Origin of the sequence: Pseudoalteromonas sp. A757, from assembly GCF_004103285.1 — a bacterium.
GTDB lineage: Bacteria > Pseudomonadota > Gammaproteobacteria > Enterobacterales > Alteromonadaceae > Pseudoalteromonas > Pseudoalteromonas galatheae.
Genome location: NZ_QNQN01000071.1, coordinates 1 through 57,671 on the forward strand (window position 1 = coordinate 1; position 57,671 = coordinate 57,671).

54 protein-coding genes and 1 rRNA gene (1 of these 55 running past the window's edge) are annotated in these 57,671 nt (G+C 43.6%); 30 read left to right on the top strand and 25 right to left on the bottom strand.

Going from position 1 to position 57,671, the window contains the following annotated elements:
• Positions 1–26 precede the first annotated feature (26 nt).
• The 3 genes from rrf (at position 27) to DRB05_RS14270 (ending at position 2,650) form a co-directional block, all read left to right on the top strand.
• Positions 27–140, top strand: a 5S ribosomal RNA gene (gene rrf / locus DRB05_RS14260).
• A 357-nt stretch (positions 141–497) separates the two neighbouring features.
• Complete coding sequence (locus DRB05_RS14265; protein ID WP_128727552.1) at positions 498–1,112, top strand: trimeric intracellular cation channel family protein; 615 nt, start codon at positions 498–500, stop codon at positions 1,110–1,112.
• A gap of 17 nt (positions 1,113–1,129) precedes the next feature.
• A complete protein-coding gene (locus tag DRB05_RS14270; protein WP_128727553.1) occupies positions 1,130–2,650 on the top strand; it encodes a YifB family Mg chelatase-like AAA ATPase in 1,521 nt (506 codons plus the stop codon).
• A gap of 43 nt (positions 2,651–2,693) precedes the next feature.
• Here DRB05_RS14270 and DRB05_RS14275 read toward each other — a convergent pair whose 3' ends face one another.
• A complete protein-coding gene (locus tag DRB05_RS14275; protein WP_128727554.1) occupies positions 2,694–3,389 on the bottom strand; it encodes a response regulator transcription factor in 696 nt (231 codons plus the stop codon).
• A 227-nt stretch (positions 3,390–3,616) separates the two neighbouring features.
• Positions 3,617–5,980 (bottom strand): prolyl oligopeptidase family serine peptidase, encoded by a 2,364-nt coding sequence (locus DRB05_RS14280; RefSeq protein WP_240036256.1) that lies wholly within the window; start codon positions 5,978–5,980, stop codon positions 3,617–3,619.
• Positions 5,981–6,235: 255 nt separating this feature from the next.
• On the opposite strand from DRB05_RS14280, the gene DRB05_RS14285 reads away from it, so the two are divergent.
• Positions 6,236–7,363, top strand: a complete 1,128-nt coding sequence (locus DRB05_RS14285) for a hemolysin family protein (protein WP_162847792.1) — start codon at positions 6,236–6,238, stop codon at positions 7,361–7,363.
• On the opposite strand, the gene DRB05_RS14290 is transcribed toward DRB05_RS14285, so the two are convergent.
• Positions 7,347–8,555 (bottom strand): EAL domain-containing response regulator, encoded by a 1,209-nt coding sequence (locus tag DRB05_RS14290; protein ID WP_102055961.1) that lies wholly within the window; start codon positions 8,553–8,555, stop codon positions 7,347–7,349. The two genes, DRB05_RS14285 and DRB05_RS14290, sit on opposite strands and share 17 nt — an antisense overlap.
• A 210-nt stretch (positions 8,556–8,765) precedes the next feature.
• Between DRB05_RS14290 and DRB05_RS14295 the strand changes: the two genes are divergently transcribed.
• On the top strand, positions 8,766–9,776 hold the full coding sequence (locus DRB05_RS14295; RefSeq protein ID WP_128727556.1) for a site-2 protease family protein: 1,011 nt from the start codon (positions 8,766–8,768) through the stop codon (positions 9,774–9,776).
• Positions 9,777–9,806: 30 nt separating this feature from the next.
• On the opposite strand, the gene DRB05_RS14300 is transcribed toward DRB05_RS14295, so the two are convergent.
• Positions 9,807–11,120 (bottom strand): TIGR00366 family protein, encoded by a 1,314-nt coding sequence (locus tag DRB05_RS14300; RefSeq protein ID WP_128727557.1) that lies wholly within the window; start codon positions 11,118–11,120, stop codon positions 9,807–9,809.
• 220 nt (positions 11,121–11,340) lie between these two features.
• On the opposite strand from DRB05_RS14300, the gene DRB05_RS14305 reads away from it, so the two are divergent.
• On the top strand, positions 11,341–11,568 hold the full coding sequence (locus DRB05_RS14305; protein WP_010376621.1) for a hypothetical protein: 228 nt from the start codon (positions 11,341–11,343) through the stop codon (positions 11,566–11,568).
• 3 nt (positions 11,569–11,571) lie between these two features.
• Here the strand turns inward: DRB05_RS14305 and DRB05_RS14310 are convergent, their stop codons facing one another.
• Complete coding sequence (locus tag DRB05_RS14310) at positions 11,572–12,516, bottom strand: AEC family transporter (RefSeq protein WP_235956581.1); 945 nt, start codon at positions 12,514–12,516, stop codon at positions 11,572–11,574.
• A 62-nt stretch (positions 12,517–12,578) separates the two neighbouring features.
• Here DRB05_RS14310 and DRB05_RS14315 point away from each other — a divergent pair, with 62 nt between their 5' ends.
• Positions 12,579–12,947: a YacL family protein gene (locus DRB05_RS14315; RefSeq protein ID WP_128727558.1), complete on the top strand. Its 369-nt coding sequence runs from the start codon at positions 12,579–12,581 to the stop codon at positions 12,945–12,947.
• Positions 12,948–13,010: 63 nt separating this feature from the next.
• Here the strand turns inward: DRB05_RS14315 and DRB05_RS14320 are convergent, their stop codons facing one another.
• On the bottom strand, positions 13,011–13,712 hold the full coding sequence (locus DRB05_RS14320) for a 2OG-Fe(II) oxygenase (protein WP_088531994.1): 702 nt from the start codon (positions 13,710–13,712) through the stop codon (positions 13,011–13,013).
• A 29-nt stretch (positions 13,713–13,741) separates the two neighbouring features.
• On the opposite strand from DRB05_RS14320, the gene DRB05_RS14325 reads away from it, so the two are divergent.
• Positions 13,742–14,140, top strand: a complete 399-nt coding sequence (locus DRB05_RS14325; protein WP_128727559.1) for a thioesterase family protein — start codon at positions 13,742–13,744, stop codon at positions 14,138–14,140.
• Here the strand turns inward: DRB05_RS14325 and DRB05_RS14330 are convergent.
• On the bottom strand, positions 14,121–15,206 hold the full coding sequence (locus DRB05_RS14330; RefSeq protein ID WP_128727560.1) for a hypothetical protein: 1,086 nt from the start codon (positions 15,204–15,206) through the stop codon (positions 14,121–14,123). The genes DRB05_RS14325 and DRB05_RS14330 overlap by 20 nt on opposite strands.
• A 50-nt stretch (positions 15,207–15,256) precedes the next feature.
• Entirely contained in the window at positions 15,257–18,079 is a 2,823-nt protein-coding gene (gene uvrA / locus DRB05_RS14335; protein ID WP_128727561.1) for an excinuclease ABC subunit UvrA, read from the bottom strand.
• Positions 18,080–18,259: 180 nt separating this feature from the next.
• Here uvrA and DRB05_RS14340 point away from each other — a divergent pair, with 180 nt between their 5' ends.
• From DRB05_RS14340 to DRB05_RS14355, 4 genes are all read left to right on the top strand, one after another.
• Positions 18,260–19,006 carry a transporter substrate-binding domain-containing protein gene (locus tag DRB05_RS14340; protein WP_128727562.1) on the top strand — a complete coding sequence of 249 codons (747 nt, stop codon included), beginning with the start codon at positions 18,260–18,262 and terminating at the stop codon, positions 19,004–19,006.
• Positions 19,007–19,144: 138 nt separating this feature from the next.
• The gene (locus DRB05_RS14345; protein WP_128727563.1) at positions 19,145–20,512 is read left to right on the top strand and encodes an MFS transporter; all 1,368 of its coding nucleotides are present in this window, start codon (positions 19,145–19,147) and stop codon (positions 20,510–20,512) included.
• Positions 20,513–20,529: 17 nt separating this feature from the next.
• Positions 20,530–21,183: a single-stranded DNA-binding protein gene (ssb, locus tag DRB05_RS14350; protein ID WP_128727564.1), complete on the top strand. Its 654-nt coding sequence runs from the start codon at positions 20,530–20,532 to the stop codon at positions 21,181–21,183.
• Positions 21,184–21,449: 266 nt separating this feature from the next.
• The gene (locus DRB05_RS14355) at positions 21,450–23,036 is read left to right on the top strand and encodes an EAL domain-containing protein (protein WP_128727565.1); all 1,587 of its coding nucleotides are present in this window, start codon (positions 21,450–21,452) and stop codon (positions 23,034–23,036) included.
• 21 nt (positions 23,037–23,057) lie between these two features.
• Here DRB05_RS14355 and DRB05_RS14360 read toward each other — a convergent pair whose 3' ends face one another.
• Positions 23,058–23,969, bottom strand: coding sequence for a pyridoxal-phosphate dependent enzyme (locus tag DRB05_RS14360; protein ID WP_128727566.1), 912 nt, complete (start codon positions 23,967–23,969; stop codon positions 23,058–23,060).
• A 299-nt stretch (positions 23,970–24,268) separates the two neighbouring features.
• Here DRB05_RS14360 and DRB05_RS14365 point away from each other — a divergent pair, with 299 nt between their 5' ends.
• From DRB05_RS14365 to tldD, 9 genes are all read left to right on the top strand, one after another.
• Entirely contained in the window at positions 24,269–26,281 is a 2,013-nt protein-coding gene (locus DRB05_RS14365) for a formylglycine-generating enzyme family protein (RefSeq protein ID WP_128727567.1), read from the top strand.
• A gap of 67 nt (positions 26,282–26,348) precedes the next feature.
• Positions 26,349–27,392 carry a rod shape-determining protein gene (locus tag DRB05_RS14370; protein WP_010376642.1) on the top strand — a complete coding sequence of 348 codons (1,044 nt, stop codon included), beginning with the start codon at positions 26,349–26,351 and terminating at the stop codon, positions 27,390–27,392.
• Positions 27,392–28,234, top strand: coding sequence for a rod shape-determining protein MreC (gene mreC, locus DRB05_RS14375; protein ID WP_128727568.1), 843 nt, complete (start codon positions 27,392–27,394; stop codon positions 28,232–28,234). The genes DRB05_RS14370 and mreC overlap by 1 nt, the downstream gene beginning before the upstream one ends.
• Positions 28,224–28,706 carry a rod shape-determining protein MreD gene (gene mreD / locus DRB05_RS14380; RefSeq protein WP_026001073.1) on the top strand — a complete coding sequence of 161 codons (483 nt, stop codon included), beginning with the start codon at positions 28,224–28,226 and terminating at the stop codon, positions 28,704–28,706. The genes mreC and mreD overlap by 11 nt, the downstream gene beginning before the upstream one ends.
• Positions 28,706–29,272 (top strand): Maf family protein, encoded by a 567-nt coding sequence (locus DRB05_RS14385; RefSeq protein WP_128727569.1) that lies wholly within the window; start codon positions 28,706–28,708, stop codon positions 29,270–29,272. The genes mreD and DRB05_RS14385 overlap by 1 nt, the downstream gene beginning before the upstream one ends.
• Before the next feature lie 3 nt (positions 29,273–29,275).
• Complete coding sequence (gene rng, locus DRB05_RS14390) at positions 29,276–30,748, top strand: ribonuclease G (protein WP_010376650.1); 1,473 nt, start codon at positions 29,276–29,278, stop codon at positions 30,746–30,748.
• A 13-nt stretch (positions 30,749–30,761) separates the two neighbouring features.
• Positions 30,762–34,691 carry a YhdP family protein gene (locus DRB05_RS14395; RefSeq protein WP_128727570.1) on the top strand — a complete coding sequence of 1,310 codons (3,930 nt, stop codon included), beginning with the start codon at positions 30,762–30,764 and terminating at the stop codon, positions 34,689–34,691.
• Positions 34,684–35,499: a carbon-nitrogen hydrolase family protein gene (locus DRB05_RS14400; protein WP_128727571.1), complete on the top strand. Its 816-nt coding sequence runs from the start codon at positions 34,684–34,686 to the stop codon at positions 35,497–35,499. Before DRB05_RS14395 ends, DRB05_RS14400 begins: the two co-directional genes overlap by 8 nt.
• Positions 35,496–36,935: a metalloprotease TldD gene (gene tldD / locus DRB05_RS14405; RefSeq protein ID WP_128727572.1), complete on the top strand. Its 1,440-nt coding sequence runs from the start codon at positions 35,496–35,498 to the stop codon at positions 36,933–36,935. The genes DRB05_RS14400 and tldD overlap by 4 nt, the downstream gene beginning before the upstream one ends.
• Positions 36,936–37,026: 91 nt before the next feature.
• Here tldD and yjgA read toward each other — a convergent pair whose 3' ends face one another.
• The gene (gene yjgA, locus DRB05_RS14410) at positions 37,027–37,545 is read right to left on the bottom strand and encodes a ribosome biogenesis factor YjgA (protein WP_128727573.1); all 519 of its coding nucleotides are present in this window, start codon (positions 37,543–37,545) and stop codon (positions 37,027–37,029) included.
• Between the two features lie 136 nt (positions 37,546–37,681).
• Here yjgA and pmbA point away from each other — a divergent pair, with 136 nt between their 5' ends.
• On the top strand, positions 37,682–39,031 hold the full coding sequence (gene pmbA / locus DRB05_RS14415; protein ID WP_128727574.1) for a metalloprotease PmbA: 1,350 nt from the start codon (positions 37,682–37,684) through the stop codon (positions 39,029–39,031).
• 61 nt (positions 39,032–39,092) lie between these two features.
• On the opposite strand, the gene mgtE is transcribed toward pmbA, so the two are convergent.
• From mgtE to DRB05_RS14475, 12 genes are all read right to left on the bottom strand, one after another.
• Entirely contained in the window at positions 39,093–40,451 is a 1,359-nt protein-coding gene (mgtE, locus tag DRB05_RS14420) for a magnesium transporter (protein ID WP_128727575.1), read from the bottom strand.
• 350 nt (positions 40,452–40,801) lie between these two features.
• Complete coding sequence (locus DRB05_RS14425) at positions 40,802–41,071, bottom strand: HPr family phosphocarrier protein (protein ID WP_010376658.1); 270 nt, start codon at positions 41,069–41,071, stop codon at positions 40,802–40,804.
• Complete coding sequence (gene rapZ, locus DRB05_RS14430) at positions 41,072–41,938, bottom strand: RNase adapter RapZ (RefSeq protein ID WP_010605937.1); 867 nt, start codon at positions 41,936–41,938, stop codon at positions 41,072–41,074. It lies immediately after the preceding gene.
• The gene (ptsN, locus tag DRB05_RS14435; RefSeq protein WP_128727576.1) at positions 41,931–42,389 is read right to left on the bottom strand and encodes a PTS IIA-like nitrogen regulatory protein PtsN; all 459 of its coding nucleotides are present in this window, start codon (positions 42,387–42,389) and stop codon (positions 41,931–41,933) included. Before ptsN ends, rapZ begins: the two co-directional genes overlap by 8 nt.
• A gap of 1 nt (position 42,390) precedes the next feature.
• Complete coding sequence (hpf, locus tag DRB05_RS14440; protein WP_128727577.1) at positions 42,391–42,678, bottom strand: ribosome hibernation promoting factor; 288 nt, start codon at positions 42,676–42,678, stop codon at positions 42,391–42,393.
• Positions 42,679–42,707: 29 nt separating this feature from the next.
• On the bottom strand, positions 42,708–44,207 hold the full coding sequence (locus DRB05_RS14445) for an RNA polymerase factor sigma-54 (protein WP_128727578.1): 1,500 nt from the start codon (positions 44,205–44,207) through the stop codon (positions 42,708–42,710).
• A 46-nt stretch (positions 44,208–44,253) separates the two neighbouring features.
• Entirely contained in the window at positions 44,254–44,979 is a 726-nt protein-coding gene (lptB, locus tag DRB05_RS14450) for an LPS export ABC transporter ATP-binding protein (protein WP_128727579.1), read from the bottom strand.
• The gene (gene lptA / locus DRB05_RS14455; protein WP_128727580.1) at positions 44,979–45,521 is read right to left on the bottom strand and encodes a lipopolysaccharide transport periplasmic protein LptA; all 543 of its coding nucleotides are present in this window, start codon (positions 45,519–45,521) and stop codon (positions 44,979–44,981) included. The genes lptB and lptA overlap by 1 nt, the downstream gene beginning before the upstream one ends.
• A complete protein-coding gene (lptC, locus tag DRB05_RS14460; protein ID WP_128727581.1) occupies positions 45,511–46,065 on the bottom strand; it encodes an LPS export ABC transporter periplasmic protein LptC in 555 nt (184 codons plus the stop codon). Before lptC ends, lptA begins: the two co-directional genes overlap by 11 nt.
• Positions 46,062–46,613, bottom strand: coding sequence for a 3-deoxy-manno-octulosonate-8-phosphatase KdsC (gene kdsC / locus DRB05_RS14465; RefSeq protein WP_128727582.1), 552 nt, complete (start codon positions 46,611–46,613; stop codon positions 46,062–46,064). Before kdsC ends, lptC begins: the two co-directional genes overlap by 4 nt.
• On the bottom strand, positions 46,613–47,584 hold the full coding sequence (locus DRB05_RS14470) for a KpsF/GutQ family sugar-phosphate isomerase (RefSeq protein WP_128727583.1): 972 nt from the start codon (positions 47,582–47,584) through the stop codon (positions 46,613–46,615). Before DRB05_RS14470 ends, kdsC begins: the two co-directional genes overlap by 1 nt.
• A 9-nt stretch (positions 47,585–47,593) precedes the next feature.
• A complete protein-coding gene (locus tag DRB05_RS14475) occupies positions 47,594–48,553 on the bottom strand; it encodes a calcium/sodium antiporter (RefSeq protein ID WP_128727584.1) in 960 nt (319 codons plus the stop codon).
• 174 nt (positions 48,554–48,727) lie between these two features.
• Here DRB05_RS14475 and DRB05_RS14480 point away from each other — a divergent pair, with 174 nt between their 5' ends.
• Genes DRB05_RS14480 through murA form a run of 7 tightly spaced genes read left to right on the top strand, consistent with a single transcriptional unit; the run spans position 48,728 to position 53,385 of the window.
• Positions 48,728–49,528 (top strand): ATP-binding cassette domain-containing protein, encoded by an 801-nt coding sequence (locus tag DRB05_RS14480; RefSeq protein ID WP_193554575.1) that lies wholly within the window; start codon positions 48,728–48,730, stop codon positions 49,526–49,528.
• A 2-nt stretch (positions 49,529–49,530) separates the two neighbouring features.
• Positions 49,531–50,310 carry a lipid asymmetry maintenance ABC transporter permease subunit MlaE gene (mlaE, locus tag DRB05_RS14485; RefSeq protein ID WP_010376675.1) on the top strand — a complete coding sequence of 260 codons (780 nt, stop codon included), beginning with the start codon at positions 49,531–49,533 and terminating at the stop codon, positions 50,308–50,310.
• Between the two features lie 13 nt (positions 50,311–50,323).
• Entirely contained in the window at positions 50,324–50,869 is a 546-nt protein-coding gene (mlaD, locus tag DRB05_RS14490) for an outer membrane lipid asymmetry maintenance protein MlaD (protein WP_128727585.1), read from the top strand.
• 2 nt (positions 50,870–50,871) lie between these two features.
• Positions 50,872–51,558: an ABC transporter substrate-binding protein gene (locus DRB05_RS14495; protein WP_128727586.1), complete on the top strand. Its 687-nt coding sequence runs from the start codon at positions 50,872–50,874 to the stop codon at positions 51,556–51,558.
• Positions 51,545–51,850, top strand: coding sequence for an STAS domain-containing protein (locus DRB05_RS14500; RefSeq protein WP_010376680.1), 306 nt, complete (start codon positions 51,545–51,547; stop codon positions 51,848–51,850). Before DRB05_RS14495 ends, DRB05_RS14500 begins: the two co-directional genes overlap by 14 nt.
• A gap of 5 nt (positions 51,851–51,855) precedes the next feature.
• Positions 51,856–52,113, top strand: coding sequence for a BolA family protein (locus DRB05_RS14505; protein WP_128727587.1), 258 nt, complete (start codon positions 51,856–51,858; stop codon positions 52,111–52,113).
• Positions 52,114–52,125: 12 nt separating this feature from the next.
• Positions 52,126–53,385, top strand: coding sequence for a UDP-N-acetylglucosamine 1-carboxyvinyltransferase (gene murA / locus DRB05_RS14510; protein ID WP_128727588.1), 1,260 nt, complete (start codon positions 52,126–52,128; stop codon positions 53,383–53,385).
• Positions 53,386–53,456: 71 nt separating this feature from the next.
• Here murA and DRB05_RS14515 read toward each other — a convergent pair whose 3' ends face one another.
• The 3 genes from DRB05_RS14515 to DRB05_RS14525 form a co-directional block, all read right to left on the bottom strand.
• Positions 53,457–54,536 (bottom strand): trypsin-like peptidase domain-containing protein, encoded by a 1,080-nt coding sequence (locus DRB05_RS14515; protein WP_128727589.1) that lies wholly within the window; start codon positions 54,534–54,536, stop codon positions 53,457–53,459.
• A 101-nt stretch (positions 54,537–54,637) separates the two neighbouring features.
• Positions 54,638–55,990, bottom strand: coding sequence for a DegQ family serine endoprotease (locus DRB05_RS14520; protein ID WP_128727590.1), 1,353 nt, complete (start codon positions 55,988–55,990; stop codon positions 54,638–54,640).
• 115 nt (positions 55,991–56,105) lie between these two features.
• On the bottom strand, positions 56,106–56,561 hold the full coding sequence (locus DRB05_RS14525; RefSeq protein WP_128727591.1) for a YhcB family protein: 456 nt from the start codon (positions 56,559–56,561) through the stop codon (positions 56,106–56,108).
• Between the two features lie 123 nt (positions 56,562–56,684).
• On the opposite strand from DRB05_RS14525, the gene zapE reads away from it, so the two are divergent.
• A protein-coding gene (gene zapE / locus DRB05_RS14530; RefSeq protein WP_128727592.1) for a cell division protein ZapE crosses the window boundary here: on the top strand, positions 56,685–57,671 show its 5' portion. 102 nt of this gene lie beyond the right edge of the window; the window shows 987 of its 1,089 coding nt (coding positions 1–987); the start codon lies at positions 56,685–56,687; the stop codon falls past the right edge of the window.

Here is a 57,671-nt window from a genome sequence, read left to right on the forward strand (position 1 = left end):
GGATACTTCATTAATGAACAGAATTTCCTGATGACCATAGCGTTTTGGAACCACCTGACCCCATGCCGAACTCAGAAGTGAAACAAAACAGCGTCGATGATAGTGTGGGCTTCCCATGTGAAAGTAGAACATCGTCAGGGCCAAATAAAAGAAACCCGTTGCAGCAATGCGACGGGTTTTTTGCTATGTGGGGCATAGAGATTTGAGATATAAAACCTCGCGAGGTAAACTCGCTCCTACCACAGCATCAGCACTGACCAGCGTGGTCGGAGGTGGTTTACCCACCGAGCTGTTGGGCTCCCCAAACAAAGAGAGTAAAACATCCTAGTTCGTAGCGAGCCAGGGCCTTATTAAAGGTCGATTAACAGCATTCATCCTAAATATTTTATAAAGACACTTTACTTAGGACATTGAAAACTGTAAATGTTGGCGATCCCACTACCTTTTGTGTGAGATCTTCGTTATGATTTTGCTTTTGTTTCACAACTAATTACGAAATGTCGGAACTCTATCATTGGTTTGATCTCTTGGGGGTTATGGTTTTTGCGATCTCTGGAACCTTAATCGCGCATAGTAAACATATGGATGGCTTTGGTGTGATTGTCCTTGCGACTGTAACTGGTATCGGGGGGGGAACATTACGAGACTTGATTTTGGATCAACCTGTTTTTTGGCTTCATGATACTAGCTATATTTACGCTATTTTATTTGCTGTCGCTGTGAGTATATGGTGGTTAAATCGGCATCAAAATATTCCAAGAACTGTACTGCAGGTTGCTGATGCCATTGGACTTGCTTTTTTCGCCGTAATGGGTGTACAAAAGGCTTTAAGTATTGGAATGCCTGATACTACAGCTGTGATCATGGGTGTATTGACTGGGTGTTTTGGTGGGGTCATTAGAGACGTATTAGCCCGAGAGATCCCTCTTCTTCTAAAAGGAGAGTTATACGCGATCACCTGTATTTTTGGTGGGGTAGTCTATACTCAAGCAATTAAATTGGGCATGGCAACGGAATATGTAATGGTATTGTCTATGGCTGCAACCTTGTTATTGAGATTAGCGGCTATGCGATACCACTTGGTGTTACACGTATTTAAATATAAATATTAAGTAATTAGGAGACATGGATGTCTTTAGCAAGAGTTTTCACTCGGGCACAAGTTGGTATTACCGCACCTGAGGTAATTGTTGAGGTACACCTTAGCAACGGTTTACCTGCCTTTAGTATTGTTGGATTACCCGAAACCTCAGTTAAAGAAGCCAAAGAACGCGTCCGTAGTGCGCTTGTTAATGCTGGCTTTTTATTTCCAGAACAGCGTATCACAGTAAACTTAGCACCAGCAGATCTACCCAAAGAAGGGGGGCGCTTTGACTTTGCAATCGCACTAGGTGTTCTCGTTGCATCAGGACAGTTAGATAGCCATGCTATTGCTGATAAAGAATTTTATGGTGAGCTTGCGTTAAATGGTGAACTGAGGACGGTCACTGCCATTTTGCCATCTGTTATTGCAGCAGCGAAGATGGGGCGAACTGCTTACCTACCAATTAGTAACGATGCAGTTGCGAGCCTTGCCGCTGATGCCAATCGTGTTGCTATAAGCTGCTTACGTACAGCATGGTTAGGTTTAAGCGGCCAGCAATCACTTATGTTTAATCAACTCTACCCAGACGATTTAAATATACAAGCTTCAGGTGGGAGCTTGCTGGATATGGCTGAGGTGAAGGGACAAGAGGGGGCGAAGCGAGTACTAGAAATAGCTGCGGCAGGTGGACATAACGTTTTATTTCTGGGTCCTCCTGGCACTGGAAAATCGATGCTTGCTCAGCGCCTACCCACGATAATGCCATTAATGACGGATAATCAGGCGCTAGAAACAGCTTCTATCTATTCCATACTCGGAAAAACAATCAGTCAGTCGAACTGGAAAACAAGGCCTTTTAGAGCTCCACATCATACTTGCTCTGCGGTAGCCTTGGTTGGAGGCTCGTCGAACCCTAAGCCAGGTGAGATATCACTGTCAAATAATGGTGTTCTATTTTTGGACGAATTACCAGAGTTTGATAGGAAGGTGCTGGACTCATTACGTGAACCGATGGAAACGGGCATGGTAACGATTTCGCGCGCAGCTCGGCAAGTTGATTACCCTGCAAACTTTCAACTGATCGCAGCATTAAATCCCAGCCCTACAGGTTGTTACACTGATAAAAGAGCGTCTCCAGATCAAGTATTGCGCTATTTGGCTAAGATTTCAGGTCCATTTTTAGACCGAATAGATCTACAGGTAGAATTACCTCGTCTAAAAACAGAAGAGCTACAATCCCAGAGCGATGGAGAGTCTAGCACGACAATAAGGGCTAGGGTGGAGCAGGCTTATAAAGCAGCTTTAGCACGTCAGGGAAAATGTAACGATCAACTGAGTGTAAAAGAGCTAAATCATATCTGCTATCTTGCTGATGCTGAACGCTTATTTCTAGCAAAGGCTGCAGAAAAACTAAAGCTATCACCACGTTCATATCATCGAATAATCAAGGTTGCACGTACCATAGCGGATCTGAGCTCGACACCTAATATTAGCTTATCACATTTAAAGGAAGCACTTAGTTATCGCGCGCTGGAGAGGTTATTAGCTCAGTTAACACAGTATTAGCTAACAGCATTTCAATAGATAGGGAGTGTATTATTGGTAAAGGTTAAGCCGACAACATATAGCCTTTACCACGAACCGTCACAATGCGTTTTTGCTCTTTTTCATCGCCGAGTTTTTTGCGTAGTCGGCCAACTAATACATCAACCGTTCTGTCACTTGGGCTCCAATCAGGTTGCCCAATGTCTTCTGAAATACGCTCTCTGGATGTTGCCCTTCCTGCATTAGAAATAAGACAAATTAATACTTTATGCTCTGCTTCGGTAAGTCGAGATTCAATACCATGTTGATTAATTAAGGTACGATTATCAGGATGTAGTTTAAAGTCAGCATATTCGATAAACTCTTCCGATTCATCGTCTTTATTACCAACTAAACGTTTGTATAAGGCACGCATACGCAGTTCAAGCTCAAGCGTATCAACAGGCTTACAGACGTAGTCATCAGCACCTTGCGCAAGGCCCGCTATTCTATCGGCCTGAGAGTCCCGGCTGGAAAGCATGATCACTCCGAGATCCGATAAGGTATTAATTTCTTTTGCGAGCTGTAGGCCATCAGTGGCGGGTAACACAACATCAACAATGGCAAGTACAAATGGGTTTTGGGTTTGAGATTGAATAAGCTCAAGTGCAGTAGCACCCGTATTGTCTACAGTGATACTAAACTCAGTATTTTCAAAGTGACTACACAGCCGCTTTGCTAAGAGTTCATCATCTTCAACTAATAAAACCTTTATGCTCATGTTTTCACTGTTAATTGTTGTTTAATTGTCGTTAATATAACACTCAGAGATCGCTGCTTGGAAGTGTATGAAACGATTTCTTACAACTCTATATCTGGCACGTTAACCTGACAGTCTAGTTCGATCAAGAGGGAACTTAATTTTATTGTTAAATTATATACAATGATATGTTTGATTGCTGCTTCACTAAACAAAAAAAGGCGACACAGAGTGCCGCCTAGCGTTGATTACTTACCGTATAGATGTTCCCACCACTGTGGCTCTTGCTTTAAATGTTTGTCGAAATAAGCCAGCATGGTGTTCCACCAATGGAAACGCTGGTCACGAGCCAAAATTTGGTGATCTGCGCCTTTGTATTCGACCAATTCAACATCTTGGCCAAGGATCTTCAAGGCGGTATACATATTATGGCTTTCACCTGGCGGCACATTGGTATCTGCGTCGCCATGAATTAACAGTAATGGTGTTGTTACTTTGTCCGCATTGAATACCGGGCTATGCTGTGAGTAAAGTGCTGGGTTGTTCCAGGGAAAACTTCCTTTTGAAGCCTCGCCAGAATACAAGTAACCCCACCAGCCTTGGCCCCAGTATGAGGTAATATTAGAAATACCAGCATGTGAGATAGAAGCTGAGAACAAATCAGTTTTTGTTGTTAGCAGCATAGTCATGAAGCCGCCATAAGAAGCACCTAAATTACCTAAACGCTTATCATCAACGAAAGGGTAGGCTTTCACAAACTCTTTGGTACCCATGATGATATCATTAGCAGTGTGTTCACCCCAAGCATTGACGTGCTCTGCTGAGAATTTCTGACCGAAACCCGTCGCACCGGTTGGTTGCAAGACATAAACCACATAGCCTTTTGCTGCCCATAAGTTAAAGGGGTAACGCCCTGTAAAGCCACGAGTCACTGGAGAAGTGCCGCCGTAGTAATAAACAAGTGCTGGGTATTTTTTAGCTTTGTCTAAATCGTGTGGTAGATACACACGGCCTTTAATCTCCACGCCTTCAGTATTAGTAAAATTAAACTCTTCGAGATTGGCAATTTCCGCATTCTGGTATGCGATATTTGTTGAGTCCCAGAGCGTGTCAGCTCGCTTATCTGAGGCAGACATGGTTTTTAACTGCTGTGGAGTTGATGCCGTAGTTCCTGTGAATAAGATCTCTGGATTACGTTCACTAGACACTGAATAATTTGCGACAACATCCAGTCCGGTATTTAAGCGTTTGAAAGTAGATTTACTTTCGTCGAAAAAGAAAAGCTGTTGACGATCTTGGTCAGTCGCTTTCAGTACCACATCGCCATTATTGAGTACGGTAAAGCTGCCTATGGCTGGATCAAAGTTTTTACTCAGTGCTTTTACATTGTTGCCTTTGCGATCTATCCAATAAAGTTGACCATCATAGTTATTCGCGAGCATACCTTCAGGTAAGTTGCGCCCCGCACCTTCAGCAAAATCAGGACCTGCAGTTACATAAATACCATTTTTAGTGTATTGAGCACCACTAAATGTACGGTATTGGCCAATGACATTTTGCTGATTGTTTGATAGATCGATTTCTACCAACTCCGTCAGCATGTGAGGTGGTTGCGCATAGTCTTGCTTATTACGCGTTGCTAAAACCGTGTTTGCTTGTGCGTCAAAGTCGGCCAAGCTGTGGCTTTGTGCGCCAACGGTCACAGGATTAAGTAGCCCACTTTTGATATCGAGTAAGAAGATTTGCGATTGAGTGCGGGCATATGACCATCTATCTTCTAATCCTTGATAATGTTTAGTCAGTTTGCCTTCTTCTTTGCCGCTGTTGGTCCACGCAAAAATAAGCGTATCATTATCAAAAAACTCGATACTATTTGCGCCATTGAGCTTAGTAGCAACTTGAGTACGTTTAAAGGTTTTTACATCAAGGGTGTAAGCTTTATTATCTTTTAAATAAGTGAGCTTGCTGCTGTCATCACGCCATGCAAAGCTATTTGCACTCATACCATCGAAACTGTAAAGCATGTCACCATCTTCATTATATAAAGCAGTTTCGGTGATTGCTGAGTTGCCTTTTTCATCATCGTAGTGGCGTACGGTAGAAATGTAATATTCGCCGTTAGGTGAAAGTGAGATAGCACTCACTGTTGGAGCATCAAACAACTGCTTTGCAGACAGCGCTTTGGTTTGTTTTTCTGTCAGCGTGATAATGTCATGCGCTGCTTCACCTTCAAAGCTAAGATCAACCTTATTCCAGTCATTTACCTGCTCGGCGATAACGAGGATTTGATGATCGCCCTTGACTACATCAAGCTGAACTTCTTTAACACCTGAGACCGGCTCTCCATTTAGAAATACTTTGGCTTTCTCGATGCCCTCAAGCTTGAGTTTGCCAGAGACAAAACGTTGAGTAGTGAAATTAAATTTCAGAGCCTGCAGTCCAGGTATCGTTAATTGAGATACTTTATTCAGTGCTTGCCATTTGCTTTCATTATTGAATAGCGTTACCTGTTTGGCGTCTTGTTGTAATGATGGTAGCAGGTTTTCAATAATTGCATCACGATGAGCTGTATCCGCTGGCTTTATTGTTGATTCGCCTGCGATGGGACCCAAAAATTGTATTTTTGATTCGTCTAATGGGCTTGCTGAAAGTTGTGCTGAGACTGCGTAAATAGTAGAGTAACGGCTGTACGTAGTTTCATTTATGTGCGCCTATTGTAGGTAATTATACGATAAAACTATATCATAGTATTTTGAACTGGTTGTATTGCTGCGATAGACGTCCTAAATTTAATAGTCTGTGTTGAAGAGCAAAGCAACGAATGTGTTTAAGTAATGTTTTAGCGTTGAATTAAGAGGAGAATTTACTTGGTTTTTTTATTAACCTACATGTTTTTGGCAATAGCGATCTCTTTTATCTGTTCAGTGATGGAAGCGGTGCTGCTCAGTATTACGCCAAGTCATATAGGGATCTTAAAGCAAGAAAACGATGCATTAGCGTCGCGAGTTCAGCGCCTAAAAGACAATATCGATCAGCCTTTATCGGCTATCTTAACGTTAAATACAGTTGCACATACTGCCGGTGCGGCAGGTGTTGGAGCGCAAGCTGCAGTGGTATTTTCAGATGCAGCTGTCGGTATTGCGTCGGCAGTGATGACACTGCTGGTGTTGGTTCTATCAGAAATCATTCCGAAGACCTTGGGAGCGACTTATTGGCGCGGACTAACGCCGATTGTTTCAAGCGCGTTGATATGGTTAGTTCGAATTTTAAAGCCATTTGTGTGGATGTCGGATCAGTTAACAAAAGTGATAGGCCGTAAAGAAGATGAGGCTCACTATATTCGTCAAGAAATCGAAGCGATGGCGGAAATAGGCTCTGAAGCTGGTGCACTGCATCAGGACGAGACTGAAACCATTCGTAGTTTATTACGTTTTCGTCATGCCAAACTAGAAAGCATCATGACACCGAGAACGGTGTTATTTAAGGTGCATAAAGATATGACAGTGCACGAGTATTTGTCTGAACATGGCTCGGTTGCTTTTTCTCGGGTGTTGGTATTTGATAAAAATACAGACGACATCATCGGCTTTGTACATAAGAATGACATTATGCTTGCTTATCATAGGCTTGGAGAAGACTATAAAATTGGTAAGCTATCGCGACCTCTTTACACCGTACCAGAAACGCTAGCTGCGCCAGAGCTATTCAAAGCGTTACTGGCAAAGCGTCTACACATTGCGCTTGTTATTGATGAATATGGCGATGTACAAGGTATAGTGACATTAGAAGATTTGCTTGAATCATTAATGGGAATGGATATTGTTGATGAGCGAGAGCAAACTACCAATATGCAGGCAGCAGCTAAGCAAAAGTGGCGAGAGCGCGTAGATAATCATGATAATTTGATTGAAGACAGTGACGAAGCTGGAGAAACGCCTGAAGCACAAAGCGACGGAGAGGAAACACCCTCTCCAGAGGTTAAGGGTTCGAATTAATCATACGCTGCCAAGAGTGTATCCACCCTACTAGGTCTGTTAGTGGTTTAGGTTTACTGATTAAAAAGCCCTGCATTAACAGGCTATGCTTGTAGCGGTCAAGGTATTGTAGCTCTTCAATCCGCTCTATACCTTCAGCTACTATGTCTAACTGTTGATTTTGTGCGATGTCGATTAAGCTGTCGATAAGTACCTGTGAAAAGCGATCGGACTCCACATGGGTTATCAAAGAGCGGTCGATTTTGATCTCGGTAAACGGCAAAGACTTTAATTGCTGAATATTGGTAAATCCAGTACCAAAATCGTCTAAAGAAATATCAAATCCCCGGATCCGTAACCGGTTCATTGTTTCCAGTTGAATAGACTGATTCATCGGTTGGTTTTCAGTAATTTCTAAAATGATATCACTAGGCTTTAAACGGTTTATTTCTAGAATAAGTGCCAGTTTATCTGGGCAGCTCAGATCATTTAATTGCACAGGCGATAAATTAAAGGCCATTTTAATCGGATAATTAAGCTCAGACTTGATTGCTTTGAATTCATCCGTCGCCTTTTCAAAAAGCTGGAAAGTAATGATGTTGATTAGATCTGTATCTTCGGCTACGCCAATGAAATGGTCAGGTAAAATGACCTGCTCGGTATTTTTAGACACAATACGGGCTAGCACTTCGACACTTTTTATCTTTTTGTCACCACGGTGAACCTTTGGTTGATAGTAAGGTGTAATTTCGTTGTGACTAATGGCATGCAAAAGATCGCTTTCGGTCACCTTTTCAATGCGGCTACGTTTTACAGTGGTATATGTCTCCATTTTTTTGAGCATGCGCTCGACATCAACCAATTGTACGGGCTTGGAAATATTGCCGATAAGATGTGCATTGGACTGTCTGGCAAGGTTGGTTGCTAGATCAATAATCTTCTCGTCCATTTCGGAAATAATAATAATGCCGCCAGAGAACCTTAGCTCTCCCAGTTGGCGAATAAACTCCATGCCATCCATTTCGGGCATATTGAGATCTGTAAAAATGGCGTCAAATTGATGAGGAGTCTGCCGTATTTTTTCTACAGCGTTTACCGCACTTGAGCAGGTTGTGACATGCTCAATGCCAAGCTCAGTCATAATAGCTTGCATTACAACTAGGATCGCGGGTGAATCATCTACTACCATTATCCGATGTTTTGCTAATGACATTAATAATTCCTTCGTATACCTTACCTCCTTAAAGTCTAGTACAAATAATTTAAAGTGCTCAAATCTCAAAACGCTTTAAAAGGTGATTTTTACTCAATTTGAAGCGCAATAATGACACTTTACCTGCATTTTTCTAATTCAGATTTCGGCAGCACTTTATGAGGCGGACGCTTTTAGCGATAATGCCCCAAATGACCTTTGGATCTGAATATGAATAGAGTCGAGCTTTCGCTAGCGGACAAAGCGGTATCTATCTTTTTTAACCAACAACAAGTAGTACAGCTTTTTGTCGAGCAGCAAGCGATTACCTTTGAAGAGCAACATAATGGCATTTTAGCGACCATTGATGGACAAGCACTGGCGGTAAATACAGAGCAGTTACCTCAGGGGTTACTTGGGATTGCAGTAAATGGAGCTGAACTTCAGTGGCTTGAAGTGAGCACTGAAACACCTAAAGAAAAACGCAGCTTATTTGGTTTGGCGGCATTGGGCTTAAAGTTATTTAAAAGTGCCAAAGTGGTTAAAGCTGCCTTGGCTGGCGCGTCCGTGGCAGGGTACGCATGGCTATTTTCTTGGCAGTTTGCGCTTATGCTTGTGGCTTGCTTAGTCGTTCATGAATATGGCCACGTCCGCGCTATGCGCTATTTTGGGATTAAAACAAAAGGCATCTATTTGATCCCTTTCGTTGGTGGACTGGCTGTAAGTGACGATAAGATCACGACCCGCTGGCAAGATGTAGTTATTTCGTTGATGGGACCGGCATTTGGGTTGATAACCTCAATCCTTGGAGTGGTGTTATATTACGCGACAGAGATGGAAATCTTTGCTGGTGTTGCAGTATTAAGTGCACTGTTGAACTTATTCAATTTACTACCCATTTTGCCGTTAGATGGTGGGCATGTTCTAAAAAGCATAAGCTTTTCAATGCGCTCTTGGGTGGGGTTATTGGCGTGTATGGCTGGGGTATTATTCGGCCTTTGGATAAGTTACACCTTTGGCTTAATCCTACTGGTAATATTCATTTTGATTGGTAGTTTTGAAATCCTGATCGAGTGGCGTGGCCGTAATTACAGTCACTTATTACCCCTAGACCGATATGGGCAAGTGGTCAGCGCCATTATGTATATAGTTGTTATTACAGGTCATGTTGCGGTGATGATGCATTTTGCTGATTCAGAGAATCCAATCCTAAGCTTACCAATGAAAATTTTATCAAGTTAACCTGTGTAAGAAGGTGCATTACGCACCTTCTTACAGGGGCAGCAACAATAAAGTTGCGATAATTACACCTGTTACCAGCAATTGTATTAGGCAAAACCCCATAATATCTTTGGCTTTAAGGCCTGCAATTGCAAGTACCGGGAGTGCCCAAAATGGCTGGATCAGGTTAGTCCAAGCATCACCCCAAGCAACTGCCATCGCGACTCTGGCTATGTCTGCATTAAGCGCTTCTGCTGCGGGAATAATAATTGGTGCTTGTACTGCCCATTGGCCGCCACCTGAAGGCACAAATATATTTACAAAGCCTGCACTTAAAAAGCTCCACAGCGGTAATGTCCATTGACTGCTAATAGAAACAAATCCTTGAGATATTTGTTGCGCTAGTCCTGTTTCGACCATGATAGCCATGATCCCAGCATAAAAAGGAAACTGGATCACGATACCGGCACCACCTTGAATTGCTTGCTGTAGACTATTAAGAATATTTGCAGGGGTTTTGTGTAGCAGCATGGCTAAGAACAAAAACAGGGCTATGACGATATTCAATGTCAATGTGCCTGCATTTAAAATAAAGTAAAAGCCCAAGTAGCTAAGACCGAGTGCTCCTCCTAACATACCAAGCCATGAAGCATTTTCTAATTTTGCAGCCGGAGTATCGCGGTTACTGATATCATTACTTTGTTCAATGAGCTTTTCTTTATCAACAATAACTGCGTCATCATCTTTGGGCAGCATCAGTTTATTTATAAGTGGTAAAACGATAAAAATACTGAGTACGATGAGCAGGTTAAATGATGCAAAGATTGTCTCTGAAGTGGTAATAATACCGATGCTCTTTTCACTAAAGTGGCCCGGGGTTGCGATAGTCAGAGGGACTGAGCCTGATAGGCCTGCGTGCCAAACAACAAAACCAGAGTAAGCACTAGCCACTAACAAGCGATAATCGACTTTCACTTTTCGAGCGATGGCCTTTGCAAACAAAGCCCCGACTACTAAGCCAAATCCCCAATTTAGCCAGCTGGCGCTCATCGCAACAAAGGTGGTGAGTATAATTGCTTGAGAGGGAGTTTTAGCTAGGCCTGCGATACGGTCTAGCGCTTTTGCTATTGGAGGGGTAACGGCAAGCATGTGACCACATAACAAAACTAACAACATCTGCATCGCAAAAGTAAGTAGCTTCCAAAAACCATTACCCCATGCCTCAAGCACCATGACAGGCGTTGCCGGCGTAAACAATGTGGCGAGTACCATCACCAAAAAAGTGAGTAAAAGTACAATCACAAATGGATCGGGTAGATACTTGTCGACTAATTTTGTTAGTGGGGTGGTAAACTTGCCAAGCATAAGACATCCTGTTTTCATTATTATTTTATGTAAATCAAAGTGATTGAATTACGCATAATAATATAGCTAAACTTTAAGCTAAAAGTTAGTGGTTTAGGCTAACTTATAGTGAACAGAAAATAATGAGTTTCATTGGTTTCTTTTAAAATCAAAGTGTTAGGGTTGGCATGAAATCTGATATATTAAAAAGAAAGACTTTAAGTAACTAAGAGAGGTAACCATGTCTGGACAAGGTTCTGGTGGTAATGTAATTGCAGCGATTTGTAACGTCTTTTTCCCTGGCCTTGGTCAGTTGGTTCAAGGTCGTATATTGGCGGCTTTAATCTTCGCAATTGTTGTTGTAGGTGGATATGCACTGTGGTTTTTATTGGTTCCACCCGTGATTGCAGCCGTTTTCCATTTATGGGCTATTATTGATGCTGCTAAGTATACGCCGCCTAGGTATTAACGGTTATACCAAAAAGTATAACCAACCAGTCAGGCTGAACATACTCAGCACAGTAGACAGCACAACGGTAGCCGCAAGCGTTGCTTGTTGGCTGTCGAGTTGTCTAGCAACAAGATAGGCATTAACGCCCAAAGGAGAGGCACTCATTAAAGTCACTACCTGAACTTGTTGAGTTGCCAACCCTAAATAAGTGGCAAAGAGATAAACCAATCCCGGCAGTAGCATCAGTTTTACTGCACTTAGCCATATTGCACCGTGTAATTTACCTCGTACGCCATACTGTACCAAGCTCGCACCTAAAATAAATAGCGCCCCAGGAATGGCGGGTTTTGCCAACCAACTAAAGCTTTCAAGTATTAAGCTTGGTAGTTTTAACCCAGCAACGTTTAATATCAAACCACCCGAAATACTTATCACTATTGGATTTAGCAGCAGGGGTTTGACAATATCCACCTTATTTTTGTGCCTTGCTGCCAGTAAAAATGTCATAAAAAACAGCATCGCACTATGGAATGTAATAATCATAAATACCATGGCAGCGGCTTGCTCACCGAGTGCCATTAAGATAATCGGTAATCCGACTAACACGGTATTAGAGTAGGTGCCACTTAATGCCAATGCTGCGCTGTCTGCTTTTGAACGATGTTGTGCCTTGAAAAGAAATAGGTATAAGCTTACATAAGTCAGAGCGACTGGAAGATAAAAGGATAATAACAATGAGCCCGTCGCGAGGCTTTCCAGATCTGCTTGCACCATACTGCTAAATAACAGCACAGGAATACATAAATTAAAGATAAAAGTACGCAAGCCATCAAGCTGATTGATGGCAATAAAGCCTATCTTTGCACTCAAAAACCCAGAAATAACGATAAAAATGAGAGGAAATAAGATCTCAACAGGCGACATGCGTTGACCAACAATCGAGTGGTTAAAAGGTAATTCTATCAATGAATGCTTAGCGGACGCTACTTAGGTATAATAAAACAAGGTAATTTAGTTAAGAAGTAAAGATGGAATACCAGTTTATTCGTGACCCACTTTCTGGGTTTCGAGCTCGCTTAAATGACGAGCATGCGTTGATAGGTCGGTGGCTGAGCGAAGAGCTTGCACATGAGCGTATTGTCAGCTTGCTGATACAGCTTGAAAACCTACCAAATCAAAAAGAAGAGCTTGTGTTGGCTGGAAAAGAGATCCGCGCCACGTTCACGCCGCAAGAAGCATTATTTGAAAGCCACGCTCTGTTTCATGAAAGTGATGACATAGCGCAGTACCAAGAAGACGCACTGGCTTTAGATGAGTCGGGTATGATGGCGGTGTGTGGCTATGAAGACTTTTTACCCATGTTGATAGAGTGGGCTGAATTTACCAAAGCTAAATAAGTTCTGTGGGGGCTGTTGATCTTACATGCTTGAGTTCAACAGCCCCTGAATTATAGAGATAGCTTATTTGGGCGTTCCATAGAGTTGCTCTGCTCTATTAAATAACACCCATGAAGTGAGTATATACTTATCATTAGAAACTGGAATGTTGCCTCTATGTGTATGTGTAAAATACCCTGGCGCTATCACCATAGAGCCTTTTACTGGGGCAATTTTACGCTGCTGATAATAAAACTCAGTCTCGCCACCTTCCTCGACATCGTTAAGGTAGAACATAAATAACAGCACTCGGTGTAAGGCTTCATTATGGTCATGTTGAGGGTAGACTTCGCTATGCCAATAGGGATAGCCGCCTTTATTTATTTGATAGCGCTGGGCTTGGATAGCACCCAAACGAAACAGCTGCTGAGCAAGGACCGGGAGTTGTGGCTTGCCGACTTCTTCAAAGTTATCCACAGTGAGGTCGACAGGCTCACCAGTTTTGGGGTGATACACTTTAAGTCCAAATGCACCGATGATCATAAAGAAATGTTCTTCAAGGTATTCAAATAAGTGCTTTGCCGTAACTTGTTGAATGTGCTGTAACTGTTTGGCATAGTCAGGATAGGAATTTAAATAAAGATCGTGACTGACTTTTTTACTCAAGTCGACACCACCAGACGTAGTCCCCTGTTTTAAATGTGGGCTTTGATCGAAGGTCTTTACGAATTCATCGCAAAAGTCTGAACTGAGTGCGTTATCGTAAACGCGAATAAAATCACTCATGTTTTTCCCTAGTTTTTATTGGAGTTATTATGCTGTCTGAAAAGCTTATGCCGCGTTTTTGTGATACAGACGTGCTTGGACATATCAACAATACCGTACTCCCAGTGTGGTTTGAAGCCGCGCGCACACCTATTTTCAAAATATTTACACCAGATTTAAATCCAAAAGAGTGGAAATTGATTGTTGCCAAAGTCGAAGTCACCTTTAAAGGGGAGCTGTTTTATGGTCAGGAAGTCGAAATAAAAACGGCTGTTGAACATATTGGCAACAGCTCATTTGTCATTTTGCAGCAGGCTTGGCAGCATGGAGAGTGCTGTGCTGAAGGTAAAACTATAATGGTGCGATACGACTTTGCGGTTAAGCAACCTCAACCGCTGAGTCAGCAAGAGCGCGATGCGCTAGGTACTTTTATGGTTTCTGCGGTTTAAACTGATGACCAATTGCCGCTGAAATACAAGGTTTTACTGTATAAGTGAAACCATATTCTGCGGTGTTATCCGGCATGATCTCCAAGATCTCATAATCGTTTAATTCAACAATATTACTGCCTTTGCTGTGCTCGCAACGTGAGTTTCCGTCAGATTCAAAGCGAAAGATAAAGTAAGCCAATATTTGGTTAAGTACATCGTTATAGTTTTTGCCTTGCTCGTGCAAATCTGGATTGGGATCGTTATTAATAGATACCGTTAACGACTCCGGCTCATCTGCAGTGGACTGTGCTTTATCTTGTCGCGGAGTATCGCCGCTCGTGTTGGCCACTTGAGGTTGAGTTTCCGATGCTCCTTCGTTTTCTTCTGCAGAGCGCGATTCTTTCGCGTTGGCTTGGAAAGAAATCCCGGTCTCATCTACTTTGAAATCAGAAGAAAACTCAGTAAATGCGGTTGAAGCCCCGGATTTAGCGATGCCGAGCACCAAGAAAGCCAGTAAAACAAAACACATGATCAGCCTGATTATTGCTGTTGTCGCCGGATAGCGATAGTGACTCTGATGCCAAAAAGGCTTTATACGTAATGGTTTAAGTAAGAAAAGCACCACGACGTAGCACGTCATTAATAGTTGCGCGAGAATTAATAAAAAGGTGCTGGTAATAAAAAACCAAGTAGGTAACGACAGCAACACACTCAAATTATGTGTGTAAGGGAAGTTATCTGTGCTGACCCCAGTTAAATCGTTGATACGGCCATCAGCTTGAACTAACACAAAATTAGCGATAAAGGCGTAAAATAACAGTATCAGTGCTTTACCTGGTACACTTTCCCAAAAGATCATGATCCTTGGCCAGAATTCATAGCATAGCGCTGTTACTGTGGTTATTAATATCAAAAAAGCGATAAAGTGATTATCTTCAGGCTCACTTAAGCTGAACATGAAAATAACAAAGCTGACCAAATAATAGCGTTGAGCTATCGTTAGGCTTTGCCAAAATTGGCCGATGGAAAAGCGCAGTCTTGCTAGGTACGCGGTTAAGTTTTTTGGCGCGAGAAGTTGGTGCATAATAAATGAATTTGTAATTATTATGCACCAATAATAGAGACTTTTAGAAATTAAGACAACAAGGGCTTAAGGTACTTACCTGTATGCGAAGCCGCGAAGTCTGCCACCGTTTCAGGCGTACCTGAGACGAGTATTTGACCACCTCCAGCTCCTCCCTCTGGACCTAAGTCTACAATCCAGTCTGCGGTTTTGATGACATCTAGATTATGCTCGATAACCAACACCGTATTACCATGATCGCGCAGACGATGTAATACCGCGAGTAGCTGCTGAATATCATGGAAGTGCAGACCTGTGGTTGGCTCATCGAGGATGTAAAGTGTTTTACCGGTATCTCGTTTTGATAACTCACGAGCGAGCTTAACACGCTGCGCTTCACCACCGGACAAAGTTGTGGCGGCTTGCCCTAAGCGAATGTAGGAAAGGCCAACGTCCATTAAAGTTTGAAGTTTGCGATTGATAGCGGGAATTTTATCAAAAAATTCTCGAGCGTCCTCAACGGTCATTTCCAACACTTCGTGGATATTTTTACCTTTATACAGCACTTCTAGTGTTTCACGGTTATAGCGCTTACCAGTACAGACATCACAAGGAACGTAGACATCCGGTAGGAAGTGCATTTCTACTTTGATAACGCCATCGCCTTGGCAGGCCTCACAGCGACCACCCTTAACATTAAAACTAAAGCGGCCAACCTTATAACCGCGTGAACGCGATTCTTGTGTTCCTGCAAATAATTCGCGGATAGCAGTAAAGATCCCGGTGTAAGTTGCTGGGTTCGAACGTGGTGTGCGACCGATTGGACTTTGATCAATATCGATAACTTTATCGAAGTGATCTAGCCCATGAATTGACTCATATGGTGCAGCTTCTTGCGTTGTTGCACCGTTTAATTCCTGATGAGCAAGCTTGAATAGGGTGTCATTAATGAGGGTAGACTTACCTGAACCAGATACCCCTGTTATGCAAGTCATTAGACCAACTGGTACTTTTAAATCGACACTTTTTAGGTTGTTGCCCGTTGCGCCTTTAAGCTCAAGCCACTTGTCATCACATTGATGACGTTGCGTTGGAACGTCAATGCGTTTTTCGCCACTGAGATATTGCCCTGTTAATGAGTCTTTGCTTTGCATTATCTCATCGCGAGTTCCCTCTGCGACGACATAGCCACCGTGCACGCCGGCGCCTGGGCCTATATCTATGATGTGATCGGCTGCACGAATGGCATCTTCGTCGTGTTCTACCACAATCACGGTGTTGCCAAGATCTCTTAAGTGCGTGAGTGTTTTAAGTAAACGGTCGTTATCGCGTTGATGTAGACCAATTGAAGGCTCATCCAGTACGTACATTACCCCCACGAGACCTGCGCCAATTTGGCTTGCAAGACGGATCCGCTGAGCTTCACCGCCAGATAAAGTATCAGCACTACGCTCCAAAGAAAGGTAGTTTAGGCCAACATTGATCAAAAATGATAAACGATCGCGGATCTCTTTGAGTATTTTGTCCGCAATTTGGGCTTTTTGGCCAGTGAGTGCTAAGTCGATAAAAAATTGACTGGCTTCGCCGATACTCATCGTTGTTACGGTTGGCAGGTTAGTCGAGCCGATAAACACATGGCGAGCTTCTTCGCGCAGTCGTGAGCCATGACAACTTGGACACGCTTGGCTGGTTTGATATTTGGCAAGCTCTTCTCTTACTGAACTTGACTCCGTTTCCCGATAACGGCGATTCATGTTGTTTAATACGCCTTCGAACTCGTGATTGCGGGTGATAAGATCGCCTCTGTCATTACGATACTTAAACGCGATTTTAGTTTTGCCTGAGCCTTCTAAAACCACTTTTTGAAATTTACTCGGCAGATCCTGAAATGGCGTTTCTAAGTCAAATCCATATTGCTCGGCAACCGAACTTAGCATCTGAAAATAGTAAAAACTGCGTTTATCCCACCCTTTGATTGCACCGCCAGACAAGCTTAGTTCTGGGTTTTGCACTACACGTTTGGGATCAAAATACTGCATTACCCCTAAACCATCACAGCTTTGGCACGCACCTGCTGGGTTATTGAAAGAAAACAATCGCGGTTCAAGTTCGCTCATGGCATAGCCACAAGTTGGACAGGCAAAGTTGGCCGAAAAGATCAGTTCGTCAGCGTCGCTATCATCCATATAGGCGATTTGCGCAATGCCATCAGCTAAATCAAGCGCGGTTTCAAAAGATTCGGCTAACCGTTGCTCAAGTCCTGCTTTGACTTTAAAACGATCCACCACGACTTCTATGGTATGTTTTTTCTGTAATTCTAGCGTTGGAGGATCTGAGAGATCGCATACCTCGCCATCGATACGCGCACGAATAAAACCTTGGCTTGCAAGCTCTTCTAACAGTTTTACGTGTTCACCTTTACGGTTTTTCACCACCGGTGCAAGTAGCATAAGTTTGCTACCCTCTGGTAGTGCCAATACAGTATCAACCATTTGGCTGATAGTTTGTGCGGCTAACGGTAAATCATGCGTAGGGCATCTCGGTTCACCCACTCGAGCAAAGAGTAATCTTAAATAGTCGTATATTTCGGTAATGGTTCCTACGGTTGAGCGTGGGTTGTGAGAAGTCGACTTCTGCTCAATGGAAATCGCGGGAGACAAGCCCTCAATGTGATCCACATCTGGTTTTTCCATCAGCGATAAAAACTGCCTCGCGTACGCAGACAAAGACTCAACATAACGACGCTGGCCTTCTGCGTATAAGGTGTCAAATGCTAAAGACGACTTCCCTGAGCCAGAAAGACCCGTGATCACTATCAACTTGTCTCTTGGAATAGTGAGTGAAATGTCTTTTAAATTGTGGGTGCGGGCACCCCTAACTTCTATTTTATCCATACGACCCTTGTGTTTTTTCGTGCGCTGTACTGAGTACGCGATACTAATCCACTAAATTGAAACCTGGATCAGTCAAAGCATGATGTGAAGTGAACAGATTACCGCATCCCGAATACAAAATTAAGTTATCTCTGCTAAACGAACTAAACTTATTAAACCGATCAACTTGGGATATTGATTTTGTATCGACTTTTATTGCTTATGGTGCTGCTTTGCCAAAACAGCTTCGCTTGTGAGCTGGTGGTGCGGTTTGAGAATTATGCGGCGCAGTCTAAATTAAATGACAACCTTGTTTGGCACGGTATGGACGTTGATTTCGCAAAAGCCTTGTTAGATGAAGCTGGGTGTAGTTATCGCTTCGTAAGTATTCCTTGGGGTCGGGCGCTGAAGCTATTAGAGGAGGGCGATATCGATCTTATTTTGAGTGTTACAAAAACACCAGTACGAGAACAGTTTGCCTATTTTATTGGTCCTCAACGAATGGAAACCATTGTTTTTGCAATGAATTCAGGCGAACCTCACCAGCTTGACTCACTTGAGTCGTTATTCCATCTGTCAAAGCCCATCGCTATTCAGCGTAATGCTTATTATGGTGAAGCATTTACAGCTCGTCTTGCGCGTCGTGTCGACAGTGAAACGCAATTTATCTATGTACCAGACAATCAGGTGAAACTGAATTTGCTCAAAAAGGGACGGATTGCAGGGTTTTTAGAAGAAAAATTCAACATCCTGTATCAAAATAAAAATAACCCTGATTTTGAAAAGTTTGCTATTAGTCCGTTGGTTATTAACGAAAGCCCAGTATATTTTGCTTTTAGCAAGGCACGCACAACGAGCGAGCGTTTGCAGCGGTTGAGTCAAGCATTTGAACGGGTAAAACGTAGCGGGAAGTTAGAGCAGATCACGGTTAAGTACGACGTTCATTAGCGTTTTTTCTTTCGGAGCAAGCCGCTCAAATTCATGATGTTAATAACCGCATTGCAAAGATCCGCTCGCGCTAGTGTAAGTTAAGAAAAGAGTTTGTTAAACTTGCGCGTGATTTTCGATAGTGATGAATACCGCCTTATGTCTAATGACTCTTTAAACCCGACAGAAAAACGCGCCGCGATTTCTCTTGCTGGTGTTTTCGCTTTCCGCATGCTCGGTTTGTTCATGCTGATGCCTGTGTTGGCTGTTTATGGCCAATCTTTACAGGATGTTTCACCATTGTGGATTGGTTTGGCGATTGGTGCTTATGGTTTGACTCAAGCCGTGCTACAGATCCCTATGGGTTGGTTGTCTGATAAGTTCGGCCGTAAGCCAATTATTATAGGTGGTTTACTGGTGTTTGCCTTGGGGTCCGTTATTGCAGCCTTAGCGGATTCAATCTATTGGGTAACGTTTGGTCGAGCGCTACAGGGCATGGGTGCTATTGCAAGCGCTTTACTTGCACTTGCCGCAGATTTGAGCCGCGACGAGCAGCGTCCTAAAGTAATGGCGGTCATCGGCATGTGCATTGGTATGAGCTTTGCTGTGGCCATGTTATTAGGACCAATGATTGCGGCGTCTTTTGGTATCGCGGGAATTTTCTGGCTTACTGCAGTATTAGCGATTGTAGGTATTGCTATCATCACTTTTATGGTACCAAATGCGGTAAATAAAGCGCCAAAAGGCGACACAATTGCAAGCTTTGCAGATATTCGTCGCTTGGTTAAAAACCCACAGTTACTGAGACTTGATCTGGGTGTGTTGCTATTACATTTGACGTTGACTACGATTTTTGTAGCCTTGCCAGGTCAGTTAATCCGTGATGGCCTTGCTGCAGACAGACACTGGCAACTTTATATTCCAGTATTCTTACTCGCCTTCATTTTGATGGCACCGATGATGATAGTGGCGATCCGCAAACAAAAAGAAAAGCAGACATTCTTGCTGTCTATTGCAATGCTAGTGGTAAGCTCAGTTACCTTGTATTGTTTTGTAGATTCACTTTGGGTGATCGCAGCTGCTATGTTGGTCTATTTTATTGCCTTTAACTTTCTTGAAGCAACTATGCCTGCGCTGGTTTCTCGCATAGCTCCAGCAAATCAAAAAGGCTCGGCGATGGGAGTGTTTTCATCAGGCCAGTTTCTAGGTGCATTTATAGGCGGTGCTTTGGGTGGTATCTTGGCACAAAATTTTGCGGTCGATACGATATTTGCCGCAACGGCTATTATTGGGGTAATATGGTTTGTTATCGCTTGGGGTATGCAAGTGCCACCTAAGAGCAAAGCGATCAGCTTAGTTTCTGCTGTAGAAAATGAGCAACAGGCGACGGAATTAGCAGACCAACTGGTTTCATTACCTGGGGTACTTGAGGCCACGGTAGTAAGAGATGAGAATCGTAGCTACCTAAAAGTAGATGATAAAATTTTTGATTTGAAGCAAGCCAAGCAAGTGCTGGGCTTGTCATAGTGTGAGGAGACAATGCCATGGCACGTGGTGTTAATAAAGTAATTTTGGTAGGTAATCTGGGCCAAGATCCTGAAGTTCGCTATATGCCAAACGGTAACGGCGTGGCTAACATCAGCATTGCAACTACGGATAGCTGGAAAGATAAAAACACCGGTCAATTGCAAGAGCGCACAGAATGGCACCGCGTGGTGTTGTTTGGCAAACTTGCGGAAGTTGCAGGTGAGTATTTAAGAAAAGGCTCGCAGGTGTACATTGAAGGTCGTCTACAGACTCGTAAGTGGACAGATCAAAGCGGCCAAGAAAAGTATACAACGGAAATCGTTGTGGACATGGGTGGTCAAATGCAAATGCTAGGTGGCCGTGGCGAGCAGCAAAGTCAAGGTGGTGGCCAGTACCAAGGTGGTCAACAGCAGCAAAATAATTATGGCCAGCAAAGCTATAATCAAGCGCCTCAGCAGCAATATTCGCAGCCACAGCAAAGCCAGTCAAACCAACAGCAAGGTGGATTCGCACCACAGCAATCGCAACAGAATTCACAGCAGTCTTCTGGATTTGGCGGTCAGTCTCAAGGTGGTTTTGCACCACAACAGAACCAAAACAACGGTCAATCAGGCGGAAGCTCAAACCCTATGGAGCCGCCAATTGATTTTGATGATGATATTCCCTTCTGATCCGTACTAAAGAGTGGTATAGCGTTTAAGGAAACCCTAGCATTATGCTGGGGTTTTTGTTTTTTATTGGCTTACATTATCTCTAAGTAAGTTGCGATAAGTTGGCTTAGATGAAGCTTAACCTCATGTACGATCAATGAACTTAACGCATTTCTAGTTTTGGCTCAGTTGCTTAACCTTTCTGTACAATTTAAAGCCGCATTTTGCTTGAGTTTTGCATTATTTTGAACAACACTTCAGTTATCTTTTCACGCAATAAAAATATTATGCCAACTCAGCTGTTAGATGGATTTAGTCGTCAGTACCGAAAAAAGCTAGTCGCGGTAAGTTTGGCGGTGTTGTTGTGTTTAAATTTTCTTTTTAGTCATTTATTACACCTTCAGGTTCACACCCAAGGAGAGGAGGCTGCGGCTGAAATTACCCAGCTATCAACTGAAGCCTTTGCTGCGGGAGCAAGTGAAATAGCTACGAGGTATGGTTTTTCGTTGTTACCTGTTGCGAATGCAGAAGAACACCAATTTGCTGCGAATGACCAAACCGTTACCTTATATCATGAATCTATATGGATAAGTCATGGTTTCATATTGATATTTTTTAACTTGTTGTCAATTGGACTCGTGTTATTCGTACATCGGTGGTGGTTTTTATATGGTAAGGCGGCATATAGCTCAAATGAGCAAAAACCAGTGGCGTTGCCAGCTCCGCCTTCTGAAAGGCAATATGCGTTATTTGCTTTAGTCCATTGGCAGTGTAGCACGCCCAAAGAAGTTGACTTGCAACTACACTTTCAGCTTGCGCTGGTTAAAGGCGCTGGAGAGTTTGGGACGGTAGCGGTTAAATATCTTGCTTCGGGAGCACTAGCAGTGACAGTCAAGCAAGTAGGAGCGACTAAAGGTATGGATTTGACAAAGCAAATTCATGAAATCGTATACAGAGTGCTGCTAGAGTTTCGGGGGGATTTGTCACGCAGTAAAGTCAAGCTCGGCGCTTGTTTTTATCAGGAGAGTAAACAGCAAACACAGGTTTATCAAAGCGCTAAATCAGCGCTCTCAATCGCGCAAAATCAAGTGTGGCAACATACCCATTTAGTTCATCTTACAGAGTTATTGGCAAAACGTCTTAATGAAGACGGTGAGGCTTTGCTTAGTTACCTCAAAGTTGGGCAGTTTTCACTATTCTTCCAGCCGTTGTTCGACTTTTTAGCCGAAGATGTAATTGTAAGCGAAGCGCTATTGAGGATAACTCACAAAGAAATGGGGAGAATTTCGGCCAAGCAGGTGATGCAACACCTTTATACCCCAGAGCAATTTCAGTTTCTTGATAGAGCGATAGTGAAGCAGGTGTTGTCTGTTTATGAGCAGGAAAGGAATTTTGGTAAAGTAAGTATTAACTTACATATTTCGAGTTGGGTGGATAATCAGTTTATTGATTGGCTAGAGGGGCAGCTCATTGCGTCTCATAGTGGTGCGGCAATCGGGTTTGAACTTAGCATTGAAGAGGTCTACCAACATGGAGAGCGATTGTTGACCGCTTTTGATAGGTTGAACCGACTTGGGTGCGATATTTATTTGGATAACGTTACGCAGGCTCTGACGCTAGGGCGCTCACCGCTTGTCGAGTTGGTAAAAGCCATCAAACTCAGCTATGAGCTAGTGCACGGCATTGAAAAGTCTGCCTACCGTAAACGCACAGTAAAGCAAATCGTCGCTCAAGCGAGAAGCTTGGGTATCCCAGTATATGCAGTGGGGATTGAAACCGTTGCTGAACTGAGTTGCATCAAAGGGCTTGGAGTGAAAGGGGCTCAAGGGCATTATTTCTCCGCACCATTACAACAACTCGCTGATATTCACTAAAATGCTAATCGCATGAGCTGATTAAGTCGACTTTTTGTTTTCCAAATATCTCAAGCCATCTAATCCTTGTAAACCGCCGGTATGGATTGCGGTGATCACACTGCCTTTTTTGAAGTATCCTTGTTTGGCCAAAGTGAAAATGGCGTAAAATAGTTTCCCCGTGTAAATAGGCTCAAGAGGCAAACGACATTTTACTTTCATTTCATGGCAAAAGCTCAGCAATTCAGGTGTTGTCTTGGCGTAACCTCCGTGGTGAAAATTATGGAGTAGCTGCCATGGCGCGCAGCGCTGAGCTGTGATTAATTCATGTATCTCCTGTGCTAGGTATTCAGCACCTTTAAGTACCGTAACGCCTAAAACCTGCGTGTGGTTAGGTAGCCCCGAGGTTAGTCCTGCTATTGTGCCACCACTGCCCACGGCAGTCATGACATAATCACTTTGAGGCAAGGAATGCGCTAACTCTTCAACGCCTTGCAGTGCAAGTGCATTAGTGCCGCCTTCTGGTATGAGATAAGCATTATTAAACTTGGCTTGCAGAGTTTTAATGTATTCAGGTTGATTTCTTTGCCGATATTCGACTCGACTCACGGGATGAAGTGTAAGCCCGCAAGCGCTTGCCATTTTTAGCGTTGGATTGTGTAGGTCAATCTCTGGGCCTCTAACAATTAAGCGCCCTTTGATTGCGAAAAGTTTGCACGCCATGCTGGTAGCATATAAGTGATTGGAAAACGCCCCGCCAAAAGTGACTAACTCTCCAAGGCCTGCTTTCTTTAGGTGGAGAATGTTGTATTTTAACTTACGCCACTTGTTTCCTTGGATCACAGGATGGAGCAAATCATCACGCTTAACCAGCAAAGTCAAACCGTACTTATCCAATGTCGGGTGGTGAATAGTTTGAATTGGTGACTCGGCGATATTGGTGATGGTTTGCATGATGAAATTAGTCTGATATTTTGCGCTCTATAATAAATAACCCGAGCATTTCACTCCAGAGGTTACCACATATCTTTGATTGCCTATCTACTATTTTGGGCTCGAATTAGTAATACATCACAATGTTTGAGAAAAATAGGCAAAATCTCAGCTAAAAACTGGCAAGACGCTGGTTAATAGTTGTAAACTCAGATATTAATTGTGCAAAGCTTGTGTTTTACTTTGTAAGTACATAGCATAGAGCCCTAACTATAAGAAATAACAAGACCAAACAATTGCCGCTGTTGGGAATGGAACATATGCGAATTGCTCCTTTAACTTTTATTGTCTCGGCCTCGATCTTGGCCATGGGTACTGTTGCTCAAAGCGCTATGGCGCAAGATACTGCGACGGTCACTGCCATCGAGTCTGAATTGTCTAATAAGCAAAGTGAATTAGACAGATACTCGGTCGTTTTAGAAAAGCACCTAGCAGAGGAAACGCGTCTGCAGTCTCAACTTGAGTTATTGAGAAAACGTTCAGGTGAGTTAGATAAAGAAAAAAATCAGGCCTTAGATGCAATGAATGAGTTGTATCGTCGGCTAATTGATGATCCTTCCATTGATATTTCTTCTGCGCAAACGCGTTATCAGCAAGCGGTGGCAGATCACAAGCAGAATAAAGAAGACATTGCGATGCAAATTGCGGCGATTGCATCACAGCGTAAAGATATTGAGCAAGTCCGTGTAACTAAGCACACCTTAGTAAATACACTCGAAAACTTAAAAGATCAGCTTGGCACAGCGCGAGTAGAGCGACTACGTAATGAGTTTACTCGTGAAGGTACTTTAGAGGTAGACCACACGATTAACTGTAAGCGCACAGAAACCTTGGCGGCTTGTGAGCAGCGTGGTCAGCAAATGGGGCTTCAAAAAGCAACTAAGCGCTTTATTGATCAGATTTTTGCAAACCTAACCGAGAGCCGTGTTGTCGAGCCAAAACGCAATATGGCTGGCGCGCAGGTTCAAGTGATTAGCAGCCATGTTGTAAATAGTGGATTTAGTGGACAAGGCAACTACAACGTTAACCTCAGTGTGACGATGCGTGGTGATGTAAATAGCAGCCGCTTATGTAACTTGTTGAGCTTAGACAATCGTTATTGTGCTGAGTATGGCACTCCGCTTGCCGTAAATTACCAGTCTAACTACTCGAGCGTCTACAGTGATAATCAACTGACTTTTTCGGACGAGCAAAGTGAGTCAGTTGAAGTTGCGACTATTACAAAGCAGCCTGTCGTGGAGACCCCTCTTGTAAAAAAGTCACAAACGGCTGATAAAACAGTCGAGTTAACTTTAAGATCAAATGTTTACGACGACGAAGTATTTATTAATGGAGTCAGCTACGGCGCGACAAAAACGACAGTAGCAATTCCTGCCGGATTTTATGATGTTGAGATCCGTAAGTTAGGTTATGAACCTTATAAAGCACGCATTAACCTACGAGCTGCACAAACCATTAATGCGAAATTGGTGAAGAAACGCCAATCGATAACGTCTGTTGTAACGAAAAAGCCTGCGTCTGAAGCGCAACAAGCACAGGTGGTTGCTGTTGCAACTACCGAAAATGAGCTAGCTATTATCCCTGCTGGCACTTTTAAAATGGGAGATTTGACGGGTAATGGTCTACCAAATGAGCGTCCCATTGTTGAAAAAGTGTTGAGTCATTCATATGCCATGCAGAGCACTGAGGTTACAGTAGCGGCTTTTCGCCGTTTTGCACAAAGCACTGGATATAAAACCTTAGCCGAACAAGGTAAAGGCTGCGCATATTATAAAAATGGCGAACCGGTTTGGGAGCTTGAATATAATTGGGAAAACCCAGGTTACGAGCAATCAGATAATTTTCCCGTTGTTTGTGTTGCTTATGATGATGCCAAAGCGTATGCCAACTGGTTATCTGGCGAAAAAGGACAGCAATTTAGATTACCCAATGAAGTTGAATGGGAATATGCGGCGCGTGCAGGCACTGCATCTGAGTACCCATGGGGTAATGAAATCGGAAGAAACCTAGCTAATTGTGGTTGGTGTGGCAGTGAGTGGTCTAATAAAAGCCCTTCACCAGTTGCCCAATTCTCGCCCAATGGCTATGGCTTATATGATACTGTAGGAAATGTCTGGGAGTGGACGCAAAAGCGTGCTTCTCAGAACGATGTTACAGTGCGTGGTGGTGCATGGAATTTCGCGCCGAGTTTGGCTCGAGTGTCAACTCGCTTAGCGTTAGCGCCAGATTTTAGAGCGAATTATATAGGTTTTCGACTCGTTCGAGAGCGATAAGTAGTAAATTAAGAGCAGCAGGTGATGCTGCTTTGTTTGACAGAATTCTGAAAGGTCACCCAGCCTCATGTTTAAAAAATTACGCGGATTATTTTCTAACGATCTCTCTATCGATTTAGGGACGGCAAACACACTTATTTATGTAAAAGAAGAAGGCATCGTACTGAATGAGCCATCGGTAGTGGCAATTCGTCAGGAGCGAGCTGGTGGCCCAAAAAGTGTTGCATCAGTGGGTACTGCGGCTAAGCAAATGCTAGGCCGAACGCCGGGTAACATTAAAGCTATTCGCCCGATGAAAGATGGGGTGATTGCAGACTTCTATGTAACAGAAAAAATGTTACAGCACTTTATCAAACAGGTGCACAATAATAACTTTATGCGTCCAAGCCCTCGTGTACTTATCTGCGTACCTTGTGGTGCAACGCAAGTTGAAAAACGTGCAATCCGTGAATCCGCAATGGGCGCCGGTGCGCGTGAAGTGTACTTAATTGAAGAGCCTATGGCTGCTGCAATTGGTGCTGGCCTACCAGTATCTGAAGCGACGGGTTCAATGGTTGTTGATATTGGTGGCGGTACGACGGAAGTCGCAATTATCTCACTGAATGGTGTTGTTTACTCGTCTTCAGTACGTATCGGTGGTGATAAGTTTGATGAAGCGATTATCAACTATGTACGTCGCAACTTTGGAAGCCTGATTGGTGAAGCGACGGCTGAGCATATCAAACATGAAATAGGCTCTGCATTTAAGAGTGAAACGCCGATTGAGATTGAGGTTCGCGGACGTAACTTAGCTGAAGGGGTGCCACGCTCTTTCACACTCAACTCACATGAAATCTTAGAAGCCTTACAAGAACCTTTGATGGGAATTGTAAGTGCAGTAATGGTTGCGCTAGAGCAGTCGCCACCAGAGCTTGCCTCTGATATTTCTGCCCACGGCATGGTATTAACAGGTGGTGGCGCATTACTCAAAGACTTAGACCGTTTGTTGATGGAAGAAACTGGTATTCCAGTTGTGGTTGCCGATGATCCATTAACTTGTGTGGCAAGAGGTGGTGGTAAGGCGTTAGAGATGATAGACATGCACGGTGGTGACGTATTTAGTTACGACTGATGAATTTATTATTTGGCCGAACCGTACCTTTACAACTGCGACTTACTGTCGCAGTTGTGCTTAGTATTATTCTGATCATTGGTGACCGCTACACGGTTGGTGGGACTATGGTGCGAACCAGTTTAAATACTTTGGTCAGTCCGCTACTGTACGTCGCTAACCTTCCCTATGAAGCGTTCAACTTGGGCCTGAAAAGTCTCAATACCAGAGAAAAGCTGCAACAAGAAAACCAAGCACTCAGAGAAAAACAATTAATACAGAGTGAGCAATTGCAGCAACTGCAGTTTTTGCAAAAAGAAAATCAAGAATTGCGCGCTTTATTAGGTGCTTCGGCTAGGGAAACCAATCAACGTTTAATATCTCAAGTCTTGTCTGTTCATTCGAACCCTTATAGTCATCAGGTAGTGATTAATCGCGGCACTATTGATGGGATCAGCGAAGGGCAGGCTGTTATTGACGAAATGGGCATTGTTGGGCAGCTAACTCAAGTCGGTACAACGACCTCAAGAGTGCTGCTAATGACAGATACCACCCATGCGACACCGGTCAGAATATTGCGTAATGACGTTCGCACTGTGGTTGAGGGGACGGGTAAAATCAATAATGTTCGTCTTGCTCATGTACCGCATAGTATGGATATTCGCATTGGTGATGTGTTGGTCACTTCCGGGCTTGGTGGTACTTTCCCCGAAGGCTATCCGGTGGCTGTAGTTACTGAGATAGACAGAGACGAAGGTCTACCATTTGCACAAGTACAAGCAGAGCCAATTGCACAACTAGATCGCATTCGCTTACTCGTGGTATTAGGTAAACGTAGCCAAGAGGCAATTAATCATGAGTAAACATAGCAACTTATTGATTGCATTGAGTGTCTTTGTTGCGTTAATCATGGCGCTTATGCCATTGCCTTTTTCACTAGAGCCCTTTCGTCCTGACTGGGTATTATTGGTGTTGATGTACTGGTCTTTGGCCGTTCCTCACCGTGTGAATATTGGCTGGGCTTGGATGACTGGCCTGATAATAGATTTAGCGATGGGCGCGCCACTCGGGGTGAACTCGTTGACCTATTCCATTTGTATTTATATTACCGCCAGCAACTTTCAGAAAATTCGTAATTTCTCCATCTGGCAGCAAGCTGTGCTGATTGGGCTATTTCTCGCGCTCTATCATTTGTTACAATTTTGGCTTAATCATTTCTTGCTTGATATCTACTTTAACCCGCATTATCTGTGGCCTGCGGTTACGGGCATGGTGTGCTGGCTATGGATATTCCCACTGCTAAGAAAATATCGTAGACAGTTTAGGATCAGATAATGTCTATTTCTTTATATTTAGCTTCGGCTTCTCCGCGTCGCAAAGCGCTACTCTCTCAGCTTGGCTATTCGTTTGAGCAATTTAGTGTTGATGCTGATGAAAGTCCACTAGACGATGAAACCGCATTACAGCTTGTGGAGCGCTTAGCGCGTTTAAAAGCACAGTCTGGTGTGGCGCTAGGATATACCGACAGGCCGGTTCTTGGCAGTGATACTGTGGTCGTTATTGACGGGGAAGCACTTGGCAAGCCTCGTGATAAAGCGGATTTCAAAGCGATGATGCAGCGCCTTTCTGGTAATACACATCAGGTGATGACTGCGATTGCAATTGCAGACACAAGCAAAGTACTGAGTGATGTGATTGTGACCAATGTGACTTTTAAAACGCTTAGCGAAACTGAGATAGAGGCCTATTGGGACACTAACGAGCCACAAGATAAAGCGGGTGGTTACGGGATCCAAGGGGTAGGTGGACGCTTTGTAACTGAGATCCAAGGTAGCTATTTTGCAGTTGTCGGCTTACCTTTATATGAGACAGACGAATTAATTCAACGGTTTTTAAAATAAAATATGAGTAGCGAACTACTAATCAATGTCACCCCAAGTGAAAGTCGCGTAGCCTTAATCGAAAATGGGGTGCTGCAAGAAGTTCAAGTTGAACGGATCGGTAACCTCGGCATCGTTGGTAATATTTATCTTGGCAAAGTAAGCCGAGTTCTTCCCGGTATGCAGGCTGCTTTTGTCGACATCGGCTTGGAAAAAGCGGCGTTTCTACATGCGTCAGATATCGTGAACAGCGCTTCTATCGAAGAGGGGGTGGCCGAGTCCCCAGTTAAGAAAGTGCAGGATATTCGTGAGCTGGTTAAACAAGGTCAGTTTATTATGGTACAAGTGGTCAAAGATCCGCTTGGCACAAAAGGCGCTAGACTGACAACGGACATTACTATTCCTTCACGCTATTTGGTGTTTATGCCAGATGCTACGCATGTGGGAGTGAGTCAACGTATTGAAACCGAACAAGAGCGCGACCGATTAAAAGAAATCGTTGCACAATATAATGACGAAAACGGTGGTTTTATCGTTCGTACCGCTGCTGAAGGTGCTTCGGAGGCAGAGTTACAGCACGATGCTGAGTTTTTGAAAAAGCTTTGGCAAAAAATAGTGACTCGCCGCCGTAAAACGAGCAAAGCAAAAATCTTGCACGAGGATCTTACCTTAGCATTTCGCACCTTGCGTGATTATGTTGGTGAGGATATGGAGCGTATTCGTGTTGACTCAAAGTTAACCTACCAAGAGCTAAAGCTTTTCACTGAAGAGTTTGTTCCCCAACTCGCAAGTGCACTTGAGTATTACCCAGGTGAGCGTCCTATTTTTGACTTGTTTGATGTTGAAACTGAGATCCAAAAGGCACTACATCGAAAGGTTGAGTTAAAGTCTGGTGGCTACCTTATCATTGACCAAACAGAAGCAATGACAACGGTTGATGTCAATACTGGCGCGTTCGTTGGCCATCGTAACCTCGAAGAGACGATTTTTAATACCAATGTTGAAGCAACGTCAGCAATTGCGAGGCAACTAAGGTTACGAAACCTTGGTGGTATCATTATTATCGACTTTATTGACATGGTATCTGACGAGCATAAACGCCGAGTATTGCACTCTTTAGAAACTGCGTTGTCTAAAGACCGAGCGAAAGCGAATATCAATGGACTCTCTGCACTTGGTCTTGTGGAAATGACCCGCAAGCGCACGCGCGAAAGTCTAGAACATATTCTTTGTGATGTGTGTCCATCTTGTTCGGGTCGTGGCTCATTAAAGACAGTTGAAACCGTTTGCTATGAGATCCTACGGGAAATCGTGCGTGTGAATCGTGCTTATGATGCTGACAAGTTTATGGTTTATGCCTCGCCAGCGGTGAGCGAAGCCCTGATCAACGATGAGTATCATAATTTAGCTGAGCTTGAATTATTTATTGGTAAGCAGGTTAGCATTCAAACTGAGAGCTTATATAGCCAAGAGCAGTTTGACGTAGTAATGATGTAAAGGGTAGCTGTACATGCAGGCTAAGGCCGTCTGTTTTTTCTGCCTGCGTAAAGCGTGGCAAATCTTTGCGATCACTTTAGTGACACTCGCGGTGCTGGTGTCTGCGCTAAAGTACGCCTTGCCCTATGCAAATGATTATAGAAGTAACATCGAAGCGCTGATCCAAAAGCAACTGAATGTTGATATTAGTATTGGTCAGATCAGTGCGAGTTGGGAAGGTAATGGGCCCGCCCTAGTGTTGGAGTCGCTCTCTTTTAAAGATAATAAAGACTCGCCAATCTCCATTAATATTGCCAAAACCTCTTTGCAGCTCAATGTATTTGAGTCTGTACGACAAATGCAGATCGCATCTAACTATTTTGTACTGGAAGGGTTTGAAGCCGATATAGATCTGAGCAAGTTAAATGCGGCTCAAGACCAAGGTGCTTTTGAGCAGCAAGCATTAATTGAAAGCCTTTTTCTAGGTGATGTAGGGCATTTTGCGGTACAAAATAGTCGTCTTAATATCACCTTTGTCAGCGGTAAAACCCACAGTTTATTACTAAAAGACTTGGTGTGGCAAAACTCTAGCGCATTACATGAAGGTGTGGGAGAAATCGCATTACCTGGGTTCTCTCAAGGTCAGTTTAATGCTCGTCTTTCTTTATCAGGGCGAAAGCTACATGAACTTGCGGGGAATATCTATGTATCTGCGGATAAAGTTAATCCAGTCGATTGGCTAGAAGAGCTTATCACCTTAGCACACCCTGATCTTAAAGCTGACATCAATGCTCAGCTATGGTTGGGTTTCGAGCAAGGCACATTGCAAGATATCACAGTGGATATCAAACCCAGCACCTTGACTTGGCAAGAAGATGAAAATCAGCGCACGTTAGCATTAGACGATGCGCAATTTCTATTAAAGCCAGATCAGCAGGGATGGTGGGTGCAAAGTAGTGGTATCCAGTTTAGTCGCGATCAAGCATCGCTTGCTCCTATTTTATTTGAAGCGAAATGGTATAAAGATAACAAGACCTTTTGGCTAAAGGATATTAACGCCAACTTTTTAGCTGAGTTAGCACAACTTGCTAAATTCCCTGGGCGAGATTTGTTATATGGTATAAATCCCAATGGTCAATTGAGCGCAGCAAAATTCAGCCTAGGTACTGATAATGCTTTTGCCGCATGGGGAGTCATTGAAGAGATTGCTTTTGAGCCATTTCGAGGGATCCCAGGAATTTATGGTACCAGATTAGAGGTGAATGCGACTGATGAGCAAGTTAGGCTCAATTTAAGTGCTGAACAAACTGAACTGCTATCAAAAGAGACCTTCAAAGATAATATTAAGCTCCAGCAGCTCAGTGGCGATGTCTATATTCGCAATCAACAAGCACAAGGCTGGCAAGTTTCTAGTCCCAACTTTTGGCTTAGCAATCAAGATGTAGCGTTAGCCACAGAGTTTTCCTTGCAGTTATCTGATGACCCTCGGCTTGATTTATATGCGGAGCTACTCGGTGGGCGTGGAGAGATCGCTTCACAGTACTTTCCTGTCAGTATTATGCGTAAAAGCTTAGTCGATTATTTAGAAGCAGGGATCCAAGGTGGACAGCACTTACAGACACAGGTCTTACTGAGTGGGCCGCTTTCACAATTTCCTTTCGCCAATAAGCAAGGTCAGTTTGAAGTTAAATCACGTTTGAATGAGGTTACTTTTGGTTTTGCACCAGATTGGCCTAGCGTTACTTCAGGTGATGTCACACTACACTTTGAAAACGAAAGAATGGATATTTACGCACACCGTGGTGAACTTGTTAATCAAAGTATTGATGAGGGTGTCATTGTGAGTATTGCGGATTTAAATCACGCTGATGTGCTGACTGTTGATATTAATCACACCACTGAAGCGAGCACGTTACAGCCTTTCTTTGCGGCAACACCGCTCGCAGATCCGCTCGCGAATATATTAGATATTGTTCAAGGTAAAGGTGATGCAAAAGGGGATGTGCAATTGGCCGTCGACCTAGACTCAGGAGCCGTACATGCTAAAGGTGACATCTACCTAGACAACAATCCTGTTTTCTTGGCAAAGCCTGGGATGCAATTACAGCAAGTGAAAGGTGTGGTTAGCTTCGATGATGACACTATCAAAGTGAATAATTTGTCTGCTAAGTGGTTGGACATGCCTTTGTCGTTGGACTTATCGGGAAGCGGAGATAAGCAAAGTTATCAAGTCACGACCAAGGTCAGCCTTGAAGCAGGGATAGAGCAATTGCAACCGCACGCAAATGGAATTATTGACGGCTACTTAGAAGGCAATAGCGTGCTGAGCACTGAGCTTATCCTTAATTTTGCCGAAACTGGGTTTAACTATAAGGCCAAATTTGCGAGTGATTTACGGGGCATGGCAAGTCATTTACCCGATCAATTCGCTAAACCTGCTGATCAAGCTAAGCTGCTAAGCGGTACAGTATTAGGGGATGATATTTCGAATCTTGTTACGGCTAGCCTAGATAATCAATTGTATTTTAATGGCATCATTGAAAATGGATCCGGTGCGATGCGTAATGCACACCTGATAATTGGCAGTAAAGATGAAGGCTTAAATGCATCCGGTTTTGATATCACAATCAAACAGCAAGAAGTCGAGCTGCTGCCTTGGTTACCACTGATCAACCGTATTATCAAAGCGCCAAGTTCAGGTTCCGAAACTGCATTTCTACCAGCACTGAACCAGGTAAATGGCGCTTTCTCAAAAGTAACATTCTCAGAGATCCCTTTCCATGATGTTGACTTTACTATGGCTGCGATTGACGGCGCGATGCAGCTTAAAATCAATAGTAAAGAAATGCGCTCACAAGTGGCTATTCCAGCGTCAAACTCAAGTCGGCCTATTCACATTAACAGTGATTATTTACGTCTAAATTTACCTAAGGCAGAGCCGCAAGCACAAGATACGCTGGAAAGAGACATTCATTCTTTAGATTGGTTGTTGAGCTTACCTGCAACCGAATTTGTATGCAGTGACTGTAAAGTCGGTGAATATCAGTTAGATCAGGTTAATATGTCGTTGTTTGGAGATGGTAATAGACTCAATATCTCAGAGTTAGTGATTGACAAAAAAGATCATAAATTCAATGCCAGTGGCCGCTTTGAACAAGGTAAAACGACGCTAAGTGGTGCGTTAAACAGCGATGATTTTGGTGAACTAACGGATGAGTTTGATATTACTTCGACTATCAAAGACTCCCGCGCCAACATAGATTTTGCCCTCAATTGGCAAGGTGCGCCATACGAAATGGATTTACCTAGCCTGGGAGGTGAGTTGACTTGGCGCTTAGGTGAAGGTCATTTGGCGGAAATAAGTGATAAAGGGGCACGCGTCTTTTCGCTACTGAGTTTGGACTCTTTGATCAGAAAGTTGCGTTTGGACTTTAGAGATGTGTTTTCTAAAGGCTTTTTCTATAACAGTATGAGTGGATCGGTAAAACTAACGAATGGTATTGCGATCACGGAAGACTCAAAGCTTGATGGTGTGCCAGCTGATTTAACGATACGTGGCTATGCTGACCTCAATACTCATGAAATTAATTACGATTTAGCCGTCGCACCACAAGTCACTTCGAGTTTACCTGTGATTATGGCATGGGCGGTGAACCCTGTGACGGGGCTAGCTGCGCTGGCATTAGATAAGGTTATCCACTCCGCGCGAGTGATCTCTGAGATTAATTTTAAAATCACCGGAACGATGCAAGAGCCAGTGGTTACCGAGGTTGATCGTAAGAGTAAAGAAATTGAGTTACCTAAACCGGTTGTGCCTCCTAGTGACGGGGCTATGCCAGATGGAGCTGATGAGAATACCAGTAAAGAAGCACCTGCATTGAGCTCAGAATCACAACCAAGTGCTACACTTAAGCAAAGTGAGCAACCTCTTGTGTCGCAAAATAAGGAAAGTGGTAATGGCTAAGGTGATTGCGTTGCCAATGTGCTCGGCTAAAGCACCCCAAACAAATATAGGTTACCTTAAAAGCCAGCTGGCTAAGTTAGTGGTTGAAGAACCAACCTTAGTCTGCTTACCTGAAACTTGGCTGGCATTTTGCGACAATGCGCAACAGACTTGGGAATACGCGCAGCATAATGAAGCACTGCTCCAAGAACTCTCAGCGCTGTGTCAACAACATAACATTTGGTTGGCGGCAGGTACCATCGCGATACCAAGTCAGAACGATAAATATCTGGCTGCGAGTTACTTATTTAATGCGAGTGGCGAAATCGTAGCACGCTATAATAAGATCCACCTGTTTGACGCCGATGTGAGTGACAAAACTAAACAATATCGAGAGTCTGAGCGAACAGAGTCAGGACAGGATGTCGTGGTAGTGGATAGTCCATTTGGCAGAATTGGATTAAGCGTGTGTTATGATCTGCGCTTTCCTGGTTTGTTCCAAATGATGAGAGCGAAGGGAGCTGAGCTATTTTTAGTCCCGAGTGCTTTTACCTGTGCAACGGGCAAGGCACACTGGCAGCCATTATTACAGGCAAGGGCGATAGAAAACCAATGCTATGTAGTTGCAGCCGCGCAAGTAGGTTGTCATGAAAATGGCCGAGAAACCTACGGACACAGTTTAATTGTATCGCCTTGGGGTGAAGTCTTAATTGACTCTGGTGCGAGTTTAGAACCCATTTCACAGCAGCTAGATAGCGCGTTTCTTGATTCTATCCGGCAAAAAATGCCGGTTGCGGATCATAACCGATTTAAAAGTGAGTTTTTATGAGTAATGTAGAGCAGAATTTACTGACCAATAGCCAGCTGACACGTGAGCAATTATCACAAACTCTCGAGTATATTCATCAGCACAAAGTAAATTATGCCGATCTGTACTTTCAATCAAGCTACCACGAAACTTGGGTGCTGGAGGACGGCATAGTCAAAGACGGCAGCTACAACATCGAACGTGGTGTTGGTGTGCGTGCCGTGAGTGGCGAGAAGACTGGCTTTAGTTATTCTGATGCCGTCAATATTGAAGCGTTAACCAAAGCTGCAGAAGCTGCACGTAGCATTGCGCAAGCTGGCGAAAGCAGTAAAGTCCAAGTATTTAGCGATGTAAAAGCTCCCATTCAGTTTCAACCAGCACAGCCAATTACCAGTATGAGTGATGCGGATAAAGTGGCTTTACTAAGAGAGATTGAACAATGCATTCGCGATTTAGCGCCTGAGGCGCAGCAAGTGGTCAGTTCGCTGTCGGCGGTATATGAAGAAGTGTTAATTGCCGCAAGCGACGGCACATTTGCAACCGACATTCGCCCACTAATACGCTTAAATTGCTCGGTACTCCTTGAGAAAAATGGTCGCAGAGAGCGTGGCAGTGCCGGTGGTGGTGCGCGTTTAGACTATGGTTACTTTAAAGAGTTAGTAGACGGTGCACCGAGATGGGTGCAGTTTGCCAAAGAAGCTGTGCGCCAAGCACGCGTGAATCTTGAGGCCATAGATGCTCCAGCAGGTGCGATGCCTGTGGTGCTCGGCTCTGGTTGGCCGGGGGTGTTGTTACACGAAGCTGTTGGGCATGGCCTAGAAGGTGATTTTAACCGTAAAGGTGCTTCTGCATTCAGTGGTAAAATAGGTGAACAAGTCGCTTCGAGTCTTTGTACTGTGGTGGATGATGGCACGATAGCCGACCGTCGCGGCTCTTTGAATGTGGACGATGAAGGTACGCCTGCGGCATACAACGTACTGATTGAAAATGGTATTTTGAAAGGCTATATGCAAGACAAGCAAAACGCGAGCTTAATGGGCGTGGCGCCTACAGGTAATGCGCGTCGTGAGTCTTATGCCCATTTACCGATGCCAAGAATGACAAATACCTACATGCTTGCGGGTGAGCACAGTCAAGAAGAGATCATTCGTAGCGTAGATAAAGGTATTTTTGCTAGTAACTTTGGCGGTGGTCAAGTGGATATCACCTCCGGCAAATTTGTATTCTCAGCGTCTGAAGCCTACTTAATTGAGAATGGTAAGATAACCCAACCAATTAAAGGCGCAACGCTTATTGGCAATGGCCCTGAGGTGATGAAAAAGGTCTCGATGGTAGGCAATGACCTTGCGCTTGATAGAGGCGTTGGGGTATGTGGTAAAGATGGTCAAAGCGTCCCTGTGGGAGTAGGCCAACCGAGTTTGAAGATTGATGAAATTACTGTCGGTGGTACAGCGTAATACTACCTACGCAAACTATTGATAAGCAAAAAGTAATAAGCAAAAGGCGCATCAGCGCCTTTTTATGTTGTATCAGAGTCACAACACTGCGTTACGGCATAATTGCTTCTTTTAAATACTGAAACAGCTCTTTGTAGGCTTTGCCTGGCTTCTCAACTTTTACTTCTTTACTTGCTTGGCGCGCCATCTGGCGCATTTTTTGACGCTCAAGTTCAGGATACTTATCTAATAGCTCATTAATCTTGCTATCTCCTTTGGCAATCACTTCATCGCGAATAAGCTCAATCTTGTTCAGCAACACGTCTGCTTTATTGTTCTTATTTAGCATCAAATCCATCGCAGCCTGGATCTCTTCGACATTTGGAGTACTACGTAATGTCTTGGCAATGTAGTTCATATGACGACGGTAAGCATCTGTTTTAGCACGGATCCTATCCGCAACAGTCATGGCCTCTTTAAGCTCGTCCGTTAGAGGTAACTTCTCACGCTGCTTCTTGGCAAGCCCTGCAATTTCGCAGCCTAGTTCGTGCAACTCTAGCGCCTCGCGCTTAAGCTCGCTTTTTGAAACGTAAATAATCTCTTCTTCGGTCGTTTGCTCGTGTTTAGCCATTGGTCTTGTCTATACTAGTAAATATTAAGGTCTCTAACATTAGAGTATACCACAATTGATCACTACAATAGTTAGTAGCTGTGATAGCATATTAACTAATATGTTTTAGTTAGACGAGCGAGCGGATAAGGTATCTATGACTCAACCTCAACAACACCCTATATATAATCAAATTGATGATGTGAAAAATGCAGTTGCCGATGTGTTAGCGCATGCTAAAAAACTAGGTGCAACCTCGGCAGAAGCGGCGATGTCTAGCACCTCAGGTCTGTCTGTAAGTACACGAATGGGAGAGGTTGAAACCATTGAGTTTAATCAAGATGGAGGTCTTGGTATCAGCGTGTATGTGGGTAATCATAAAGGCTCAGCATCAACCGCAGATCTGAGTCCTGACGCCTTACGCTCAGTGGTTGAAAAGGCTGTAGATATTGCTCGGTTTACCTCGGATGACCCCTGTAATGGTGTGGCTGATAAAGCCTTGCTAGAGATGTCACCAACAGATTTAGATCTTTTCCACCCTTGGCAAGTTTCTCCCGATGAAGCCATTGAGCAATGTATTGCTGCTGAAAAAGCCGCGTTAGAATTCGATCCTCGAATCGTGAATTCTGATGGCGCGAGTTTATCGAGCCATCAAGGGATCCGTGTATACGGCAATAGCCATGGCTTAATTGCAGGGTTTCCACGTACCAGGCACAGCTTGAGTACTATGGTGATTGGTAAAGAAGGTGAGCAAATGCAACGGGACTCTGCCTATGCGTTGTCCCGCGTGCACACGGATCTAAAATCTCCTGAAGAAGTTGGTTTGGAAGCCGCGCAGTCTACGCTGGCCAAATTAGGTAGTCGTAAGGTATCAACGCGTAAAGTGCCTGTTATTTTTCGAGCGGATATCGCGAACAGCTTATTTGGGCACTTAGTGTCAGGTATTGGTGGCGGCGCGCTATATCGTAAGTCTAGCTTCTTGTTAGACTCTTTAGACACACAAATTTTTAATCGCTGCGTAAACATTGAAGAGAAGCCACATCTACTAAGAGGGCTTGCTTCTAGTCCTTTCGATAGTGAAGGTGTAAAAACCATCGACCGTGAAATTATCACAGATGGCGTACTGAATACTTACCTATTGGCAAGCTATGCTGCACGTAGAATGAATATGCAATCGACAGGTCACGCGGGTGGGATCCATAACTGGTTAGTAAAACCAACACACGGTGATTTAACCAGTCTACTTGCGTCGATGGGTACTGGTTTGTTAGTCACTGAACTAATGGGGCAAGGTGTTAATACAGTAACCGGTGATTACTCAAGAGGTGCTGCTGGTTTTTGGGTCGAGAATGGTGAGCTGCAATATCCTGTGAGTGAAATTACGATTGCTGGCAATTTAAAAGATATGTTTATGGGGATTGAAGGCGTTGGCGGTGATATTGAGTGTCGAGGCGCAGTACAAACCGGATCTATACTACTCAATAATATGCAAATAGCGGGCGAATAACTCTCTTCCTCAGCTCAAGAAATGCTGGCTTTGACCAGCATTTCCCGCCATTTCGACACTGTTACACTAATAACCAAGTCGCTGTGCCAAGGAATGCGAAGATCCCGACGATATCGGTAACAGTTGTTAGCACTACACTGCCAGCTAGTGCTGGGTCGATATTCATTTTCTTTAGCATAATAGGAATACTGGCACCCGCGATACCAGCTGCGACTAAGTTCATAAACATCGCAAAGGCAATAACGGCACCGAGTGTAAAATCCCATTGCCATATAGCAATAACCCCAGCGATCAAGACAGACCAAAGCACACCGTTTAGTGCACCGATCGCCAGCTCTTTACCCATTAAAAACTTTTGGTTAGTTTGGTTAATATGACCAAGGGCAATACCACGAATAACTAGAGTTAGTGTTTGGCTACCGGCAACGCCACCCATACTTGGCACTATGCCATTTAACACTGCGAGAATAGGTAAAATATCCAGAGTACCTTCGAAGAAGCTCGCAACAAACGCAGCCATCAAGGCGGTTAGCAGGTTAATCCCAAGCCAAATAGAGCGGCGCTGGCTACTTTTTAGAACTGGCGCAAAAGTATCTTCTTCATCTTCAAGACCTGCCATACTTAATAAGCTGTGCTCGGCATCTTCACGGATAACGTCAACAACGTCATCAATGGTGACACGACCAAGCAAATGAGCGTTATCGTCAACGACAGGAGCAGAGATCCAGTTGTGGCGCTCAAAAAGCTGCGCCACTTCAGATTCGTCCATAGAGATAGGGATCGTTTCTTTATCTTCATCCATCCAGTCTCGAACCATACTGTCAGGAGATTTAGTTAATAAAGTATTGACTGATAAGGTGCCTAAAAAGCAGTTGTCTTTATCAACTACATATAACTCATCTGTACCATTTGGCAACTCACCTTTAAGACGTAGATATCTAAATACAACTTCTAAGGTAACATCGGGGCGAATGGTGACCGTGTCGGTGCTCATCAGGGCACCTGCCGAGTGTTCCTTGTAGGACAATGCTTGTGTCGCACGTTCTCTGTCTTGGCTATCCATCGCGCCAATAACATCTTGGTAGACGGTATCAGGCAGGCTCCTTAGGACATCACCAAGATCATCGTCGTCCATGTCTTCTGTAGCGGCAGCAATTAGCTCCGGCTCCATTTGGGCGATGATCCCAAGTCTTACGTCCTCTGACAGTTCCTCCAAGACATCCCCTTGGATATCTGGGTCGACGAGCTGCCATAACATAGAACGAACTTTATGCGGAGATGACTCTAACAGTAGTGCTGTATCACAAGGTGCCGTCTCTGCGAGCATGCGCCTAACTTGAACAAACTGACCACTGTTTAAGGCTTTGGTTACCTTTTGGAGTTGTTCCAGTGTGTAGTCTTGTTCAAATACTTCAGGCATAGGCATCCTTTTTGATAATAGTGGTGACTATCGTGATTAAGTTAACCCTATTCGTATACTTTATTGCAGAAATCAATTTCTTAATTTGAATGCTATTCGTGTTGTTTCTGCTGGTGGGTTGTTATCGTTAATACACCTTAAAGGTGTACGCAACGATAATTTAAGTTTACCTCGGTAACTAACTTTACCGCACGAAAGAAACCTAAATTGGTATTACAGTGTAACTCAGTTTACTGGGAACTACCAAGGTTTACGCTTAATTATGAGAGACTTATTAGACCACTTTGGTTACGGAGGAGGGGGAGATTAGCAGGGAGTAAATGAATCAGGCCTTATTGTTTTACCGGCGGTTATTCGGATTCATTAAACTTATTTTCTATCAGTCCACCAATGGCATCTAATGCATATTGAGCATCAGGGCCTTCGCAGACAACTCGTACCTCTTTGCCTTGGCTACTTTCAAGTAACAGCAGTGCTAGAACGCTATCAGCAGCTGCGCTTTTGTCTCCTTGATATAAGGTCACTTCGGCATCAAATTGGGTAGCTAATTGAGCAAGAACCGTCGCAGCTCGGGCATGCAGACCTAGCTTGTTCTGGATTAAAAACGTATCTTCTAACATTTAACCCTCTTGCTCACGATGACGAATTTTGACGTTAGGGTGGGTTTTAGCAAAACGCTCGCCTATGGTTTGTGCGAGGTATACCGAACGGTGCTGCCCTCCAGTGCATCCTATTGCGATTGTTAGATAGCTGCGATTGTTACGTTCTAAGTGTGGTAACCAAGTTTGTACAAAGGTTTGAATTTGCCAAGTAAACTTTTGCACGATGCTGTGACTCGACAAATAGTCTTTGACTGGCTGATCTAGGCCCGTGAGCGGCTTAAGCTCAGGTTCCCAATGTGGATTGGGTAAAAAGCGCGCATCAAAAACGTAATCCGCTTGTTTTGGAATACCGTGTTTAAAGCCGAAAGATTCAAAGGTAATAATGAGTTGTTTGTCTTTTTTACCTAAGATTTTTTCGCGAATATCTTCAGCAAGTTGATGAACGCTCAGGCCTGTAGTATCAATGAGGAAGTCGGCGCGAGTGATCAATACATCTAATAATTCTCGTTCTTTCTTAATTGCAACATCTAATGGGAGGTTATGCAGTGAAAGCGGGTGCAAACGGCGTGTTTCTGAGAAGCGTTTTATCAGGGTTTGATCGTCACTGTCTAAATAAAACAGGGTAGGTTTGGCGAAGCCTGGTAAGTACTCAAGAATGTCATTAAACTCGTCTTGTTCTTTAGGCAAGTTTCTAACATCAATGCTCACTGCAATTTTATTATAATTGTCGGAAACACTACGGACTAAAGAGGGCAGTAAGTTGACTGGAATATTATCTACACAATAGTAGCCTAAATCTTCCAATACTCGAAGCGCTACAGATTTACCAGAGCCAGATCGGCCACTGATAATGATAAGCTCGAGTCCTTTTTCTTCATCACTCATCAAATTCACCTTGGATCACTGCATATAACTCATCATCACTTTTTGCTTGCCTAAGCATTTTGCAAAAAGACTTGTCTTGGAGTGTATCAGCAATCGCCGCTAAGGTCTTCAGGTGCTGTTGATTATCACCTTCAGGTACGATGAATGCGACAAAAATATCGACCGGCTGCTTATCTATGGCTTCAAACTGGATCCCTTGCTCACTGACAAGTACCATTGCAAGGATTTTATCTAACCCTTCAAGTCGTCCATGAGGAATAGCAATGCCTTTACCAATCCCAGTGCTACCTAATTTCTCTCGCGCCATTAAAGCGTCCAAGATAGCATGCTGACTGGTATTTGGAATTTGACTATGAGCCAGTTCGCTGATGTATTCTAAAATACGTTTTTTGCTATTAAAAAGGACCGCAGCTTTACTGCAGTCCTTGTTCACTAATTCACTTAATTTCATCTTAGTGTCGAGTGAGCTTCTCTTTGTGTTTAATAACTTGACGATCTAGCTTGTTGATAAGGCCATCAATTGCGGCATACATATCTTGATGCTCTGTTGATGCAAATAGTTCGCCGCCGTTTACGTGTAATGTTGCTTCTGCTTTTTGTACTAGCTTCTCGACATCTAGGATCACATGCACGTTATTGATATGATCAAAGTGCCTTTCTAGCTTCGCAAACTTGTTGGTGACATAGTCTCTTAATGAGTCAGTAATTTCTACATGGCGACCAGTTAGATTTAGTTGCATAAGCATTTTTCCTTCTTGGGTTTTACGTCTTATATCAAACTTTTACGCTGATTTGACGGTGGAATGGCCAGGGATTCACGATATTTTGCAATCGTGCGTCTCGCTACCTTAATTCCTTGCTCAGCTAAGATATCTGCAATTTTGCTGTCACTCAATGGCTTCGCGGTATTTTCTGCAGCTATCAGCTTTTTGATAAGTGCCCTAATTGCTGTGGAAGAGCACTCACCTCCATTTTCTGTACTTACATGGCTAGAGAAGAAATACTTCAGCTCAAATATTCCCCGAGGTGTATGCATATATTTTTGTGTTGTCACACGGGAAATTGTGGACTCATGCATCTCAACCATTTCAGCAACATCATTTAGCACCATAGGGCGCATTGCTTCGGGGCCATGTTCAAAGAATGCCTGTTGTTGTTGCACAATGCAATTGGTAACTTTTAATAAAGTATCATTTCGGCTTTCTAAGCTTTTAATAAACCATTTTGCTTCTTGTAAATGAGAGCGAATAAACTGACTATCCGTACTGGATTTCGCCGTTCTAGACATCGCAGCGTAGTGATCGTTTACTCTTATTTTAGGCATAGCATCAGGGTTTAGCTCTACGACCCAACGACCTTTTACTTTTTTCACCGATACATCAGGGATCACATACTCAGGTTCTTCATGAATAATGCTTGCCGCAGGCTTTGGGTTAAGACTATGAATTAGCGTCATCACCTCTTTGAGATCGGCTTCTTTAAGGCGCGTTTTCTTAGCCAAAGTTCGATAGTCACGGCTGGCAAGCAAATCAATATGCTCTGTCAGGATCATTTTCGTTTCGGCAATCCATGGCGTATCTGGGGCGAATTGGTTTAGCTGAATACATAAGCATTCTTGTAAACTACGCGCAGCGATACCAACAGGGTCAAAAAGCTGAATACGTTTGAGTACGGCTTCGACTTCATCTAGCTCAATAGGCTCTTCGCTATCTTCGTCATTAATGCTCTCTAAAATGTCTTCGCAAGAGAGTGTTAAAATGCCTGACAGGTCGACCGCTTCAATAATCGCAATCGCAATAGCTCTATCTGTTGGACTAAATGGAGTCAACTCAAGTTGCCACATGAGATAATCATGGAGAGATTCAGAGGTTTCCCCTTGATAAACATTATCGTCATCAGGGAGTGGACCTGAGCTGGCGGCTGGAGCTGCGCTCATATACTCGTCCCAAGTGACATCCATGGCGAGATCATCGCTCACCGTGTCTTTGCTCATGGCGGTATCTGAGTCTATCTCATAGTCACTAACCGATGCTTCATCGCCTGAATTTTGATTATCTTCAGTGCTGCTCTTTTCTTGGCCGTGTTGGTCAGCATTTTCGCCGTCAGTATTATCACCTTCTTCCACTTCCAATAATGGATTGCTGTCTAATGCTTCTTGTATTTCCTGTTGCAGATCCAATGTACTAAGCTGCAGCAAGCGAATAGCTTGTTGCAGTTGTGGAGTCATTGTAAGTTGCTGCCCCATGCGCAGCTGTAATGATTGCCTCATGTATCTCTAACAATCCTTTTTAACAGTTATTAATACTACGTCTTAACTATAGCTTGAATTGTTCGCCTAGGTAGACATCTCTTACGGTTTGATCTGCCAAAACATGTTCTGGCGTGCCTGCAGCGATTAACTCACCATGTGAAACGATGTAGGCCTTTTCACATACGTCTAGTGTTTCTCTTACGTTGTGATCGGTGATTAATACACCGATACCGCGGTTTTTTAGGTGCTCTATGATTGTCTTTATATCTAACACCGAAATTGGATCAACACCAGCAAAAGGTTCATCTAACAGGATAAACTTGGGATTAGCGGCTAAAGCGCGAGCAATTTCTACCCGTCTTCTTTCGCCTCCCGATAATGCCATACCCTGTGAATCGCGAATATGTTGAATATTAAATTCATCTAATAACTCATTTAGCTCAGCCTCTCTTTCAACTTTAGTTAAGTCTTTTCGAGTTTCTAAAATCGCCATTAAATTTTGATAGACCGTGAGCTTTCTAAAGATTGAAGACTCTTGCGGAAGATAGCCAATGCCAAGTCGCGCGCGGCTATGCATCGGTAGTAAAGTGATGTCTTCGCCATCAATCTGAATAAAACCTTTATCGCTTGGTACTAATCCTACTATCATGTAAAAAGTAGTGGTTTTACCTGCGCCATTTGGGCCTAACAAACCTACAATACTGCCAGCTTGGACACTTAAGCCAACATTCTTGACGACTTCACGACCTTTATAACTCTTTGCTAAACCCGTTGCTTTGAGCTCGCTCATTAATTGTTACCTTCTTCCTGCGCTTTTTTATCTTTTGCGTCTTTTTTATCATCTACAGGAACAAGTATGGTTCTTACACGGGAGTCTTCTTGATCTGAGCGCTCAGCGCTGATCAATTGCTTTTCAATGTCGTAGGTGATGACTTGCGCATTGATTTTTTGCCCAGTTTGATTGATTTCCGCATCGCCAGAAATCACTAGGGTTCCTTTAGCTACATCGTAACGGATTTCATTTGCTTTGGCTTCTAGTAAGTTGCCATCAGGTTGACGTTCGCTAAAAGTGGCAGGGCTGCCAGTTGCAACAAGCAGCTGTTTATTTGTACCAAGCTCTGCGCGGCGGTGAACCTCTAGGCGGTCAGCATTTATTTTTCTGTTGCCATGAATAATTACAACATTCTGTTCAAAAATACCGATATTACTTTGCAGCTGAGCTTGCTGACGGCCAGCATCAATAATGACTTCATTTTGTTGTGCGGCAATAGCCAGAGTAGAACTTGCAAGCAAGCCGATGCAAACTAGGTTGTTAATGATTTTACTGGTCATAATAAATTGTCTTTGTGTGGTTGATGAGTTCGATCACTTGCTTTTGCAGATCCGCATGTAGTCCTTTACCCGTGATCCTAAGACTAGGACCCGTGATAACAACAGGGTGTTCCGACTTCATCAATTTTTGCTTAATTTCAACTCTTACATTGTCGGCATTAATATCAGTGATCATGGCGTTAGGTGTTAAATTCTTTGCCAATACATTGCCTTCCAAGATTAAAGTATTGTTTTCGTATAATGTTGCTTCCGATGAACTTATTTGCCAATTTTGCTCACCGTTATACAAAGTGAAAATAGGTTTTTCAAAGTGACTAAAGCCAAGATCTTGATACAACTCCATCTTATCAGCAGTTACTTGATAGTTTAATAAGCCATTTTCACTATAGGTCGTTTGTTGAAGCGTGGTTGCAACGTAATCTGGCTTAGCTAACGGTTCATCTTCCTTTGTTGGATCCGCCTCTGATGGATTGAACATGGGTGACCACATCCATATCATTAAAGAAGCGAAAACAATGAGTAAAATGACACGCAATACGGTCATGTACTTGATCCTTTGGAAGTTAATAAGTGCTTCTGGCTAAGCATAATGAGATCAGTAAGCTCTCTCACAGCACCAAAACCACCAGGCATTAAGGTCGTGTAATGAGCGATGTGCTTAACAAGAGGATGCGCATCATTGACGGCAACGGCGAAACCGACTCGTTCCATTACGGGTAGGTCTGGACCATCATCACCAATATACGCGATTTCATCATCGCTAAGGTTAAGCTTAGCTTTCAGTTCATCATATGCCACTACCTTGTTTTCTTGACCTTGGTAAATATAAGTTACATTTAAACTAGTCATGCGTTGCTGAACAATTTGTGAATGTCTTCCTGTGATCACTGCAACCTCAATTCCACAATCAATCAAAGCCTTAATACCAAACCCGTCTTTGGTATTAAAAGCTTTCAGTTCTTCGCCATTATTGCCAAGGTATATACGGCCATCTGAAAACACGCCATCAATATCACAAATCAATAATTTAATTCGCTTTGCTTTTTCCCAAGCTGTAGTTGAAATTGCCTGATATAAATCTTCAAATTGCATTACAGTACCCCCGCTCTAAGTAAATCCTGCGTATTTAAGGCACCAACCGGAACGTTGTTTTCATTTACCACAATTAAGCCATTAATTCGCTTGGTTTCCATGATATTGAGTACCTCAGCCGCGAGCATATCGGCGCGTGCTGTTGTACTTTTTGCCGTCATTACTTGCGTGATAGGGGTGGTGTGAATATCGATCTTTTGTTCGATAATACGGCGTAAGTCGCCATCGGTAAAAATACCTTGTAATTGTATGTTTTCATCTACGATTGCGGTCATACCTAAACTTTTGGCAGAGATCTCAAACAAGGCCTCTTTAACTGTGCAATGGCTGTCGACCATTGGGATTGCATCTCCTTGATGCATGACGTCAGCAACGGTTAGTAGTAGTCGTCTTCCTAAACTACCGCCAGGATGGGAGAGCGCAAAATCATCAGCCGTGAAGCCTCTGGCTTCAAGTAGCGCAACTGCGAGTGCATCACCCATCACTAGCGTAGCTGTGGTGCTGGCTGTAGGTGCAAGCCCTAATGGGCACGCCTCTTTTGATACTTTGACACAAAGATGGACTGTCGCGTTTAGAGCCATTGTAGAGTTAGGGTTACCTGTCATGGAGATTACTGGCGCACCTAAGCGCTTAATCACAGGTAGGATTGAGATTACCTCTTGGGTTTCCCCCGAGTTGGAGATCATCAATACTACATCATCTTTGGTGATCATACCCAAGTCGCCGTGACTCGCTTCGCCTGGATGAACAAAAAACGCAGGACTGCCGGTACTTGCGAGCGTTGCTGCAATTTTATTACCAATGTGGCCAGATTTACCCATGCCAATTACGATGATCCGGCCTTGGCAGCCAAACATAATTTCACAGGCTTTTGCAAATTGTTGATCAACGAACTGCTGCACTTCTTCTATTGCTGCAAGTTCGGTAGCAAACACTTGATTTGCAGAATCGATAAATGGGCTCTTTGTCACTAGACTTCCTTAAATGATGTAGTAAATGTAACCGGCGAAGCTTGCGACAAGTATGCCGCCTTCTAAACGGTTAATGCGACGCTTACCTGTTAAGCTGAGGCTCATTAGGATAAGCAGCAGTGTCGCGCCGAGCATAATAAAGATATCACGTGAAGCAATATTGGCGTCGAGGACGGATGGATTCATGATCCCAGCAATCGATAGCACCGCCAAGATGTTAAAAATATTCGAACCAATAATATTACCAAGGGCTAAGTCGTCTTCATTTTTCAACACGCCAGCAATACAGGCGGCAAGCTCTGGTAGGCTAGTGCCAACGGCAATAATGGTTAGCCCTATAAGCAAGTCGCTCATACCAAAATATTTGGCTATATCAACGGCTGCACCAACCAAGTAATCCGCGCTAACTGGCAGTAGGATCATTCCTACAACTAACCAAAATAAGGCCTTTTGAGTTGGGATATTATCTGGTACTTCCTCGCAGGCCTCACTTACAAATGGATCATCGCTATCTCCATCACCACGTTTTGTGATGATGATTAATGTGATCAGAAAAGCGATAAAACCCACTAATAATAAAACACCTTCAACGAAGCTAAAGTGGTTATCACTTACGATATACCACGCAACTAGTGAAACGATAACTAACAGCGGCATTTCGCGGCGTAAAATGCCAGAACCGACTGATAGCGGTCTTAATAATGCAGTAAGGCCCAAAACGAGCAAAATATTGGCAATGTTAGAACCTATGGCATTACCTACGGCGGTGTCTGTTTTATCTGCAAGAGCGGCTTGCGCAGCAACCATCATTTCTGGCGCTGAAGAACCCATGGCCACAATAGTTAAACCAACAATTAATGTCGGTACACCAAAGTTTCGTGCAAGAGCAGCCGCACCAAAAACAAAGCGGTCAGCACTCCAAACCAATGCAATGAAGCCAAGAATGAGAATAACAAACGATAAAACCATGAACCTCTAGCCAATAGGATTAAAATTTCGTTAGATACTACCAAAAGCGCTCTGGAAAGTATAAGCAAACCGTTACATTTCACGACTTACAAAATTTTACCAAAACGATTTTCCATCTTGTTTGAAAAAAAAGTATCATACTTGGATGAATATAGTCTGGATCTGGAGAGCGACTTGTCGCAGTCAATTGTAGAAATCAAGGATGTAACCTTCTCTCGGGGTGAAAGGATCATCTACAAAAACATGAGCTTTTCTGTACCAAAGGGCAAAATTACCGCAATAATGGGGCCGAGCGGTATTGGTAAAACCACCATGCTTCGTTTAATTGGTGGTCAGCTTAAGCCTGATAGCGGTGATATTCTTTTTGCTGGAAACAGTATCCCTAATATGTCACGAACAGCTTTGTATCAAGCTCGAACGCGCATGAGCATGTTATTTCAAAGCGGTGCTTTGTTTACCGATATGAGCGTGTTCGACAATGTGGCTTTTCCCCTACGCGAGCATACTGAACTATCTGAAGAGTTAATTCGTTTAGTGGTGTTGATGAAGCTCCAAGCCGTAGGTCTTCGTGGTGCAAAAGATTTAATGCCAGCGGAGCTTTCTGGTGGTATGGCAAGACGTGCTGCCCTAGCGCGTGCTATCGCGCTTGATCCTGAATTAATTATGTATGATGAACCGTTTGCAGGTCAGGATCCGATTTCCATGGGTGTTCTAGTTCGGTTGATTAAGTCTCTGAATGAAGTGTTGGGGTTATCGTCGCTGATAGTCACCCATGATGTCACCGAAGTGCTGAGTATTGCCGATCACGTCGTCATTATTGCTGAGCAAGGTGTGATTGGTACAGGAACCCCTGAGCAGATGCTTGAACACGAATCGCCATTAGTGCAGCAGTTCTTACAGGGCCTTGCGGATGGGCCTGTACCATTCCACTTTAAAGCGCCTGATTATCAGCAAGCGCTGTTGCAAGGAGAGTGAATATGGTCGACTTTTTACAAAAACTAGGCCACAAAACTCTTAGCCGTTTTGCTGCGCTTGGCCGTGCCACAACGATGCTTTTTGGTGCGCTATGTAGCTTACCTAATTTCCGAAAAGGCACGCCACTGTTGATAAAGCAACTTTACATGGTTGGTCATCAGTCATTGTTGATTATCATGGTGTCGGGTTTATTTATCGGCATGGTATTGGCATTACAAGGCTATACCGTGTTGGTTGGATACGGCGCAGAAGATAGCCTAGGGCCTTTGGTTGCTTTGAGTTTACTCAGAGAGCTAGGCCCTGTGGTAACCGCACTCTTATTTGCAGGGCGCGCAGGCAGTGCGTTAACTGCAGAAATCGGTTTGATGAAGGCAACTGAGCAATTATCTAGTTTAGAAATGATGGCGATAGACCCGCTTAAGCGCGTGGTAGCCCCTCGCTTTTGGGCCGGTTTTATTAGTATGCCATTACTCGCACTGATATTCTCTGCGATCGCTATTTTAGGCGCACACTTGGTGGGTGTTGATTGGTTAGGCGTAGATTCAGGTAGCTTCTGGTCAATTATGCAATCGCAAGTGTCGTTTCAACAAGACATCTTAAATGGTCTTATTAAGAGTTTCGTATTTGCACTATTAGTAACTTGGATCGCGCTATACAAAGGCTATGACTGTATTCCTACTTCAGAAGGAATAAGTAAAGCGACGACAGAGACGGTAGTACATTCTTCACTGGCTGTACTTGGCTTTGACTTTGTATTAACAGCGGTTATGTTCTCAAGTTAAAAGGTTTTTAAAAATGAATACACGGAAAATAGAAATTTTAGTTGGCTTGTTCGTGGCGTTGGGCGTTGCTGCATTTGTAATGTTGGCGCTAAAGGTGGCTAACTCAGGCTTAAGCGGGAATGGTGAGACCTACACCTTACAGGCTAAATTCGAAAATATAGGCTCGTTGAAAACCCGTGCTCCAATTAAGGTGGGTGGGGTTGTGATTGGTCGTGTTGATGGAATTCACATCCATCCACAAGAGTTCGTGCCGGTAGTTTCAATGAGTTTAGATAAAAACTACGAGTGTCAGTTTTCTGATACATCGTCGGTTTCGATTTTGACGTCGGGCATTTTAGGTGAGCAATATTTAGGTATTTCTCCCGTTATTGCCGCCGAATCAGCGAAGCAAAAATGTCTTGGTCAGGAAGTAACGAGTGAAGATAGCGTTGATCTAGAGTCTCTCTTTGGTGTGGAAACAAAGGCATTAAAAGACGGTGACATGATCACAGATACAAAATCCGCACTTGTATTAGAAGAGCTAATCGGTCAGTTCCTATTTAATCAAGGGAGCGAGTAAATATGTTAAAAAATATCTATGTAAAATGTCTGACTTTGTTTGTAGCCTTGATGGCTACTGCATTGGTTCAGGCGAAAGAAGTGGACTCAAGCGATCCATACAAAATGGTAGAGCAAGTTGCGGCGCAAACTTTTCAGCGTGTTACCAAAGATCAAAGCATCATTGCAAAAGACAAAGAACACCTACGTGTGATCGTTGAAGAAGAGCTCTTGCCTTACATTGATTACAAATATGCCGCGTATCGTGTACTAGGATCTTATATTCAGACCGTCCGCAATATTGAGGATAAACAAGAGAAAGCAGCAGCTGTTGAGCATATTAAAGAGTTTATTGAAGTATTCAAAAATTACTTGGTAGCGACTTATGCTGGCGTGTTTACTCAATATAAAGATCAGAAAGTAGAATTTGGTGAGCATCGCCCATTTGAGAGCGAGGGCGTGGTGGTTGTTAAGACCAAAATTGTAGAGCCTGGAAAGCCTGATATCAAAATTGACTTTAAGGTTAGACGTGGTCAAGACGGCGATTGGCGTGCTTTTGACATGATGGCGGAAGGCATTAGTTTACTCGATGCCAAACAATCGGAGCTACACGGTATTTTGCGCCAGCAAGGTATTGAACATGTGATCCAACTGTTGGATAAAAAGAGCAAGCTACCAGTGCAATTTAGAGGGGATGATGGTGACGCCTAATATTTCATTCACCGAAAGTAAAGGTGAAATCGTGTTAACTGGTGAACTTACGAGAGCGAGTTTGCCAAGCGCACTGAAACAGTCAACCATCGTTCAAGTGTTGAAAAATGCACAATCAACCGTCTATTTTAACCTTTCTGAGGTGACAAGGGTTGACACTGCGGGCTTAGCTTGGTTAATTCACTCTTTAGGTCAATTGAAACAGCGCGACATTCGTCTCGAGCTGAAAAATACGCCTGAACAACTGCAAAATTTAATGGAGTTGGGACAGGTGACAACCCTATTTGAGTGAGTCTAATGGAAACAAATCAAGTCGAAACTTTATTAAAAGATGCGCTATCACTTGACGAGATCATCGTCAAAGCTAATGGTAGTCACTACGAAGTCATTGCTGTTGGAACGTGTTTTGACGGATTAAGAAGGCTGAAAAGAGAACAGCTTATCTATGGCCCACTGATGGATACTATTAAAGACGGCACTATGCATGCTGTTAGCATCCGTGCATTCACACCTGATGAATGGCAAAAAGAGCGCAAATTTATTCTTCCACAATAACGGAGTGCCGCAATGGATCAGTTTGTTATCCAAGGTGGCACCACTTTAGCCGGTGAAGTCACTATTTCCGGGGCTAAAAACGCAGCCCTACCTATTTTATTCGCCGCTCTGCTTGGTGATGGTAAAAGCCGTTTTTCTAATGTACCGCACTTACGCGATATTGGTACCACTGAAGCTTTATTAAAAACATTAGGTGCTGCAGTTGAGTGGGATGGTGATATCTTAGAAATCAATGGTGCCACGGTAAATAGCGTGCTTGCACCTTATGAGCTCGTTAAGCAAATGCGTGCGTCGGTCTTGGCGCTAGGCCCATTAGTTGCAAGGTTTGGTCAAGCTCAGGTTTCACTGCCAGGAGGTTGTGCTATCGGTGCTCGTCCTGTCGATCTGCATATTTCTGGCCTTGAGAAAATGGGTGCTAAGATCAAAGTTGAGAATGGTTACATCCATGCGGTAACTGAGGGTCGTCTGCGGGGCGCCGAGATCTTTATGGAAACCGTCAGCGTTGGTGCTACTGAAAACTTACTGATGGCTGCAACCCTCGCCGATGGTAAAACTGTGATAGACAATGCTGCGAGAGAGCCTGAGATTATTAACTTAGCGGAATGCTTAGTTGCTATGGGTGCCAAGATCAGCGGTGCAGGCTCCAGCCGAATCGAGATCGAAGGCGTTGAACGTCTCAACGGTTGCGAGCATAAAATCCTTCCAGATCGTATTGAAACGGGGACCTTTTTAGTTGCTGCGGCAATGGCAAAAGGCGAAGTACTCTGTAAAAACACGGATTATCATAGCCTTGAGCCTGTACTTGAAAAGCTACGAGCTGCTAATGCTATTGTTGAGGTAAGTGAAGACAATATTTATGTAGATATGCGTCAACGCACTTTGAAAGCCGTTAATATCAAAACCATGCCACATCCAGGTTTTCCAACAGATATGCAGGCTCAGTTTACTGCATTAAATGTGGTGGCTGAAGGGAGTGCGACAATCACAGAAACTATCTTTGAAAATCGCTTTATGCATGTGCCGGAGCTACAGCGCATGGGCGCAAATATTCGTTTAGAAGGCAACACTGCAATCTGTGGTGAGACTGAATCGCTATCAGGTGCTCAGGTGATGGCAACCGATTTACGCGCATCAGCGAGTCTTATATTAACGGGAATTGTTGCAACGGGCGAAACCGTTGTCGACCGCATCTATCACGTTGATAGGGGTTATCAGAAGATAGAAGATAAGCTAAGTCGTTTAGGTGCAAATATAAAACGCCGTAAAACCTAAGCTTAATTAAGTAAGTTAGTATAAAAAACGAAAAAGCGTCCATCTGGACGCTTTTTGCTTAACCTTTTTGCCTAATATAACCCTGTTTCGAGTTCAGCGACTTCCACCGTAATGGTGAGGCGCTGCCCCCCTCTGAGTACTTCAAACTCGAGTTTTGTACCAGGCGCGGTATTACCTATCGTCTTTAATGTCCTCTGTGGATTAGTCACAGGCTCTCCACCTACTTTAACGACAATATCGTGTTCTTTCATACCTGCTTGCCATGCAGGGCCTAGTGGGTCTAATTCGCTCACCGCAAGGCCGACAATTGGTGTGTAGAGATCCGTTACGCTTTTACCTGTATTGTCAACTGGCGTGCCTCTGAAGCCGAGATAACCTCGGATCACTCGGCCATCCATAATGAGTTTATGCATGACATCCAATGCAAGGTCATAAGGGATTGCAAACGAGATACCTTGAATATCAATGTTCAAGCGCGTGCGAAATTGTGCAGAGGTAATACCAACGAGTGCACCATTAGAATTGACAACGGCACCACCGGAATTACCAACATTAATTGCCGCATCCATTTGCAGTAAATTATTGAACTGGCTTTCCGTAAGTGTTTGTTTACCTGTAGCACTGATAATACCTTGCGTAATGGTTTGTCCAATGTTCAACGGATTACCAATTGCGAGCACCACATCTCCAACACGGGGCGAGTAATCATGATCGATAGGAATGACTGGCAAATTCTCTGCTGGAATTTTTAATAAAGCTAAATCCGTAATGGTGTCAAAGCCAATTAGTTGCGTATCGCTATACTGGCGGCCATCAGGAAGAAGCACAATGATTTGATCAGCATTGTTCACCACATGATAGTTTGTCAGTATGTAACCGTCTCGGCTCATAATAACACCAGAGCCAAGCTCTCTAACCGTACTTTGGCGCTGATATCTTGGTTGATTGCTAAAACCCTCGGAAAAAATCGTCACGACCGCTGGAGCGGTTTTTTCTACTGCATCAGCAAAACTCATATGGTGGGCCTGAATATGTGGGGCCTCAAGCTTTGGCAGGTTTTCCCTTAATTCAGGATTAAACCAAATGATGATAAAAGCGATCCCAAGCCCGGCAAGCAGCGGTGGAAAAATGAATTTAATTAATTTGAACACAAGAGCTTATATTTATCGTTATCTGATACTGTTAATAATGACACAAAAAAAAACACAGCGACAAGTTTCGCTGTGTTTCATTTTAATATTTCTCGATTTCGTTACTGAATGAGGTAGAAAACCGTTTCACGGTCACGCTTAATCCCAAGCACAATATTGCCTTTGATACCGTCGATAAGCTTAGACATATCTTTGACGCTAGTAACGCGTTTTCGATTCACTTGCATGATCACATCGCCCTCTTCAAGTCCAACACGTGCTGCTGGTGAACGAGGTTCTATAGATGTGATAACGACACCTTCATTGCCGTTGCGCTCGCCACTCTCTAGTACCGCACCTCGTAGGTTTGGATGTACGTCCTCAGCGTTAGCCTGTTCTTCTTGCTTGCCACCAAGCTCCACGTCGATAAATTTGGTCTTGCCATCACGGTAGACGCCAAGTCGCACTTCACGACCTTCACCCATTGTCGCCACTTTACCGTGAAGTTCATTAAAGCTCTCAATTTCGTCTCCGTTTAGGCTGACAATAACATCATTGGCTTTCAGGCCGGCTTTGTCCGCTGCTGAGTCTTCAACTACACGCATGACATAAGCACCACGTTTAACTTCGAAACCTTGCGCTTTAGCTAGACCAGCATCTAGGGTACGGCCTAAAATACCTAATGAGCCACGGCGAACTTCGCCATACTCGACAATTTGGTCCACCAGATTTTTCATCATGTTTGACGGAATAGCAAAGCCGATCCCTACATTTCCACCAGATGCACCTAAAATAGCAGTGTTGATACCAATGAGTTCGCCGTTTAAGTTAACCAAAGCACCACCTGAGTTACCTTGGTTGATTGCCGCATCTGTTTGGATAAAGTCTTCATAGCCTTCGATATTCAGGCCGCTACGACCTAGTGCACTGATTATCCCTGAAGTGACTGTATGACTTAAACCAAATGGGTTACCAATAGCAACGGAAAAATCACCCACTCTCAACTTGTCTGAATTAGCGAGTTTGATTTCTGTTAGGTCTTCGCCATCGATTTGTAGTAATGCGATATCAGATTCGGCGTCGCTACCGATTAATTTAGCCTCAAACTCTCTGCCATCCTTCAGAGTGACCAGCATTTCGTCTGCATCATCAATAACGTGATTGTTCGTAACCACATAGCCTTTATCTGCATTGATAATGACACCTGAGCCGAGGCCACTAAAAGGGCGCTTTTGACTACGTGGTTGCGGTTGTCCAAAGAAAAAATCGAAAGGGTCGACGCGACGACGCACTTCTTTAGCGCCTTTTACTTGGATACTGACAACGCCGGGGGCTACTTTTTCCAGCATGGGTGCTAGCGTTGGCAGCTGCTGGCCGTCTACGGCAACAGGAAGTTTGGCCATGCTTTGCTGCGGTAACAGCAATAAGCTAGAAGAGAGTAAAGCGGCCGATAACAAAGATAGTTTAAATTTCATAGTCGTGAAGTACTCCGCTATTAGCGTTAATATAGGTCATAAGAGGCTGATAACTAGCCTCTTATTAGTAATCAATAACTTCTTTTAAAGACTATGGGGTCGACAAAAAGTTTCATCAAGAGGCTTTAATTTGCTCACTTTCTTTTTTTTGACCAGAAAATAACCCAGTTTCACCTTCTGCATAATCACTTGGTGGCGCCTCAAAGCTTGGATCTTGCTTACGTCTTCTCTCTGGACGTGCTTGTAGAGAAGCTTGCAGCTGTTCTGTGGTCTCTTTCGAGAAAAAAGGCTCCGCAGGATGAGATGGGCGATCCTGTGTAAGTAGCTGATTCGTTTCTTCCACGTGGGTAAGCAATTGCTGATAGCTATCTTGCATTTTATTTACCAGCTTTTTGGTGCTAGATAGGTGATCTGATACATCTTGACGATATTGCTCAAGGTCGTGTTTAGCTTGTTGTGCTTGCACTTCTAACTCATGGTGTTTGAACTGCTTTTTCGTTACAAAGCCACCTAAAAAGAATGCAGCAATGGCAACAATAATCAGTAATCCAAGCCAAGTAACGGTAGTCATATGTTTCTCCCTGTGTGCCTCAACGGCAAATAAAATTAAAACTCTGTTAGAGTTAAATATACGCTGTGAATACAGTCGTGTTAATATAACCTACAAACAAATCGTAAAAAAATATTTAAGTCGATGACGCCTTGGGAAAAATATCAGCAAGACCTACAACGTGATGATTTTCAATATGACAGTGCGCAAGAAAATGCCGTAAAGCATTTACAGCGACTGTATGACGACCTTGTCAATCAGCCACCAGTCAAACAAAGTTTCTTCTCACGCTTGTTTGGCAAAGTTGAGCAACCAAAAGTGAAGGGTTTATACTTTTGGGGTGGAGTAGGGCGTGGAAAAACTTATCTAGTTGATACTTTCTACGATGCGTTGCCGACGGAGCGCAAAATGCGGGTGCATTTTCACCGCTTTATGCATCGTGTTCACGCAGAATTGAAAAAGCTCAAAGACGTAAAAAATCCGCTGGAAAGCATTGCCGACACTTTTAAATCAGAAACTGATCTTATTTGTTTTGATGAATTTTTTGTCCAAGACATCACCGATGCCATGCTACTTGGTGGATTAATGCAGGCGCTGTTTGAACGTGGAATCGTATTGGTAGCGACTTCTAATATAATCCCCGATGAACTGTACCGAAATGGGCTGCAGCGAGCTCGATTTTTACCTGCCATTGAGTTGGTAAAGGCCAATACTGAGGTTGTTAATGTAGACTCGGGTATTGACTATCGTTTACGTACTTTGGAACAAGCGGAAATTTTTCACAGTCCGCTTGATAAGCAAGCTGATGAAAACTTATTCGATTACTTTAACAAATTGTCTCCAGAGCCGGGTACTGCTGGCAAAGCAATCGAGATTGAAGGTCGGATGATCCAAACTCGAATGGTGTCTGACTGTATCGTTATGTTTGACTTTCCTGCGCTATGTGAAACCGCTCGTTCGCAAGTGGATTACATGGAAATCAGCCGGTTATATAACACTGTTATCTTGTCTAATGTGAAGCAAATGGGCCAGCAAAACGATGATGCTGCAAGACGTTTTATTGCGCTTGTGGATGAATTTTACGAGCGAAATGTGACGCTTATCATCTCGGCGGCGGCGCCTATTACTGAA

What these genes read in the sequence shown, in the direction of transcription:
- DRB05_RS14265 (WP_128727552.1), top strand. Translation starts at nt 498, where the DNA reads ATGTCGGAACTCTATCATTGGTTTGATCTCTTGGGGGTTATGGTTTTT.
- DRB05_RS14270 (WP_128727553.1), top strand. Translation starts at nt 1,130, where the DNA reads ATGTCTTTAGCAAGAGTTTTCACTCGGGCACAAGTTGGTATTACCGCA.
- DRB05_RS14275 (WP_128727554.1), bottom strand. Translation starts at nt 3,389, where the DNA reads ATGAGCATAAAGGTTTTATTAGTTGAAGATGATGAACTCTTAGCAAAG.
- DRB05_RS14290 (WP_102055961.1), bottom strand. Translation starts at nt 8,555, where the DNA reads ATGTCATTAGCAAAACATCGGATAATGGTAGTAGATGATTCACCCGCG.
- DRB05_RS14295 (WP_128727556.1), top strand. Translation starts at nt 8,766, where the DNA reads ATGAATAGAGTCGAGCTTTCGCTAGCGGACAAAGCGGTATCTATCTTT.
- DRB05_RS14300 (WP_128727557.1), bottom strand. Translation starts at nt 11,120, where the DNA reads ATGCTTGGCAAGTTTACCACCCCACTAACAAAATTAGTCGACAAGTAT.
- DRB05_RS14305 (WP_010376621.1), top strand. Translation starts at nt 11,341, where the DNA reads ATGTCTGGACAAGGTTCTGGTGGTAATGTAATTGCAGCGATTTGTAAC.
- DRB05_RS14315 (WP_128727558.1), top strand. Translation starts at nt 12,579, where the DNA reads ATGGAATACCAGTTTATTCGTGACCCACTTTCTGGGTTTCGAGCTCGC.
- DRB05_RS14320 (WP_088531994.1), bottom strand. Translation starts at nt 13,712, where the DNA reads ATGAGTGATTTTATTCGCGTTTACGATAACGCACTCAGTTCAGACTTT.
- DRB05_RS14325 (WP_128727559.1), top strand. Translation starts at nt 13,742, where the DNA reads ATGCTGTCTGAAAAGCTTATGCCGCGTTTTTGTGATACAGACGTGCTT.
- DRB05_RS14330 (WP_128727560.1), bottom strand. Translation starts at nt 15,206, where the DNA reads ATGCACCAACTTCTCGCGCCAAAAAACTTAACCGCGTACCTAGCAAGA.
- uvrA (WP_128727561.1), bottom strand. Translation starts at nt 18,079, where the DNA reads ATGGATAAAATAGAAGTTAGGGGTGCCCGCACCCACAATTTAAAAGAC.
- DRB05_RS14345 (WP_128727563.1), top strand. Translation starts at nt 19,145, where the DNA reads ATGTCTAATGACTCTTTAAACCCGACAGAAAAACGCGCCGCGATTTCT.
- ssb (WP_128727564.1), top strand. Translation starts at nt 20,530, where the DNA reads ATGGCACGTGGTGTTAATAAAGTAATTTTGGTAGGTAATCTGGGCCAA.
- DRB05_RS14355 (WP_128727565.1), top strand. Translation starts at nt 21,450, where the DNA reads ATGCCAACTCAGCTGTTAGATGGATTTAGTCGTCAGTACCGAAAAAAG.
- DRB05_RS14360 (WP_128727566.1), bottom strand. Translation starts at nt 23,969, where the DNA reads ATGCAAACCATCACCAATATCGCCGAGTCACCAATTCAAACTATTCAC.
- DRB05_RS14365 (WP_128727567.1), top strand. Translation starts at nt 24,269, where the DNA reads ATGCGAATTGCTCCTTTAACTTTTATTGTCTCGGCCTCGATCTTGGCC.
- DRB05_RS14370 (WP_010376642.1), top strand. Translation starts at nt 26,349, where the DNA reads ATGTTTAAAAAATTACGCGGATTATTTTCTAACGATCTCTCTATCGAT.
- mreC (WP_128727568.1), top strand. Translation starts at nt 27,392, where the DNA reads ATGAATTTATTATTTGGCCGAACCGTACCTTTACAACTGCGACTTACT.
- DRB05_RS14385 (WP_128727569.1), top strand. Translation starts at nt 28,706, where the DNA reads ATGTCTATTTCTTTATATTTAGCTTCGGCTTCTCCGCGTCGCAAAGCG.
- rng (WP_010376650.1), top strand. Translation starts at nt 29,276, where the DNA reads ATGAGTAGCGAACTACTAATCAATGTCACCCCAAGTGAAAGTCGCGTA.
- DRB05_RS14395 (WP_128727570.1), top strand. Translation starts at nt 30,762, where the DNA reads ATGCAGGCTAAGGCCGTCTGTTTTTTCTGCCTGCGTAAAGCGTGGCAA.
- DRB05_RS14400 (WP_128727571.1), top strand. Translation starts at nt 34,684, where the DNA reads ATGGCTAAGGTGATTGCGTTGCCAATGTGCTCGGCTAAAGCACCCCAA.
- tldD (WP_128727572.1), top strand. Translation starts at nt 35,496, where the DNA reads ATGAGTAATGTAGAGCAGAATTTACTGACCAATAGCCAGCTGACACGT.
- yjgA (WP_128727573.1), bottom strand. Translation starts at nt 37,545, where the DNA reads ATGGCTAAACACGAGCAAACGACCGAAGAAGAGATTATTTACGTTTCA.
- pmbA (WP_128727574.1), top strand. Translation starts at nt 37,682, where the DNA reads ATGACTCAACCTCAACAACACCCTATATATAATCAAATTGATGATGTG.
- mgtE (WP_128727575.1), bottom strand. Translation starts at nt 40,451, where the DNA reads ATGCCTGAAGTATTTGAACAAGACTACACACTGGAACAACTCCAAAAG.
- DRB05_RS14425 (WP_010376658.1), bottom strand. Translation starts at nt 41,071, where the DNA reads ATGTTAGAAGATACGTTTTTAATCCAGAACAAGCTAGGTCTGCATGCC.
- rapZ (WP_010605937.1), bottom strand. Translation starts at nt 41,938, where the DNA reads ATGAGTGATGAAGAAAAAGGACTCGAGCTTATCATTATCAGTGGCCGA.
- ptsN (WP_128727576.1), bottom strand. Translation starts at nt 42,389, where the DNA reads ATGAAATTAAGTGAATTAGTGAACAAGGACTGCAGTAAAGCTGCGGTC.
- hpf (WP_128727577.1), bottom strand. Translation starts at nt 42,678, where the DNA reads ATGCAACTAAATCTAACTGGTCGCCATGTAGAAATTACTGACTCATTA.
- DRB05_RS14445 (WP_128727578.1), bottom strand. Translation starts at nt 44,207, where the DNA reads ATGAGGCAATCATTACAGCTGCGCATGGGGCAGCAACTTACAATGACT.
- lptB (WP_128727579.1), bottom strand. Translation starts at nt 44,979, where the DNA reads ATGAGCGAGCTCAAAGCAACGGGTTTAGCAAAGAGTTATAAAGGTCGT.
- lptA (WP_128727580.1), bottom strand. Translation starts at nt 45,521, where the DNA reads ATGACCAGTAAAATCATTAACAACCTAGTTTGCATCGGCTTGCTTGCA.
- lptC (WP_128727581.1), bottom strand. Translation starts at nt 46,065, where the DNA reads ATGACCGTATTGCGTGTCATTTTACTCATTGTTTTCGCTTCTTTAATG.
- kdsC (WP_128727582.1), bottom strand. Translation starts at nt 46,613, where the DNA reads ATGCAATTTGAAGATTTATATCAGGCAATTTCAACTACAGCTTGGGAA.
- DRB05_RS14475 (WP_128727584.1), bottom strand. Translation starts at nt 48,553, where the DNA reads ATGGTTTTATCGTTTGTTATTCTCATTCTTGGCTTCATTGCATTGGTT.
- mlaE (WP_010376675.1), top strand. Translation starts at nt 49,531, where the DNA reads ATGGTCGACTTTTTACAAAAACTAGGCCACAAAACTCTTAGCCGTTTT.
- mlaD (WP_128727585.1), top strand. Translation starts at nt 50,324, where the DNA reads ATGAATACACGGAAAATAGAAATTTTAGTTGGCTTGTTCGTGGCGTTG.
- DRB05_RS14495 (WP_128727586.1), top strand. Translation starts at nt 50,872, where the DNA reads ATGTTAAAAAATATCTATGTAAAATGTCTGACTTTGTTTGTAGCCTTG.
- DRB05_RS14500 (WP_010376680.1), top strand. Translation starts at nt 51,545, where the DNA reads ATGGTGACGCCTAATATTTCATTCACCGAAAGTAAAGGTGAAATCGTG.
- DRB05_RS14505 (WP_128727587.1), top strand. Translation starts at nt 51,856, where the DNA reads ATGGAAACAAATCAAGTCGAAACTTTATTAAAAGATGCGCTATCACTT.
- murA (WP_128727588.1), top strand. Translation starts at nt 52,126, where the DNA reads ATGGATCAGTTTGTTATCCAAGGTGGCACCACTTTAGCCGGTGAAGTC.
- DRB05_RS14520 (WP_128727590.1), bottom strand. Translation starts at nt 55,990, where the DNA reads ATGAAATTTAAACTATCTTTGTTATCGGCCGCTTTACTCTCTTCTAGC.
- DRB05_RS14525 (WP_128727591.1), bottom strand. Translation starts at nt 56,561, where the DNA reads ATGACTACCGTTACTTGGCTTGGATTACTGATTATTGTTGCCATTGCT.